The organism is Aeromicrobium sp. CnD17-E (assembly GCF_024124745.1).
In the GTDB taxonomy this organism is placed as follows: Bacteria; Actinomycetota; Actinomycetes; order Propionibacteriales; family Nocardioidaceae; genus Aeromicrobium.
In genome coordinates this window covers 1-55083 of the sequence record NZ_JAMXRU010000002.1, presented here as the reverse complement: position 1 = coordinate 55083, position 55083 = coordinate 1, and the positions used below count along the sequence as shown (strand labels likewise).

The following is a 55083-nucleotide window of genomic DNA, read 5'->3' as shown; positions in this document are numbered from 1 at the left end:
CGCGGGCAGTAGCCCCCCACCCCGCTGAGTGTGACGTTGGGGGCCCAGATCGACGCGATCTGGGCCCCCAACGTCACACTCAGCGGGGCCGGGACGCGCAGACGACGCAGAGGGTGGTGGCCGGGAGGGCCTCGAGCCGACCCTCGCCGATCGGGCGACCGCACACCTCGCAGACGCCGTAGGTGCCGTCCTCGATGCGGCGCAGCGCCGACTCGACGGCCGCGAGCCGGCGACGGGCGCTGTCGGCGGCGTGGTCGGCCTGCGACCGTTCGAAGGCGATGGTGGCTCCCTCCGGGTCGTGCTCGTCGTCGACGTTCGACCCCTCGCGGGCGGCGACGATGCCGGCGACGTCGGCGTCGCGCGACGTGATCGACGCAAGCAGGCGTCGACGCTCCTCCTCCAGACGTGCTCCCGCGTCGGTCACGACGCAGCCCCCGACGTGACGCCGGCCAGGCGCAGGACGGCGGCGAGCCCGACGTCGGTGCCCGGCCAGTGGCGCTCGATGGCCTCGGGCCCGGCGCGCCGCACCACCGACCGCAGCACCAGCGCGACCACGACCACGTCGTCGGCGTACCCGACCACCGGGACGACGTCGGGGACGAGGTCGAGGGGGAGGGCGAGGTAGAGGAGCAGGGCCACGAGCCGCACCCGCACGCCGCGCGGCAGGGACGGGTCGCGGGCGAGGCGGTGCGTGAGGCGGACGAGGTCGGGCACGAGGCGCAGCAGGTCGCGCAGGTCGACCCGCTGCGACGTGCGCCGCGCCGCGACCCACAGCAGCCCGACGAGGACCGCCCAGAGCAGCACGAGGCCGCCGACGACGGCCGCGACGACGCTCCAGGTGCTCATGCAGCCACGGTAGGTGCGCGTACCGACGGCGTGCACGTCGGCGAGGGACCGGCATGATCGGACCCATGCCCGTGCAGCTGAGCCTCCCCGACGACGAGACCCGCGACCTGTTCGCCGACCTGGAGTCCGACGGGACGGCCGAGCTCCACGTCTGGGACTTCTCCGGACCACCCCCGGCCGACGTGGTGCTCGACCTCGCCGTCCGTCCCTACCAGCTCACCGGCGACCTGTCCGTCCTCGACGCCGACCGGATCAAGGCCGTGCAGGCGCAGTCGCTCGGCTACGACGACGCGATCGGCAACGTGCCCGACGGCATCACCTGGTGCAACGCGGTCGACGTGCACGAGGAGCCGACCGCCGAGCTGGCGGTCGCGCTCACCCTGGCGTCGCTGCGCGGGCTCGACGACTTCGTCCGCAACGCCGCCCGAGGGGAGGGCCGGTGGGACAAGGGCGCGGCGCGCCCCGGGCTGCTCGGCAAGCGGGTGCTCCTGCTCGGCGTCGGCGGCATCGGCCACCAGGTCGAACGTCGCCTCGACGGGTTCGGCGTCGACCTCGTGCGGGTCGCGTCGTCGGCGCGCGACGACGAGCGGGGCCACGTGCACGGCATCGACGAGGTGCACGACCTGCTCGCCGACGTCGACGTCGTGGTCGTCGCGGTGCCCTACGGCGAGTCGACGCACCACCTCGTCGACGACGCCTTCCTCGCTGCCATGCAGGACGGCGCGCTGCTGGTGAACGTCGCGCGCGGCAAGGTCGCCGACACCGACGCGCTCGTGCGGTACGCGCAGTCCGGCCACGTGCGCCTGGCGCTCGACGTCGTCGACCCCGAGCCGCTGCCCGACGACCACCCGCTCTGGTCCACGCCGGGCGTGCTCGTCGCGCCCCACGTCGGCGGCGCGGTGGCGACGCGGATGGAGCGGGTCGGCCCACTGGTGCGCGAGCAGGTGCGACGCATCGCAGCGGGGGAGCCTCTGCTGAACGTCGTCGACGTGTCGGGTTCCTGAGGTCGCTCGGCTGGCGCGCTCGCGCACGAGGCGTACGGTCGAAGGTGAAGGTTCAACGACTTCCATCGACCTCAGGAGGACCCAGTGCAGCAGCGCACCATCGGCAACGTGACCGTCAGCGCGATCGGACTCGGCGGCATGCCGATGTCCATCGAGGGGCGGCCGGACCGTGAGCGCTCGATCGCCACGATCCACGCCTCGCTCGACGCCGGCGTGACCTTCATCGACACCGCCGACGCGTACCACCGCGACGCGAACGAGGTCGGCCACAACGAGGAGCTCATCGCGGAGGCGTTGAAGAGCCACGCGGCCGGCAAGGACGTGCTCGTCGCGACGAAGGGCGGTCACCTGCGTCCGGGCGACGGCTCGTGGACGCAGAACGGCCATCCGGACTACCTGAAGGACGCCGCGAAGGCGTCGGCGCAGCGCCTCGGCGTCGAGTCGATCGGTCTCTACCAGTTCCACCGACCCGACCCGGAGGTGCCGTACGCGGAGTCGATCGGCGCGCTGAAGGAGCTGCTCGACGAGGGCGTCATCCAGCAGGCCGGCATCTCCAACGCCACGGTCGCGCAGATCGACGAGGCCAACGAGGTGCTCGACGGGCGGCTCGTGTCGGTGCAGAACCAGTTCAGCCCGGCGTTCCTGTCGAGCCGTGACGAGCTTCGCCACTGCGCCGAGATCGGCGTCGCGTTCCTGCCGTGGAGCCCGTTCGGCGGCATCAAGAAGGCCGGCGACTTCGGCTCCGACCACTCCGCCTTCCAGGAGGTGGCCGACGCGCGGGGCGTGAGCCCGCACCAGGTGGCGCTCGCGTGGCACCTCGCGCAGGCGCCCGTCGTGGTCCCGATCCCCGGCGCCTCGCGTCCGGAGTCGGCGAAGAACTCGGCCGAGGCGGCCGACCTCGAGCTGACCGACGACGAGCTCAAGACGATCGAGTCCGGTCTCGACGTCTGACGCACCGCCTGGCGCGGCCCCGTCCTCCTCGAGGGCGGGGCCGCGGCACGTTCAGGCGCCGGCGCAGCGCGAGATGTCGTGGCGTGCGCCGTCGCGCTGCCGCTGGTCGAGGCAGCGGCGCAGGCGGGGGAATCCGACCGTCCCGGGGTCGTAAACCTGGAGCGCGTCGACGACCCTCGTCCGCGCCGGCTCCTCGTCGAGGGCGCCGTGCCACGTGGCCCACTGTTGCTCGTCGAGCAGGCCGATGGCCGCGACGGCGAGCTCGTCGTCCAGCAGCTGCAGGTATCGAGGATCCTCGTGGATCCGGTGCGGGTCGCTGCCGGCCCGACGCAGATCGTCCGCGATCTGCCAGTACCGCTGCACGTAGGCGCTGCTCGCAGCCGCCCGCGACGCCCGCTTGATGTCGACCAGCTGCTTGAGGCCGACGCACGCCACGAGGAGGAGGCCGAGCAGGAGCAGCGTCGCAGTGTCCACGCGGCGAGCGTAGTGGGTGGGACGTCCAGGTCACCGGCTGCTCCTCGACGTCCGACGGCCCCGCCCTCGGGGGAGGACGGGGCCGTCGGGGGGCCGAGATCTACGGCGCTGGCGGCTCGTCGTCGACCGGGCGTCGGTCGCGCAGCCGTCGCACGACGTAGACGACCAGCAGGTAGATCGCGATGACGCAGCCGAGCGTGTAGGCGCCCGACGTGGCCTCGTCGCTGTCGACGTAGCCGATCACGACGCACGTGACGGCGGTGACGGCGAGGACGCCGATGTAGTCGTCGATGCTCTTCATGACGCGGTGCCCCCTAGAAGCAGTTGTCGATGACGCCCTGGACGGACGCGATCTCGAGCAGGACGGCCTGCGCCTCCTTGCCGACGCCGTCGCGCTTGAACACCTTCCGGAAGGCGTACTTGGCCGACGACGACCGGCCGTAGCCCGCCTTGCGGTAGGCCTTGTACGCCTTGCGCAGCGCGCGGTAGGCCTTCTTCGCACCGCCGACGGCCTTGATCGCCGCCTTTACCTTCGCGAGCTTGGCGACGAGGAAGATGTTGCTGATGACGGCGATGACGATCGAGCGGACGCAGGCGGCCGCGCCCGTCGCGAGGGCCGAGCGGTCGGAGCGGGGGTCGAAGACCGCGGGGCTCGCCTCGGTGGAGTCGGCGTCGGAGACGGACTCCTCGCGCGCCAGGCCCTGGTCGGTGAGCCAGGCGTCGATGTCGTCCTGCGTGGTGGTCTCGGCGTCGGGGATCTGCTCGATCAGCGCGAAGCCGTCCTCGACGCCCGCGCCGACGTCGCTCTGCGGGTCGGGGTCGGCGTACCAGCCGAGCACCTCGACCTTCACGTCGATGTCGGTGCGCGAGGAGTTCTGGATCTCGATCGTGCCGTCCTGCGAGAGCGTCGTCGCGAAGGTCTCGGTGGAGACGTAGCTCGACGCGGTGGGGGGCTCGATCCACATGACGTCGCCGCCCAGCTCGGGGTCCCGGACCGCGAGCACGCCGGGGTCCTTCTTCGTCAGCCAGCGGCCGGTGACCTTGAGCTGCGCGCCGAAGGCGTCGGCGGGCACGGTGCCGACGCCGCCGATGGTGATCTGCTGCGTGGTCGAGCGACGGATCGGTTCCCAGCCGGAGCCGCCCGGGTAGACCGGCGCCGGCGTCGGGGTGGTGGCGGTCAGGTCGCCGTTGAGGGGGAGCCGTTCGTCGGACGGGTCGGTCGTGTCGACGGTGCGGGTGGAGCCGTCGTCGACGCGCTGCGTGGTGGTCGCGACCGACGTGTCGGACGCGCCCTGCAGGACGGGCGGGCGGGTGGAGGGGGCCGCGAGCAGGCTGGCGAGCACCGCGGTGGCGGTGACCGTCGTGACCGCGGTCAAGGGGGCGGAAGGGGGCATGGGGGCCGCTCTCTCGTGTCGGGCGCCGCCGGGTGAGCGGCGCTGCGATCGCGACACTCGCAGGGCCGGCAGGCTCGGCGCGCCCTTCTCTCGATCTCCTGAAGAAGCCTTCCCAAACGGCGCGCCATCCGGTATCGACACCCGTTCCCGTCGCCTCGGATCATGCGCGCGGGCCTGCCGCGACGCCCGGCATGACACCCTGGCCCCGTGCCCGACCTGACCATCACGCCGGAGATCGAGCGCGCGCTGGAGCTCCTGGAGTCGGGCAGCCACCTGTTCCTCACGGGCAAGGCGGGCACCGGCAAGTCGACGCTCGTGCGGCACTTCCTGGAGACGACGGAGCGCCGCGTGGTGGTGGCCGCGCCGACCGGCATCGCCGCGCTGAACGTCGACGGCTACACGATCCACCGGCTGTTCGGCTTCCGCCCGACCACGACGCTCGACGACGTCCGCTCCGGTGCCTACCGGCCAGGACGGTTCACGCGCGCCATCCGCGGTCTGCAGACGCTCGTGGTCGACGAGGCGTCGATGGTGCGTGCCGACGTGCTCGACATGGTCGAGGCCGCGCTGCGTCGGTTCGGGCCGCGGGAGGGGGAGCCGTTCGGTGGGGTGCAGGTCGTGCTGGTCGGCGACCTGCTGCAGCTGCCGCCGATCGTCGGCGACCGCGAGACCGAGTTCTTCCGCACCCAGTACGACACCGAGTACTTCTACTCCGCGCACTGCTTCGACCGCGACGCGTTCCCGACCGTCGCGCTCACGACGGTGTTCCGCCAGCTCGGCGACGACACGCTCACCGGTCTGCTCAACGCGGTGCGCGAGGGGGTGCTGCTGGAGCAGGCGCGCGAGGAGCTGAACAGCCGCGTCGACCGCGACTTCGAGCCGCCGGAGGACGAGCTGTGGCTGACGCTCGCACCGTCGAACTCCATCGTCACCGCGCGCAACCGGGAGCGGCTGGAGCGGCTGCCGGGCGACGTCGTCACGAGCGTCGCGCGGGAGAGCGGCGACCTCGGCGGCTTCGACCCGCCCACCGACACGGTGCTGCGGCTGAAGGTCGGAGCGCAGGTCATGATGCTCACCAACGATCCGAGCGACCGGTGGGTCAACGGCTCGCTCGCGCGCGTGGTGGGCATCGAGGCCGACGACGTCTCGGGCGACGTCGAGCTGGAGGTGGAGCTGGCCGACGGCTCGGTGGTCACGGTCGACGAGTACACGTGGGAGGTGACGCGGCCGGTCGTCGACGGCGGCACGCTGAGCCGCGAGGTGGTGGGCACGTACCGGCAGCTGCCGTGCCGGCTCGCGTGGGCGATCACGATCCACAAGAGCCAGGGGCAGACGCTCGACCGGCTCGTCGTCGACCTGACGGGCGGGGTGTTCGCGACCGGCCAGGTGTACGTGGCGTTGAGCCGGGCGACGTCGATGGCGGGGCTGGTGCTGAAGCGGCCGATCGAGCCGCGGCACCTCCGCACCGACCGCCGGGTCACGCGGTTCCTGTCGGGCGAGGTGGCGCGCACGGCGCCGGACCGCTTCGCGGCGCTGGGGGTCTGCTTCGTCGGCGACGAGGGCACCTTCTCGCGGCCGCGCCCGGTGGAGCTGGCGGTCGCGTTCGACGACGGCACCGCGGTGAGCACCCTCGTGAATCCCGAGCGCGACCTCGCCGACGCGCGTTCCCGGTTCGGCATCTCTGCCGACGACGTGCTGCTCGCACCGACCCTGCCGGAGGCCTGGGCGGTGCTCGCGCCGCTGCTCGAGGGCGTCACGCTCGTCGGCTCGCGGGTGGACGACGCCCTCGGCATGGTCGACTTCGAGCTCAAGCGCCTGCAGCACGTGGTGCCGATGGGCTTCGGCGTCGAGCTGCCGCTCGGTGGGCTGACCTCGGCGGAGCGGATGGCGATGTCGTCGGGTCGTGCGGCCGACCAGGCGCGAGCGGCGCTCTCGGCGTTCACGCGGATGCGCCACGAGGGCCTCGCCGTCGCTGCAAGCACGCCGTTCGAGCCGGCCGAGGGCCTGCCCGACCCGAGCTACCTGCTCACCCGCGACCCCGACCTCTCGCCCCCGTCGACCGACCGCCTCCCCACCCTCTCCGCGCTGGTGGAGGCGAGCGTCGGGGTGAGTGCGACGCTGCTCGGAGGTGTTGCCGCCCCGTCGGGGGAGCGCCCACCGCGGGTGGTGGCCGACGCGGTGGTCGCGCGGCTGGCCAACGTCGCGACGAAGGCGTCGAGCCTCTCGCCCCAGCTCGTCGAGCGCCTGCGCACGGTCGAGTCACTGCTCGACGAGCGGTTCGTCGACGACCTCGTCGCGTCGGTCGCGAAGACGAACCCGTCCGCGTCCGACGTGCTGCAGCCCGGCGCGCGGGTGTGCTTCACCGGCACGGCGACGTCGCCGTCGGGCCGGACGTACGGGCGCGACGAGATGGAGCGCCTCGCCCGCGACGCCGGCCTCCTCCCCGCCGCCAACGTGACCAAGACGAAGTGCGACCTCCTCGTCGTCGCCGAGGTCGGCACCCAGTCGGGCAAGGCGCGCAAGGCCCGCGAGTACGGCAAGCCGGTGATCTCCGCGGACGAGTTCTTCGCGTGGGTGGGCGTGGTCTGAGCCCTGCGTCTCACGAGATGAAGGTTGCCGGGGAGACGCGGGGGACATGGACGAGGACGTCGAAGGCCGCTGGCATGTCGTCGACGGTGATGTAGTGACGGTCATCCCGCGTCGGTTCGTACATGCCCGAGACCAGCCGCACGTGGTGCGCCTTGGTGAGGAGATCACGGCCGTCGGCGCGCAGGTCGACCACCACCGACCCGCCGAAGCTGGCGGCGGCGACCTCCAGCGAGGCCTCGAGGCTGTCCGCTCGGGGCGGTGGGAGGTCGAGGTCGCGGATCCGGCCCTGGCCGAATGTGGTGAGCACGCAGCGGTAGTCGTCGAGCAGCACGTCGCGCAGCCTGGACCCGAACGCGGGTCCGGCGCCGGCGAGATGACCGATGCCGTCCCACACGACCGCCCGCCGACCGGTTCGCGTCAGGTGTCCGATCAGTTCCTCAGCCGCTCGCCGCTCGTCCTCGGACCCGTCGTGGCCCTGGCTGAGCGATGTGGCGTGGAACTCGACGATGCGGTCGAGTCGGAGCCGAGCCTCGGACAGGGCGGGGCGACCGGCGAGCGCGACCGCGGTGAGGTCGCGGGCCGCCCTGGCGAGCTCCACGAACGGCGGACCGTCCCAGCGCCCGTGGGCGCGCTCGACGTGCTCGCCCCCGCCGTGTGCGACCCGGATGGTCGTCAGCAGCTCGGAGACGGCTTCGGACTGGGGACGTCCTGACACGGCAGCGACGACCGCGTCGTAGTCGGCGACAGTCGCGGTCGGACGACGGATTCCACGGACCTCCAGCGCAACCGGTGGGTGGGCCCGTTGATGCTCTCGCAGACGGTGAATGGTGCGTGCGAGCGACATGGTCTGCCAGGGGCCCCACATCTCGTCCTGGATCGTCGAGAGGTCCTCGCCCGCCCTGTCGTGCACCCAGGCGTCCAGTCGCGCTCCGATGTCGGTGGTGTCCTGCAGGACGAACGTGCTGGTCCCGCGCTCGACCAACGCGGTGACGAGATCCGCCTGGATGTCGGCCACCTCCTGGGCTTCGCGGGTGGTGGGGGCCAGACCCACCACGGTGGCGTCGGCGAGGGAGGCGGCGAGGTCGTCGATGTCGAGGGGGCGGGCGGCTCGTGCGATCGCGCCGGTGAGTGCTTCGTCGCGGCTCATGCGAGCGCATCCTGACGCGCAATGCGCAGAGCCGCGCCGAGCACGGCGATCTCGCCGAGCATCGCGCGAAGTGCGTCGGCCTCGTCCTTCGCGGGGACGTAGCTTCCATCGTCGACGCGGTGGGCCGAGAGCGCGAGGGTGGTCGGCGCGACGTGCATGCGCAGCTCGGCCACGACAGGGCGGAGCGCCTCGACGGCCAGCAGACCGCCTGCCATCCCGTAGCCGACGAGCCCGACGGGCTTGCCGTGCCACTCGGCGTAGAGGTGGTCGAGGGCGTTCTTGAGGGCGGCGGGGAAGGACGCGTTGTACTCCGCCGCCACGAGCACGAAGGCATCGTAGGACGCGACCGTCTTCGACCAGGCGAGTGTGCTGGCCTGCTCGTACTCGCCGAAGGCGGCAGCTGTTGGCTCGGACAGCAGGGAGAGGTCGTGGTCGAGCAGGTCGATCGTGTGGAGCTGCAGCGTCGGTGCGGAGGTGTCGTCGGCCACCCAATGCGCGATGGCGGGCGAACGGCGCGTGGGCCGGGTGCTGCCGGCGATCACGCCCACCCGGAGGGTCTCGGAGGCGGTCCGGTCATCAGAAGAGTCCATGCCGTTGACGCTAGGACTTGAACATTAGTTGAAGTCAAGCGACGATCGAGAGGTGTCCTCCACCAGGCTCGAAGGACCGACGCTGACCGTCGGTGACGTCGCCGCTGCGTCGGGCGTGGCCGCGTCGGCGATCCGCTTCTACGAGCGCCAGGGCCTGCTCACCTCTCACCGCACGAGCGGCAATCAGCGCCGGTACGACGAGTTCGCCCCGTGCATGGTGCGGATCTGTCGTGTGGCGCAGCGTGTGGGCCTGACCGTCCAGGAGGTCGTCGCATTGTTCGACGCGCTGCCCGAGGAGCCGACGCTCGATGACTGGCAGGGGCTGACGGACTCGCTCGTCGCCGAGGCGGAGCGTCGCATCGCGGATCTGCGGCGCACGCTCGACGACCTCGCTTCCGACGGTCCGCTCTGCGCGGTGCCCGGGGTCGACGATGTCTGACCGTCGATCGCGAGACGACGCGGCAGCTCAGGGCGGGTCATGAACATCGAGGTGGTGCAGGGCGACATCACGGCTCAGGACGTCGACGCCGTGGTCAACGCGGCAAACCGTGCCATGCGGGGCGGGGGAGGGGTGGACGGCGCGATCCACCGCGCGGGCGGCCCGGAGGTGCTGGAAGACTGTCGTCGCCGCTTCCCGCGCGGCCTCGAGACGGGCCAGGCCGGCTGGACGACGGCCGGCCGCATGCCGGCGAGGTGGGTGATCCACGTCGTCGGACCGAACCACAACCGCGGCGAGCGCGACCGCACGCTCTTGACGTCCTGCTACGCCAACGCGCTGGCCGTGGCAGACGAGCTCGGCGCCACGTCGATTGCGTTCCCGCTGATCAGCGCGGGCTCCTACGGCTGGCCGTTCGACGACGCCGTCGCGGCCGCCGTCGACACCCTCCGCTCCACCATCACGCAGGTCGCGTCGGCCCGCCTCGTCGCCTACGACGCAAGCGCGCACGACGCGATCGCGCAGCGCCTCTCGGCCTGACCACCACCTAGGCTGGCCCCGCGCTCCCGTAGCCCAATGGCAGAGGCAGGCGGCTTAAACCCGCCCCAGTGTGGGTTCGACCCCCACCGGGAGCACTGCCAGCTCTACGTTGGTCGGCTCGGCGTCAGGTTGCAGCGGTGATCTCGACTGAAACTCGGTCCACTCGGGCCACCGATGCGCTCACCCCCTCGGCGAGGTTCGGGTCGAACAAGGCGAGGTTAATCCCATCGCTGACCGAACTGCGATAGATCACTCCTTGGTACCCCTGTTTCTTTATGAACTCGCACAAGTATTGGCTGGGGATGTACTCAAAGGGTGCACTTCGCGGCTGCACCGGTTTTGTCAACTCTTTTCCGAGCCGTTCGAGGAGGGGCAGTCCAGCAAGCAGCGCGGCCATCTGCTCGCGATTCTCGAGCAAGAAGGGGGACGCAGTCTTCCGCGGTTCGCGTAGGTCCAAAGCTCGGATTAGCGGGATTCTAAAGGTGGCTACGCATGCCAGTTCGCCAGTGTGAGGTCGAACTTCTGCCACTGCGGTCCGATCTGTGGATCCGAGATACAAATATCGGATTCCCGCGGGGTTCGCGCGTCCATGTCCGGCTAGATGAGCCGGAGGGGCACCCATCTCATCGAGACGGAGCGGTCCGGGGCCGGGGATTAGACGGGCGCGGTGCCACAGGTCGGAAATCTGAGCGAACTCTTCGGGAGGCGCGATCAACTGATCAAGCAACTCGCCAAGCCGCTCGAGATCGATGGGTTTGTCAAGAAACCACCGGTTCCGATGCATCATCTCGGCCCGAAGCTCATCCCAGCGTTGAGGCGTCTCATGAAGGGGGGGATCGGCAGGAGCGAACGCCTGTCGAACGATCTCACCGTCGTCGAGGATGTCCGCAAGGAGCTCTTTGGCGTGGGCTTCGTCCATCGCGGCATGGTCGAACAAGCGCCAGTCCTCGGATAGAAGTATCGCCAGCGACTTGCCCGCTTCGGCGGGACGGTAGCAGTCGAGCACCATTTCAAACCACTGACTCAATGCGGCGGGAGCAATTGTCGTCGCGTCAGCGGTGCCGCAATAATCACACACCCCACTGCGAGCTAAGCCTGTGCCGTCTGCGACAACCTTCGGGATGATGTGGCGGGTCAATCCACGATCACCGAAGCAATTGGCGCAACATTGCTTGCTACGCATCTCAAAGTCTTGCGTGATAGTCAGAAAGAGTCTCTAGGTGATGCTTGATCGAGAGTTTCTTGACGTATCCGAGGCCGGGGAAGTGTCCGCGCGAGTATAGGTCGCGAAATTCTGCGACGGCGCTGCTTTCAACAAGATTTGATTGGCCGGAGTTGAGTGCACTTATCAATTTTTCAAGGGCCTGTGCGAATTTCCCTGCTGGATCGGTCGGGGTATCGTTAGTATCGGAAATAAAGTGGTAGACGAACATTGCATTATCCTGCTCCGGATCGATGAATGTCAGATGGATGGCCACAGCGTAGGCCGGACCGCCGCCCTCGCTATAGTTGTCGCCCACTGTGAGAAAATCTCCGTAGCCGTCCATCCCTCGATCGATGTAGGTCACGTGAAGATCAGAGAAGGCGTCGATCGGCTGGTAGGCGGAGTTCTTCATCTGCAAGAAGCCGTCACCAATGAGGACTCGCGGCCTCTCCTGGAAGTGTCGTCGGTAGAGCATATTTGTGTGCGCATCCAAGAAAATGTTGCGGTGAGGTCCTTCGCTGGTACCTAGCGCCTCGGCAAGGGATCGTGACTCAGTGAACCCCGAATGGATCAGCGAGGTTCCCGAAAGCTGTGTGTCTCGAATTCTCGCTACGGCTTCAGTGATTGATGTCTCGCTCGTGAGCAGGATGCCGGGTCGGATCGCGTCGTTTCCGCGGTAATCTCGCTCAAGGAAGGCGGTGATGTTGTCCCCGCCTTCTCGGTGGTCGCCGTACCGCGGATTTATCACCACAACGGCTTGAGCTCCTGCTTTGGCTAGTGCGCTAAGTGCCTTCTCCAGTCCTCCGAGCGACTCGCGGACGGGCTCGATGATCGGGACAAAACCCGACTCTGCTATCAGAGTCGCGGACTCCCTGATTGCGATAAGCTCGAACTGCTTCCCTCGAAAATAGGGGTAGTACATCTATATCTCACTTCCAGGAAAGAGCCGTGTCAATCGGGGTGTTCATGGCCTCGACGATGAGACTCCGGCTCCTCGGGGTGGGTTGAATAGATAGAGAAGCTGCTCGAACCGAGGTAGGCAGTGCGGTAACGAACCCGCCGAGTACGGATTGAGAACGTGTTTGCCGTAGAACTTTCACCATCGCGTCATGGACAGCCTCTGAATTTAATTGGGAGTAGATCCGTCGGAGCTCGGCGCGCAAAAGAGTATTGGGGAGGGTGGGTGCTTCGCGGCCGACGAAGGCGAGAACCTTTTCAGCTTCGTCGAGGCGAAGCATCTCGAGAATCATCGTCGGATGGGTGCGGCCAGGCGTGTTGAGGGCTTCGCGCTCTGTCCGGAGCCTGAATCTTTCGGAAAGTGTAACGACGCCTACGTCGGCGGGTACGCTCTTAAGCACTTCCGTCAGTCGGGACTCGCTGGCGACCACGTTCACGGCCGCGAAGACTCTGCGGTAGGCGCTGACTTGATCCCGAAGCCGGACGAGGGAATCGCGTTCTGACTTGATCTCGTACGCTGTCGAGGTGCCATTCAAGACCACGACATCGGCTTTGCGCGGCCCGACCCGCACCTCGTTCAGCAGCGTCGCTGTGTTCAACGAATGGCGTCCCAGGAGGATCTTTTGAGTGATAGCCGATCTGTACACGTAGTCGTCGCGAAACTCTGGGCGGCGGAGCAAGCGGAACGCTTCGTCGAAGCAGTCGCCAACGGATGACTCGATTGACACGGAGGCCGGGATGCGTGTCTGCGACAGTAGGCGTGCGAAGAGTGGTGACCGCGCTTGCTTGGCGAAATCGCGGAACACGGTGGCTGAGAAGAGGCGACTGAGCGCAGACGCTTCGTGCCTGTCGAGCCGCACTCGCTCCACCCTCCCGTGTCCGCTGGTGGTCCTGCCGTCCAAGACGGTTCTTCAAGGTTATCGTGCCGCCCTCGAAGCCAACGCGTTTCAGGCGGCGGGTTTCCGTCGCGGCTGGGCGACCGCGCAGTCGTAGCGCTTGGGAGTGCGTGGAACGAGAGGCAGATGCGGCTCAGACTGACGACAAGACCACGTCGCGGATGGGGGTCAGGTTCGATGCGCGCTCCGAGAGGACTTCCCGGAAGGAGCGCTGGACTTTCGAGTCCGTGACGTGAGTCCGAAGCTTGGATTACCCAGACAGCCGTCTATCAGACCCCAACCCCCTCCGGCCCATCCGTCGCGAGCTCGTCGTGCTTGACGTTGAGCAGGATCCAGATGATGGCGGACGCGGTCCAGATCATGAAGGCGCCGACGAGGAACGCGTGCGTCGCGCCCTCGGTGAAGGCGGCCTGGCCGATGAGTGCGTTCAGGCGGTCGGCGGCGTCGGGCGACGGCGCGGCACCCGACCCGGAGGCGGTCTGGAGGGCGCCGCCGATCTCCTCGCCGCGGTTGGTGGAGAAGTGCAGGGCGACGGTCGAGAGGGCGGCCAGGCCGATGGCGCCGCCCACCTGTTGCATCGTGTTGAGCACGCCCGAGCCGATGCCGGACTCCTCCGAGGGGATGCCGTGCACGGCCACCAGGGTCATCGTCACGAACACCAGGCCCATGCCGAACGCCATCAGGATGATGAACGGCGCGATCGCGGTCCAGTAGTTCACGTCGTCGCTCAGCGACCCGCTGCCGCTGGCGATGCGCAGCAGGTGGGCGGGGCTGTCGTCGACGCTGATCCGCGAGAAGCCGAACAGGGCGATGCCGGCCAGGATCGTGCCGGTCCCGGCGATGAACCGCGGGTCCATGCGTGCGATCAGCTTCGACGAGAGGGTCGCGCCCATGACGATGCCGACCGTGAACGGCAGGAACGCGAAGCCGGTGTGCAGCGGGCTGTAGCCGAGCACGTTCTGGACGAACAGCGACAGGAAGAAGAACATCGCGAACATGGCCGCCGGGGTGATCATCATCGAGGCGAACGCGACCGACCGCGCGCGGCTGGCGAAGATGTTCAGGGGCAGCAGCGGGCTCTTGACCGAGCGCTCGATCACGATGAAGCCCACGAGCAGCACCGCCGAGACGACCAGCGGCACGATGGTCGAGGTGTCGCCCCAGCCGTAGCGCTCGTCGCCGGCCCGGGACAGGCCGAAGACCAGCGCGGCCAGGCCGAGGGTGCCGCTCAGGGCACCGGGGATGTCCAGCGGCAGGCGCTGCGGCTTGCTCTCGGGCAGGAACCGCGGCGCCAGGAACGCCGCCACCAGGCCGATCGGCACGTTGATGAGGAACGTGAGGCGCCAGCCCTCGAGGTTGCCCAGCTCCAGGCCGGTCAGCCAGCCGCCGAGGATCAGGCCGATCGCGGCGCCCACGCCCGACAGGGCGGCGTAGACGCTGAAGGCGCGGTTGCGCAGGGGGCCGGCCGGGAAGGTGGTGGTGATCAGCGCGAGGGCGGCGGGAGCGGCGAGGGCCGCGCCGATGCCCTGCAGACCGCGCGACGCGAGCAACATCGGCTCGTTCTGGGCCAGGCCGCCGAACGCCGAGGCGACGGCGAACACCACGAGGCCGGTCATGAAGATCCGGCGGCGACCGTAGAGGTCGGCCAGGCGGCCGCCGAGGAGCAGCAGGCCGCCGAACGCGAGGGCGTATCCCGTCACGATCCACTGCAGGTTCGCCTCGCCGATCTTCAGGTCGGTCGCGATGTACGGAAGCGCGATGTTGGCGATCGTCGCGTCGAGCACGACCATCAGCTGCGCGATGCAGATGATGACGAGCGCCCAGCCCAGCCGGCGGTTGGTCTCAGGCGTGAGGTCCTCCGGCTCGGTGAGGTGGCCCTCGGCGTCGGGGGTGGTGTCGGTCATGAGGGGTCCTTGGGGGTCTGGTCGGGGGAGTGGCGCAGGACGGCGGGGAGGATCACCTGGTCGATGACCGCGGCGACCCTCTCGGGGGTGGGCACTTCGCCCAGGACGAACTCGCGGTGCAGCACGATGCCGGCGAGGGCCGGCCCGACGATGTCGAGATCGACGTCGTCGCGGACCTCGCCGCGCTCGCGGGCACGGGCGAAGAGCACCTGGGTCGCCTCGACCTTCGGGCCGAGGATCCGGGTGCGGAAGCCGTCGGCGAACTCGTTGTCGCGCCCGAGGGCGGTGAGCACGGCGCTGAAGATCGCGATCTGACGCTCGTCGGTCAGGCCCCCGCGGCCGCAGTGCGAGGCGAGGAGGTCGCCCCGCAGGCTGCCGGTGTCGGGCACGGCGGCGAGCGGACCCTTCTGGGCGAGGACCGCCTCGAGGACGAGGCTGGCCTTGGTGTCCCAGCGGCGGTACAGCGTGGCCTTCGACGCCCGCGCGGCCGAGGCGACGGCGTCCATCGTCAGGCGGTCGTAGCCGACGTCGGCCAGGACGTCGAGCGCGGCCTCGAGGATCTCGTGCTCACGCTCGCCCTCCACGCGAGGACGGGCGGCTGCGGCTTCGGCCGGGGTCATGGGGCTCCTGGTGCACGACGAAAGAATGATGAAACGAAACGGTACCGTTCCATTTGATGGTACGGACATGTTTCGTCGCAGCGCAACCCCTGCGCGCCGAGGATCCTCGATGGGCTGCTCGGCGTCACCGCTGGTCGCGCGTCGGCTTCGTCCGTCGGGTCGCGGTGGCAGTGCGGGGATCGTCGGGCCACGCGTGCTTCGGGTACCGACCACGGAGGTCCGCGCGGACGCCCGGGTAGCCGTTGTCCCAGAAGGAGTCGAGGTCGGCGGTGACCGCAGCCGGGCGACGAGCGGGGGAGAGCAGGTGCAGCAGCACGGGGACCCTGCCGTCGGCCAGGGTCGGCGTCGCGGTCCAGCCGAAGACCTCCTGCAGCCGGACGGCCAGCACGGGCTGTTCCTGGGCGTAGTCGATCCTCACGCTCGATCCGCTGGGGACCTCCACCCGCTCGGGGGCCAGCTCGTCGAGTCGGCTCGCGTCGGGCCAGGGGAGGAGGGCGCGCAGGGCCGAGGTGACGTCGATGCGGCGGAGGTCCTGGGCGGAGCGGACGCGCGCCAGCTGCGGCCCGAGCCACGACTCCAGGGTCTCGGTCAGGGCGGCGTCGCCGACGTCGGGCCACGGGCCGCCGATGGCCCGGTGGAGGAAGTCGAGACGGGCGCGGAGGGCGGTGGCCGAGTCCGACCAGGGGAGCAGGTCGATGCCCTCGGTCTCCAACGCCTCCCGGATGGCTGCGGTCACCGCGTCGGCCGGCGGATCCGTGATCGGCACCGACGAGAGCTCGATCGCGCCGAGCAGCGTGCGGCGGCGCGCCCGCACCCGACCGTCGGTCCACGTTACCTCGTCGACCTCGGTCCACGACGACCCGGCGGCCTCCAGCGCGAGGTCCTCGGTGAGCGGCGCGGCCGAGCGGATGCGGGCCTCGCGCTCCCCGGACCGTCGGTCGGCGTCGGCGACAGCCAGCCACTCCAAGCCCGACAGCGGACTGGGGTCGCGGGGGTCGAAGGCAGCGCCGGTGCCGCCGGTCATCAGGTACGCCGATCCGCCCGCGCGCTTCCGCGCGATGCGGTCCGGGTGGGCGAGGGCGACGACCAGGCCGACGGCGACGTCGTCGGTGAGCGACCGCGCGCCGGTCGCCTCGTTCGCGTGCTCCTTCGCGATGGCCTCGAGCCGCTTCACCTGCTCGCGCCACGACCCCGACCGGTGGCCCGACCGCAGCGAGCGGAGCGCGGCGACGAGGTCGCCGCCTGGTGCGCGGACGTCCTCGCCCAGCATCGCCACCACCTCGGCCGAGCGCCGGGCCCCGACGAGCGCCGACCCGTCGATGAGCGCTCGGGCCAGGCGCGGGTCGACGGGCACGCCCGCCATCACGCGACCGCGGGCGGTCGCCCGTCCGTCGTCGGTGGTCGCGCCGAGCTCGAGCAGCGTCTGCCGTGCCGTGGCCAGGGCGTGCTCGGGCGGCTGGTCGAGCAGGGCCAGGTCGCGCACGTCGTCGTTGCCCCAGCAGGCCACCTCCAGCGCGAACGCGGTGAGGTCGGCGGTGGCGATCTCGGGCTCCGGGTGGTCGGCCAGGCGAGCGTGCTCCTCCTTCGACCAGCAGCGCAGCACGGCACCCGGTCCGAGACGTCCGGCGCGGCCCGCCCGCTGCTCCGCTGCCGCCTTGCTCACCGCGACCGTCACGAGCGACGACAGCCCGCGGCGGTGGTCGGTGCGCGGCTCCCGCGAGAAGCCGGCGTCGACGACGACCCGCACGCCCGGCACGGTCAGCGACGACTCCGCGACCGCCGTCGAGACGACGACCCGGCGACGTGGACCCTCGCTGAGCGCACGGTCCTGCTCCGCGCCCGGCAGGCGTCCGTGCAGGGGGTGCACGTCGGCGTCGACGTCGTGCAGCCGTCGCATGGTCGCGTCGACCTCCGCGACGCCCGGCACGAAGACGAGCACGTCGCCCTCGTGCTCGGCGAGCGCGCGGCGGACGGTCGCCGCAACGTGGTCGTGGAAGGCCGGGGTGATGCCGCGGTCGTCGGTGCGCCGCACGCCAGGAGGCGCCGGACACCACACTGACTGCACCGGATGCAGGGCGCCTGGGACGTCGACCACCGGCGCCGGCTCCTCGACCGAGGCCAGCAACCCTGCAGTTCGCTCCGCCTCGACGGTGGCTGACATCGCGACGAGGACGAGGTCGTCGCGCAGGTTGGCGCGCACGTCGACGAGCAGCGCGAGGGTCAGGTCGGCGTCGAGGTGCCGCTCGTGCACCTCGTCGAGCACGACCGCGCCGACGCCGGCCAGCTCGGGGTCGTGCTGGATGCGTCGCAGCAGGAGCCCGGTGGTGACGACCTCGACCCGCGTGCGCCGACTCGACTTCCGGTCACCGCGGACGGCGTACCCGACGGTCTCGCCGACCGGTTCGCCGAGCAGGTGCGCCAGACGTCGCGCGGCGGCGCGAGCGGCGATCCGGCTCGGCTGGGTGACGACCACGCGACCCTCCACGGCCACCGCGACCGCAGGCGGGACGAGCGTCGTCTTGCCGGTCCCGGGCGGAGCCTGGACCACCGCGACACCCCGACCTCGCACCGCCTCGTCCAGCGCAGCCAGCCCCGCGACGACCGGCAGGTCGGGCGGCGCGGCGAGGAGGGTGCGGAGCGGGTCGGGCACGTGTGCAGTGTGCCGGACGTCCCCCGCCTGCGGACCGTTCCGGGGCCTGGCAGCACTAGCGTGAGACCCGTGAGACGAGGTCGGTACATCCCGCCGATGGACCCGAGCGTCGGGCCGGTGGAGGAGCTGCTCGATGCGGCAGCGTCGCGGTCGACGGGCGAGGTGGAGTCGCGGGCGGGGCGTGTCGTGGCCCCGCACGCGCTCTGGCTGTGCGCCTGCGAGACCTTCGATGACGCTCCCACGTGGTTGATCTACGCCGTCGGCGACGACGGGGTCGGGTGGCAGCGCATCCCGGAGCAGGTGGACATCGAGGACGTGATCGACGCGGAGCACCTGACCGGCTGCCACCCCGATCCTGAGGGAGTGCTCAGGTGGCTCCGCGGCGAGCGACCCAGACCATGGCGCCGTGGTCCCGCCGACTTCCCGGAGGACTCGTATGTCTACGACGAGCTGAACCGCAGGATCTTCACCGGTGAGGTCTAGTTGACCGACCAGACGGCGCAGGTGTGCGGCGTGTCCGAGTGGGAGGCCCGCAGGTCGCCGGCCGCGATACTGGCCCGATGAAGCCCCAGAAGGTGCGCCGGCGTCTCGAGCAGGCCGTTGGCAGCGGACGCGCCGTGGACCTGGTGCGCGACAGTCTCGGCCAGGACGACAGGGGCTTCGTGCTGAGTCTCTCGGGAGGCTGGGTCGCCCTGCAGGTGCTCGCGGACGGTGTCTACGTCGACGGCGTGGTGCTGCTGCGGGTCCAGGACATCTCTGCCGTGCGGGACGCGCACAGCACCTACGTCGCGCGAGCGCTGGAGCGGCTCGAGCAAACTCTCGCGTCGTTCGCGATCCCGACCGGGGCCGACGCGCGAGACCTCCTGATCCTGGCCGCAGGGCTGCATCCCTTCAGCGCCTTCGCGGTCGAGGACGACGGCGACGAGGCGCTCATGATCGGCCGGCTCCTCAAGGCCGGCAGGAAGCAGGCGAGGCATCGTTTCATCGACGCCGACGGGACGTGGGCCGACGCCGACGACCGGTGGAAGTACGACGAGATCGTGAGCGTCTACATCGGCGGTCGTTACATCGACGCGCTCGCACGATTCGCAGATCCTGGTCCCGCCGACCTCGCCCCCTAGCCTGAGCGCATGCCCTCCCGTCGTCGCGTCTCGATGGACCCGAGCGTCGGGCCGGTGGAGGAGCTGCTCGACGCGGCAGCGTCGCGGTCGTCGGGCGAGGTCGAGCGACGGGCGGGGCGTGTCGTGGCGTCGCACGCGATCTGGCTCTGCCCCTGCGACACGGACGACGACGCGCCGACGTGGCTGGTCTACACCCGCGGCGGCGACGGCATCGGCTGGCTGCGGGTCGAGGACGGGATGGACCTCGGCGACGTCGTGGAGGCGCAGCGTCTCACCGGCTGCCACCTCGACCCGGGCGCGGTGCTGTCGTGGGTGCGCGGAGAGTGGTCGACGCCGTGGGGCGCAGGTCAGGGCGACGACCCGCTGCACTCGGACGTCTTCGACGAGCTGCAGCGCAGGATCCTCGCCTCCCAGGACGGCCCAGACGGCTGACCCTGCACCACCGATCCGTGCGCGCCGCGAGCGAATCAATCTGGATGAGCGCTGCTGCAAGCAATGATCAATCGTTCGAGGGAGCATCCGGCCTCGATCGTGGCGCGCGCCGGCGACGCGACCCCACCCTGGACCTCCGGGCGATCCCCGGACGCCGTCGCGGTACGCCACGTGGTCGTGGACGCGGGCCCAGAAGGCTCGCGGCGACCCGCTGGGCGACCGCCCGTCCTGCGACCGAGCGAGGCCCCGATGACCGAGCTGCTCCCTGCCCCCACGTCCGCCGACACCTCCGCGACCCTGCGGGAGGTGACCGAGCGCGTCCGCTGGATCGCCACGGCGATCGTCGACGCCGCCAACCACGGCCGGCCGAACACGTCGGGCGTGAAGGTCGGCGGGCACCAGGCGTCGAGCGCGTCGATGGTCGACATCATGACCGCCCTGTGGTTCTCCGAGCTGGAGCGGGACGACCGGGTGTCGGTCAAGCCGCACGCGTCGCCGGTGCTGCACGCCGTCAACTACCTGCTCGGCGACCTCGACGCCTCCTACCTCGGGCGGCTGCGCGAGAAGGGCGGCCTGCAGAGCTACCCCAGTCGGCTCAAGGACCCCGACACCGTCGACTTCTCCACCGGCTCCGTCGGCATCGGCGCGACGGCCGCGATCTGGGCCGCGCTCGCGCACCGCTACCTCGACTCGCGCGTCCCCGACGTCGCCCCCGCGGGACGGTTCATCAGCCTCGTCGGCGACGCGGAGCTCGACGAAGGTGCCGTGTGGGAGGCCGTCGCCGACCCTGCCGTCGCGGGGCTCGGCGAGGTGCTGTGGGTGGTCGACGTCAACCGCCAGTCGCTCGACCGTGTCGTGCCCGACGTTCAGGTCCACCGCCTCGAGGGGATGTTCGAGGCCGCGGGCTGGCAGGTGCTCACCCTGGCGTGGGGCCGGACGATCACGTCCCTCTTCGAGCGCCCCGGAGGCGCCGACCTGCGCCGCAGGCTCGAGTCGATGCCCAACGAGGAGTACCAGCGGATGCTGCGCGCCGACCCGGCCGAGCTGCCCGACCGCATCCTCGGCGACGACGCCAGCGCGGAGCTGACGGCGCTCGTCGGGTCGCTGTCCGTCGCGAACCTCGCCGAGGCCGTGCGCGACCTGGGCGGCCACGACCTCGACCTCCTCGTCGACACGTTCCGCCACGTCGACGCGCACCGACCGACGGTCGTCCTCGCCTACACGATCAAGGGCCGCGGGCTGCCGATCGAGGGCCACCCGGCCAACCACTCCGCTCTGCTCACCGAGGAGCAGATGGACGCCTACGCTGCGGAGGTCGGTGCCGACCGCGCCGACCCGTGGCGGGCGTTCGAGCCCGGCTCCGCCGCCGACCAGCTCTGCCACCGACGGGGTGAGGCGCTGCGCCGCGAGCCCGTCGCCACACCGACCGTCGACGCCCTGCCCGTGGCCCTGGGCCGGTCGCACCGCGCCCCGGTGTCGACGCAGGCCGCACTCGGCCGGTTCCTCGTCGACCTCACGCGCGAGGCGCCCCAGGTCGCGGGGAAGGTCGTCACCTGCAGCCCCGACGTCGCCTCGTCCACCAACCTCGGCGGCTGGATCAACAAGACCGGTGTCTGGTCGGCGCAGGACCGACGCGACTGGTTCGCCGACGACGCGCAGCGCACGCTGCGCTGGGCCGAGGGCACCGGAGGTCAGCACATCGAGCTCGGCATCGCCGAGGTCAACCTGGTGGGCCTGCTCGGCGAGCTCGGCACCACCTGGAGTCGGTGGGGTGAGCGGCTCATCCCGCTCGCGACGCTCTACGACCCCTTCGTCGCCCGGGCGCTCGAGCCGTGGTCGTACGGCATGTACGCCGGCGGCCAGTCGATCCTGGTCGGCACTCCCTCGGGTGTCACGCTCGCGCCCGAGGGTGGCGCGCACCAGTCGATCACCACCCCGTCGATCGGGCTCGAGCAGCCCGGCTGCGTCGCGTGGGAGCCCGCGTTCGCGCAGGACCTCGAGTGGTGCCTGCTCGCCGCGATGGGACAGGTCGGCAAGCCCGGCGGCTCGTCCGCGTACTTCCGGCTGTCCACCCGCCCGCTCGACCAAGCGGCTGCTCGCCTCCCCGACGACCCCGACCTGCTCGAGCGACGTCGACGGCACGCGGTCGCGGGCGGCTACCGGCTGGGCGACCCGGCGGGAGGCGACGACGTCACGCTCGTCGGCGTGGGCGCGATCATGCCCGAGGTGCTGGCCGCCGCCGACCGGCTCGCGTCCGTCGGTGTCCGGGCCGGCGTCGTGTGCCTGACCAGCCCCGACCTCGTCTACCGCTCCTTCGACGCGCGGGGTCGCGTCGGCGCTCACCACGCGAGCGACATCGCCGAGGTGCTGTTCCCGGCCGCCCACCCTGCCCCGCTCGTCACCGTGCTGGACGGCCACCCGCACACGCTGTCGTTCCTGGCGGGCCTGCGCGGCGACCGGCTGGTCGGGCTGGGCGTGCGCGAGTTCGGGCAGTCGAGCGACGTCGACGAGGCCTACCGCCTGCACGGCATCGACACCGCCTCCATCGTCGACGCCGCGCTGACCCTCGCCGGACGCTGAGCGGCCGCGGGCGCCGACACGGCTGGCCGGCGGCAGGGCTGCCCTACCCTGGGTGCTCCGACAGGGAGGTGCGTGATGCCGGAGTCCGGCGACGGGTCGCGGGCGACCCCACGGGCGGCACGTCTCGACGACGTCGACCGCCGGCTGCTCGACCTGCTGCGCCGCGACGCGAGGGCTCCTGTCAGCGAGCTGGCGCGCGCCGTCAACCTGTCGCCCGGGCCGGTCAGCCGCCGGATCGACCGCCTCGAGCGGATCGGCGTGATCCGGGGCTACGTGACCGTCATCGACGACCGGGCCGCCGGCGACCTCGACGCGTTCACCGAGATCCGGCTCACCGGCGACACCGAGACCGGCGAGCTCGAGCAGCTGCTGCGCGGGATCGAGGAGGTGCAGAACGTCTTCACCATCGCAGGCGACCCCGACGTGCTGGTGCGCCTGCGCGTGCACGACGTCGACCACCTGCAGCGGGTGGTCAACCGCATCCGCCGCACCGGACGCACGACGCACACGAAGACGCTCATCGTCATGCGCGACTGGGCGCGCGGCGAGGACCTCGACGACTGACCGGGGGAGACGTCAGGCCGGCGGCTCGGGCAGGGCGTCGAGGCTGGTCAGCAGCACGTCGACCGCCCACGTGGTGAGCGTGGCGACGTCGAGGGTGTCGTCGGCCGCCACCTCCTCGGCGCACGTGTCGAGCACGGCCACCCAGCTGCTCATCGCCACCCGGTGCAGCGGCGTGAGCGGCTGCGGCAGGCCGACGATCCCGGCCACGGTGGCCGCGCCCTCCAGGCGCGCCTCGCGCAGCAGCTGCCGCACCTCCGGCTGCGCCGCGGCGGCGCCGTGCAGGAGCGCGAGGTACCCCTCGCGGAACGTGGCGAGGAACTCCAGGTGGCGCCCGACGAAGCCCTCGAGCCGCTCCCGGACGGTGGTCTCGTCGGGGCGAGGCGCCTGGTGCGCGCTCACCTCGGCGAGCACCTGCCTCAGCGCCTCGGCCGCGATCCCGCGTTTCCCGCCGAAGTAGTACGACACGAGCCCGTGCGCCACGCCTGCGCGCGCGGCGACGTCGCCGACGCCCACGTCGTCGTAGCCACGCTCGACGAACAGGGCGATGGCGGCGTCGAGGAGTGCCTGCCGTCGGTCCACGCGGGGTGGTCGCGGCGTCCGTCCCTGGTCCTGCGTCGTCACGGCATCACCCTAGGTCACGTGGCGTGTTCTTGACGACTGGTCAAGTTCTTGACTGACGATCAAACTCCGGCGTACGGTCGACGGCAGACCCGCCGACGAAGGAGCACCTGTGGCGACCAACCTGCTGCGATACCGGACCGCCGCGTCCGCAGACCCGGCCTGGGGCGTGCTCGGTGTCGACGGGTTCGTCGCTCCGCTCGACGGTGCCTACGCCACCACCGGCCACCTCGTCGAGCACGGCGAGGACGACTGGCGGGCCCGCGTCGGCGAGTCCGGCTCGGTCGCGCTCGACGACGTCGAGGTGCTCTCGCCGGTCACCACGCCGTGCCGCGTGATGTGCCAGGGCGTGAACTACCGCGAGCACGCGATCGAGTCGGGGATGGACCCCGACGCCCTCGACTTCAACCTGTTCTTCGACAAGACCGACGCGTCGGTCACCGGACCGTTCGACGACGTCGTGCGGCCGGCCCACGTGCGCCTGCTCGACTACGAGATCGAGCTGGCCCTGGTGCTGCGCAGCCGTGTGCGCGGCCCGGTCACCGTCACGCGCGAGAACCTCGCCGACCACGTCTTCGCCGTCACCGTGGCCAACGACCTCTCCGCCCGCGACGTGCAGCTGCCGCAGGGCCAGTTCCTCAAGGGCAAGAGCTACCGGGGCTTCTGCCCGGTGGGCCCCTTCCTCACCGTCCTGGAGCGGGACGAGATGGGTCTCGTCGAGGAGCTCGACCTGACGCTCGCGGTCAACGGCCAGGTGCGCCAGCACGACAACACCCGCCACCTGCTCCACAAGCCGGCCGAGACCCTCACCGAGCTGAGCACCTTCTGCGACCTCGATCCCGGCGACCTCCTGCTCACCGGCACGCCGTCCGGGATCACGGCCGGGTCGCCGCCAGCGGTCGTGCGCCGTCTGGCCACCGCGATCCTCGGCGAACGTCGGCTCTGGCAGGCGTTCGTGCGGACCAACCTGAAGAAGCCGTACCTGGCGCCGGGTGACGTCGTCACGGCGTCCATCAGCCACCCGCGGGGCGCCGCCGACCTCGGCACCCAGCGCACCACCATCGTCGCCCCGCGCGACGTCTGACGCCCCCGAGAGGACGACCATGGCACAGCAGGACGAGCGCACCGCCGAGCGCACCCCCGGTCCCTGGGACGAGGCACCCGACTTCCTCGCCCACTGGGTGGTCAAGACGGCGCGGCGTCGCGAGATGACCGAGTGGTACGCCACTGTCTTCGGCGCGCGCGTCGTGCACGAGGACTCCGAGCTCACGTTCCTGAGCTGGGACCACGAGCACCACCGGCTGGCGCTGATCGGCGTGCCCGGCTTCGTGCGGTTCCTGTTCCCGTTCGCGCGGTACCGCCGCAAGATCTACGGCGTCGACCACCTCGCCGTGCAGTTCCTCTCCATCGAGAAGCTGCTCGACACCTACGAGCGGCTGAAGGGTCGCGGGATCGACCCGGTCTGGGCCATCAACCACGGACCGACCACGTCGCTGTACTACGAGGACCCCGACGGCATCCGTCTGGAGTTCCAGGTCGACAACTTCCCGACCATCGAGGAGACGGCGGCCTTCTTCGGCACCGAGGCGTTCGAGAAGAACCCGATCGGCACAATGTTCGACCCCGACTACCTGCTCGCCCGGCTGCGCCGGGGCGACGACCCTGCCGACCTCCTGGTGCCGGGAGCAGGCACCCCGCCCGGGCAGAAGCCGCGGACCAACAAGAAGACGATCACGTGGAAGACGCTCTGACGGTGCCCGGCCCGCCCGTGACGATCGTCGGTGCGGGCGCGGCCGGCTCGACCCTCGCTCTCCTGCTGGCCAGCCGCGGCATCGCCACCACCGTCCTCGAGCGACGACGTCAGCCCCTGACGCATCCTGCGGCCCACGTCGTGAACGCGACGTCGCTGGAGATCTGGGAGAAGGCCGACCCGCTGCTCGCGTCGACGGTGGCCGCCCTGAGCCCGCCGTTGTCGGAGCTGGGCACGATCCGGTGGGCGTCGGACCTGCACGACCCGATCGCCGACCTGAACTTCCTCGAGGAGGCCGACGAGGTGGCCGCGGTGCGGACGTACAGCCCGTACCTGCGTTCCCACGTGGGCCAGCACCAGCTGATGCGCGAGCTGTGGGCCGCGCTCGACCGTGCACCGCTCGTGACGTTCGTGCGCGGCGTGGAGGTCGAGGACCTGACCGTCCTGCCCGACGGCACGCAGCGCGTCGGGCTGACGTCCGAGCTCGGTCGTGAGGACGTCGACAGCGCGTTCGTCGTGGCGGCCGACGGCGCCAACAGCCGACTCCGCGACGTCGCCCGCCTGCGGCTCGAGGGCCCCGTGCTCGCGCGCATGGGCAGCGCGTTCTTCCGCGCCCCAGGTCTCTACCCGGCCGGCGCGACGCGACCGCTGCTCACCTGGATCTACCGGCCCGACTTCGTCGGCGTGATGATCGCCCACGCCGACGACTGCTACGTCCTCATGACGGTCTACCTGCACCCGGGGCAGGAGGTCGCGCAGTCGAGCCGGACCTACTGGGAGCGGATGGTGCCCACCGTCCTCGGCCGCGACCACGACGTCGAGATCCGCTCGACCGGCACGTGGGAGATGACCTCGCAGGTCGCCACGTCGTTCCGTCGAGGTCGTCTGCTCCTCGTCGGCGACGCGGCGCACCGCTTCCCGCACACGGGCGGCTTCGGGCTCAACAGCGGCGTGCAGGACGCCGACAACCTGGCCTGGAAGCTCGACGCCGTGCTGAGCGGCGAGGCGAGCACGTCGCTGCTCGACACCTACGAGCAGGAGCGGCGCCCGGTCGTGGAGCGCTTCGCGGAGTACAGCGTCGCGAACCACCTGCGCCTCGACGAGGTCACGAAGGTCGTGGGGGTCACCAACCGGTCGTTGCGGCAGGCCACACGCGCCGTCAGCAGCCCGCCGCTCTCGTGGCTCCCGGCCCGCGTCCTGGCGCCTCTCGCCGAGCGCGCCACCCGCCTGCAGCTCGGGCGCACCGCTGCCCTCCGGGGCACCACGGCGGCGGGGGAGCGCGCCCGACAGCACGTCGTCGACACCGTGCCGGGCCAGATCGAGCACTTCGTGGCCACCGGGCTGGAGTTCGGCTACGCCTACGCTGGCCGGCTGGTGGACCGCGAGCCCGGAGCCCAACCCGTGGTCGACGAGGGTGTCCTGCGGCACCGACCCACCACCTGGCCCGGCTGCAGGCTGCCGCACCTGCCGCTCGACGACGGACGCTCCGTCCACGCGCTCGTCGAGGACCGCGGCCTCACCCTGCTGACGTTCGACCCCGACGGGTGGGAGTCGTGGGTCGAGGCGTCGGCGGAGCGACTGCCCCTCCCGGTGGCCGTGCGGGAGGTGCGCCCGGCCGGCCCGCGACCCGACGCGGTCCGGCTCCTCGAGGTGGGGGAGCGCGGTGCCGTGGTGGTGCGTCCCGACGGGCACGTCGTCTGGCGCTCGGGCGAGCCGCCGCTGCAGTCGGGCGTGAGGCTGGCGCTGTTCCTGCACCGGTCGTGGGGACCCCTCTGGGCGGGGGCCGGGGTGCACGCCGGGTCGGCCCGCTGACCTCGGAGGACGCGAGGGCGGTGCGCGGCGGGAGCCGTCGTTCCGCCAGAATCCCCCCATGCCCCTGAACTGGACCCTGCACCACGATGGCAAGACGATCCCCGACGGCGAGATCGTCCGGCCGGGCGAGCGGCTGACGTGGCCGCGGACCATCGGGCTCGGTGCGCAGCACGTGGTGGCGATGTTCGGCGCGACGTTCCTGGTGCCGACGATCACCGGGTTCCCGGTCACGGCCACGCTGTTCTTCTCCGGCCTCGGCACGATCCTGTTCCTCGTCCTCACGCAGAACCGGCTGCCCAGCTACCTCGGGTCGTCGTTCGCCTTCCTCGCGCCCATCGGTGCGGTCGCCGCGTCGGGTGCGTCGATCGAGGTGGCCATGTCCGGGATCCTCGTCACGGGCGTGCTCCTCGCCGTGGTCGGCGCGATCGTCGTCCGGACCGGCATCGGCTGGATCAACGCCCTCATGCCGCCCGTCGTGGCGGGCTCCATCGTGGCGCTCATCGGCTTCAACCTCGCGCCCACGGCCGTCACGAACGCGAAGGCCGGGCCCTGGATGGCGGTCGTCACCCTCGTCGTCCTGGTGCTCACCGTCGTCGTGTTCAAGGGGCTCGTCGGGCGGCTGTCGATCATCGTCGGCGTGCTCGCCGGCTACGTCTACGCGGCCGTCACCGGCGCGCTCGACTTTGAGCCCGTCCGCGACGCGAAGCTGTTCGGGCTTCCCGACTTCAGCACCCCCGAGGTCAGCTGGGTCTTCATCCCCGCGTTCCTGCCCGTGGTGCTCGTGCTGATCGCGGAGAACGTCGGCCACGTGCGCAGCGTCGCGCAGCTGACCGGCGACGACACGATCAACGAGCGCACCGGTCGCGCACTGCTGGCCGACGGCATCGCCACCACCATCGCCGGCGCCGGGGGCGGCTCGGGCACGACGACCTACGGCGAGAACATCGGCGTCATGGCCGCCACGCGCGTCTACTCCACCGCGGCCTACTGGGTGGCCGGCGCCATCGCGATCCTGCTGTCGTTCTCGCCGAAGATCGGGGCGCTGATCAACACGATCCCCACGGGCGTGCTCGGCGGCGTCACCATCGCCCTCTACGGCCTCATCGGCATCGTCGGCATCAAGATCTGGATCGACAACCACGTCGACTTCTCGGTCCCGGTGAACCAGCTCACCGCCGGCATCGCCCTCGTCATCGGCATCGGCAACCCCGAGCTCAAGGTCGGCGACATGGTGTTCAACGGCATCGCCCTCGGCACCATCGCCGCGCTCGTCGTGTTCCACGTGATGACCTTCGTCGAGAAGCGGCGTCGTCGGGCCTGACGCCTGGTTCGCAGTCGCGTCGCAGCGGTCTCGCAGCCACCGCGACGAACCTCTGCTGGGTGGACGGACGGACCGGCCACGCGAAGGAGGACCGATGTCCACGTCCCGACAGAAGCTGCTCACGACCCTCGCGGCGGTCGTCGCGCCGCTGGCCCTGGTGGCCGGCCCGGCCGCGTCGTCGCAGGCCGCCGAGCCTGACGCCGCCGGCGGCCGGTGGGTCACGGTGAAGCCCGGCTACGACCCGAGCCAGATCGGCCCCGGAGACAACCGGGTCACCCGGGGTGGGATCGACGGGCTCGGCAGCAACCGGTCGACCTACTGCGCCGGCAAGACACAGCCCGGCACGATCCGGCTCAAGAACTACCTGCAGCACTACTTCCCGACCACCCGCGCCAGCGGTCTCTACGACTGCCGCAAGATCGCCAACAGCAACGAGTGGAGCCTCCACGCCGAAGGCCGCGCGGTCGACCACTTCGTCAACGTGAACAACGCGGCGCAGAAGAAGGCCGGCGACGCGATCTTCTACGCCTTCACGAAGAAGGACAAGAACGCGGTGCCCGCCGGCCTGGCGCAACGGTGGGGCGTGCAGGAGATCATCTGGAACTGCAAGATCTGGACGGCGGCCCGCGCCGACGAGGGTGTGCGCTCCTACGGACCGTGCAGCACCAGCTCGAGCCCCACGATCCGCCACGAGGACCACGTGCACATCGCCCAGCACCGCAAGGGTGCTGCCGAGGGCACGACGGCCTACACCGGCTACCAGGTGTGGCTGCCCGACGCCGTGTAGGACGGGTCTGACCGGAGGGCGTCGACGTCGTCCTCAGGGAGCCTCAGCGGTGGCTGGCGCGCGTCATCGAGCCTGCGTGACGCGCGCCAGCCACCGCCGCGACGCGCCCCGCGACCTCTCTGTCGCCGGCGGGGCGCCTTCAGTCCTGCGCGAGCCGCATGGCGGCGTGGGTCTCGTCGAGCATGAGGGGTGCCGTGGCACCCCAGCCGTGGTCGTGCACGGCCTCCCCGACGGTCTCCGGCGACACCGTGGCCACCGGGAAGCAGGCCCACACGAGCGGGACGGTCGAGAGCCGCGGGAGCGTGTCGTCGAGCTGGTCGGCCAGGACGTCGAGGTCGTCGGCGAGCAGCACGGTCGCGTCGAGGTCGTCGGCGTCGTGGTCGAAGACCTCCACGCCCTCGGGCAGCGGGCGCAGCAGCGACGTCACCGCCGTCGTCCCGCCCACGGCCCACACGCGGAAGCCCTCGCCGATGCCGAGCAGGTCGGCGGTCGTCTCGCTCATCGCGCCAGTCTAGGGTCGCTCAGCGCGTCGGCCGGGCCGCGAGGTCGTGGATCACGCGCCCCTTCGCCAGGCCCTTCTGCTCGAACTTCGTGAGCACCCGCCCGTCGAACCGCCCGACCGGACCGCCCTCGACGTGCGGGCTGTCGGCGACGACCTCGGCCATCTGCTCGCCGTAGTCGGCCCAGTCGGTCGCGAGGCGCCACGTGCCGCCCGGCTCCAGCACCCGCGCGACCAGCTCGGTGAAGGGGACGGTCACGAGGCGCCGCTTGTGGTGCCGCTTCTTGTGCCACGGGTCGGGGAACCAGGTCCAGAGCTCGTGCACCGACTCCGGCTCCAGCGCGGTCGCCAGCGTCTCGGTCGCGTTCGCGACGGCCAGGCGCACGTTCGTCACCCCGGTCGCGCGCGCCTGCACGAGGGTCTGCGCGACGCCGGGCACCCACACCTCCAGCGCGAGGAAGTTCCAGTCCGGGTGTCGCTCCGCGGCTGCCACGACGTTCTCTCCGCGCCCGCTGCCGATCTCGACGACCAGCGGCGCGTCGCGGCCGAATGTCGACGCGGGGTCGATCCGCCAGCCGGGGTCGACCGACGTGCTCGGGCCGGCGCGTGGCACGTCGAGCACGTAGGCCCCGGCCAGCTCGTCCCACGCCGACTGCTGCTTCTCCGTCAGACGCCCTCCGCGTCGCGTGAACGAGACCGGCTCCCGGCGGTAGCGGGGCGCCTCGTCGGAGGAGGTGGCGGGATCTTGCGGCAGGTCGGCAGCGTCGGGCATGGCTCGAACCCTAGGACGTCCGCCACGATCGTCGGCATGAGCACCGCCGACGCCTCCCGCGACCCCGCCATCGCCCCCGACGAGAAGGACTGGACGTGGGTGCTGCGCCGGCCGTGCCCCGAGTGCGGGCTCGTCACGGGCGAGGTCGAGGCTGCCGCCGTCGGCACCCTCGTGCGGGACTCGCTGCCGCGCTGGCGGCAGGTGCTCGGCCGGGCCGACGTCGCTCGGCGTCGTCGCCCGGACGTCTGGTCCGACCTCGAGTACGCGTGCCACGTGCGCGACGTCTTCTCCGTCATGCACGACCGGCTCCGCCTGATGCTCCTCGAGGACGACGCACGCTTCGCCAACTGGGACCAGGACGCGACGGCCGTCGAGGACGACTACGCCGCCCAGAGCCCTGCGGTCGTGGCGCCCGCGCTCACGGCCGCGGGCGAGCGGCTCGCAGCAGCGGTCGACACCGTGCCGGCGGACGCCTGGGGCCGCACCGGGGAGCGGAGCAACGGCTCGACCTTCACCGTGGAGACCCTCCTGCAGTACCTCTGGCACGACGTCGCGCACCACCTCGTCGACGTCGACGCGTGACCCCCGCGCTTCCTTTGGTTTCAGGAAGAAACCAGTCCGGATCGGGATAGATTCGCGCATCTCCCTCGTTATGTAGGGTGAGGTCACATCGACCTCCTCAGAAGTGCTGAGTACTGATTCCCTGGAGGGAACCATGCAGAGCAACAACCCCGTCTTCAACCGAGCCGAGGGGTTCAACGGCCGTGGTGCGGCCACGACCCGCTCGGCAGATCCGTCGCAGTGGAAGATCGACCTCGACGGCTCGGCCTCGCAGCCCAGCCCGACCCACACCACCGGGCGTGGCAATGGTCTGATGACCATCGAGTCGTCGGTCGAGAAGACCGCGATCTCCCTCGCTGTCGTGGTCGCTGTCGCGGCTGTCACCTGGTTCATGACCCCGGATCTCTCGGTGGACTCCACCGGATTCGCCACGATCGGCATGCTGGCAACGGTCGGCGCTCTCGCGGGCTTCGCGCTGTCGATGGTCAACTCGTTCAAGAAGGTCGTCAGCCCCGCCCTGGTCCTGGCCTTCGCGGCGGCCGAGGGCGTCTTCGTCGGCGCCTTCTCGAAGATCATCGCCGCCTACGTGGGTGACCCGACGATCGTGTTCCAGGCCGTCCTGGCCACCATGGTCGCCTTCGGTGCCACGCTCGCGGCCTACAAGTTCTTCAACATCCAGGTCACCGACAAGTTCCGCAAGGTCGTCATGATCTCCATGTTCGCCTTCGTCGGCGTCATGCTGGTCAACTTCGTCCTCAGCATCACGGGCGTCCTCGAGTCGGGCGGTCTGCGCAGCTTCGACAACCCCGGTCTCTCGCTCATCGTGTCCGCGGTCGCGGTCGTCCTCGGCGTCTTCATGCTGATCATGGACTTCGACTTCGTCGAGCGCGGCGTCGAGGCCGGTCTCCCGGAGCGCGAGTCCTGGCGTGCGGCCTTCGGCCTCACGGTCACGCTGGTCTGGCTCTACATCGAGATCCTGCGCATCCTCGCCATCCTGCGCGGACAGGACTGACACCAGCAGCACCTGATCGACGGCCGGTCACCCCTCGGGGTGGCCGGCCGTCGGCGTTCCCGGACCGGACTCGTTCGTCTAGCCTGTTGAGCGGAAGGTTTCGAAGTGCAACAAGAGATCGGGGGATCTGATGACTCAACGACGGATGCTGACGAGAGCCACGGCGGCTGTTGCCGGGCTCGTGCTGGTGATGGCGGCTGGATCAACTGCCTACGCCAAGAACTGGAAGACCTACGACACCGACAGTCTCAATCGGACGGTGCCCTCCCAGAAGGCCTACAGCACCGGTAGCTCCATGGTCTGGCAGAACGAGAAGATCCGCGGTCAGGTGCCAGACGTGCGGGTGAAGTTCGCGGTCAACCTCCACGTGGACGGGGCGCGGAACTCGTGCGCGTGGCTTCGAGTGATCACCTATCAGAACAACGGATTCAAGAGGACTCAGTCGAAGCGGTTCCCCGCCAGTGCCTCGAAGAACTTCGGCTACTACAGGTTCTGTCAGGCGAGCGGGAAGGGTGTGAAGTCCTACACCGGCTCGGACGAGCTGAACAACCACGTCATCAACAACAACAACAACATCGATCTGGCGAAGGTCAGCATCTGCTACACCGCGTCGAAGTCCAGGGCGCCAAGTGGCGACTGCTACGCGTTCACCGTGAAGAAGGGCGACTACTGACCTCCTCCGCGATCCGACCTAGCGGCGGCGGAGGATGCGGGCCCAGCGGCCGTCGCGGGTGACCTCGGTGCCGTCGCGCTCGCCGGCGCGCTCCGCGGCGTCGGTCAGCGACATCGTGCCGGGGGAGCCGCCGAAGTGGGCGACGGCGAAGTCGCGGTCGCGCTCGCGCCAGGCCGCGGCGAGCGACGGCACCAGCACCGACACCATGTTGGCGTAGCCCGTCTCCGACGGGTGGAAGCGGTCCTCGCCGAACATGACGTCGTACTTCTCGGTGAACAGGACGCCCAGCAGGCTGCCGAGCGAGACCGCGCGACCACCGGCTCGCACCACGGCGATGGTCTGCTTGCGGGCGAGCGCGCGGCTCTTGCGGCGGGCGATCCAGCGCAGCGGCTGAGGGATCGGGCGCACCGTGCCGAGGTCGGGACACGTGCCCACGACCACCTGCGCGCCGCCGTCGACGAGACGCCGGACTGCCGAGCCGAGCAGTCGCGTCGACTGGTAGGCGGGCACGCGGTGGGTCACGTCGTTCGTGCCGATGATGATGACCACGAGGTCGGGGTCGAAGTCGCCCGCGGCCTCGATCTGGTCGCGCAGGTCCGAGGTCACGGCACCGACGACAGCCTCGGAGCGGATCTCGACCTGTGCGTCGAGGACGTGCGCCAGACCGATGCCGAGCATGGCCGGCGGGGTCGCGTCGGCGCGGCTCATGCCGTACCCGACGGCGGCCGAGTCGCCCAGCACCAGGCAGCGGACGGGATCGCGGGGGAGGTCCTCGCCGTACACGCCGTCGGCGCGTGGAGGTCGGGCGTCGGTGACGCCGATCGCCCGCTTGGCGACGATGATCTCGCCGAAGACGACGCCCCAGTAGCCGGTGACGGCGGCGAGCCCTCCGACCGCGACCTGGGACGCGATCTTGTTCGGGGCTCTCACGTCGCCATGCTAGAGGTCCGTGCGACGGGGGGCCGCCCCAGGCGCTGCCCAGCGGGCGTGTGGGTGCTCACACCTACGATGAGCCGCGTGAGCGTCACCCTCCCGAACTTCCGCGACGTGGGCGGCGTGGTCGGCCACGACGGCGCCACCGTGCGCACCGGTCTGCTGCTGCGCAGCGGCGTCCCCGAGCCCACCGACACCGTGCCCGACGGCACGCCGTGGCCGCCCGCCCTGGTCGTCGACCTGCGCTCCTCGATGGAGCACGGCGGGTCGCACCCGCTCGCGCCCCTCGGCCCACGGGTCGTCACGCTGTCGCTGCTGTCGTCGCTCGCGCCCGGCTGGCACGAGGACACGCCCACGCTGACGCACCTGTACGGCAAGGTCCTCGACACCGCGGGCCCGTTGCTCGTCCAGCTGGTCGACGAGGTCGCGAGCACGGCGGCCGAGGGCGGGGCGTCGCTGGTGCACTGTGCGGCAGGCAAGGACCGCACCGGCATCTCCGTGGCCCTGCTGCTGCGGCTGCTCGGCGTCCCGCGCGACGACGTCGCCGCCGACTACATGCTCACCGAGCACGCCACCGCCGCGATCGACGCGCGGCTGCGCGCCCCGGGCTCCGACCACCCGCCCGTGCCTGCAGCCTTCCTCACGGTGCCGCGCGAGGCGATCGAGCACGTCCTCGACCGCTGGCAGGAGCATCCCGGCGGGGTCGACGCATGGTTCGCCTCGGTGGGTGGCGACACCAGGACCGTCGAGCGGCTGCGCACCGCGTTCCTCGTCTGAGGCACGCGTCCAGGGCTCAGGACTCCGCGAGGCGTGCGATCGTCTTGCCGGTGAGCCGGTAGGCCAGCCACTCCTCCTGCGGCACGGCCTCCAGCGACTCGTAGAACCGGATCGCGGGGGAGTTCCACCGCAGCACGTCCCACTCCACGCGCGAGTAGCCGCGCTCGGTCGCGATCCGCGCGAGGGCGGTGAGCAGCCCGCGCCCGATGCCGCTGCCCCGCCGCGTCGGCCGCACGTAGAGGTCCTCGAGGTGGATGCCCGGCACGCCGTCCCAGGTCGAGAACGTCTGGTACCAGAGGGCGAAGCCCACGACCCGGCCCTCCCCGGACTGCGCGACGAGGGCGTGGGCCGGCGGGTCGGCGCCGAACAGCGCCTCGTAGAGCTGCACCGACGTCATCCGTGCCTGGTCGACGGCCTTCTCGTAGTCGGCGAGCTCGCGCACCATGGCGACGATGTCGGCCACGTCCTCGGGGCGGGCCTCCCGCACTCCGGGCGGCATCAGCAACGTCGTCACGCGACGAGCGTAGGGCCGAAAGACCCGGGCCGTGCGGTGAACGCGTCACGGGGTTGCCCTGCGCGGGCGGCGTGCCCTACGCTCATTTCGGATACCGACGGTATCTGGACTTGAGAGGACGCAGCGCATGACCCACTACAGCCACAAGGTCGCCGTCGTGACGGGGGCCGCCTCCGGCATCGGGCGCGCGCTCGCGGTCGAGCTCGGCCGACGCGGCGCCACGGTCGCCGTCTGCGACGTCGACGCCGCCGGTCTGGCCGAGACGCAGCGTCTCGTGGAGGCCACCGGGGCGCGCGTGCGCGGCGACCTCGTCGACGTCGCCGAGCGCGAGCGCGTCGAGGAGTACGCCCGCGACGTCGTCGGCGACCTCGGTCGCGTGAACCTGGTCTTCAACAACGCCGGCATCGCCTACTCCGGCACCGTCGAGGAGATGTCGTACAAGGACGTCGAGAAGATCATGGACGTCGACTTCTGGGGCGTCGTCCACGGCACGAAGGCGTTCCTGCCGCACCTCGTGGAGTCCGGTGACGGTCACGTCGTCAACATCTCCAGCATCTTCGGCATGTTCGCGATGCCGTCGCAGAGCGCCTACAACGCCGCCAAGTTCGCGGTGCGCGGGTTCACCGAGTCGCTGCGCCAGGAGATGGCGCTGACCGGACGACCGGTCAAGGTCACGTGCGTGCACCCCGGTGGCATCGCCACGAACATCGCCCGCAACGCCGACCAGGCCGAGGGGCGCGACCACGACGAGCTCGCGCGGTCCTTCGACAAGGTGGCCCGCACGTCGCCGGAGAAGGCGGCGCAGGTCATCCTCGCCGGCGTCGAGAAGGGCAAGGCGCGCGTCCTCGTGGGCGCCGACGCCCACGTCCTCGACCTCTCGGTGCGACTGCTCGGCTCGCGCTACCAGAGCGTGTTCGCGGCCGCCGGGCGCCGACTCGGCCTCTGACGTGCAGCGCCCCCGCCACCAGGGGTGACGGGGGCGCGGTACGCGGGCTGGATCAGCCCTGCGTGATCTCGATCCGGGTCGGCTCGGTGCCGGCGAACACACCGGCCACGCGGACCGACAGGATGCCGGCGTCGTACGAGGCGCTGATGGCGTCGGCCGTGACGTGGCCGGGGAGCCCGAAGGTGCGCTCGAACGAGCCGTAGCGGATCTCGCTGATCCGGCGGCTGTTCTCGCCGTCCTCCTCGGAGCGCTCGTCGCGACGCTCGCCCTTGACGACGAGCCGTCCGCCGGTCACCTCGACGGAGACGTCGTTCGAGACGTCGATGCCGGGGAGCTCGAGCCGCACGACGACGTCGTCGCCGTCACGGACGGTCTCGACGGCGGGCGTGAAGTCGAGGCGGGCTGCCGAGCCCTGGGTCGGGCTGAACGCGCTGCGGACGAGCGAATCGAACTCGGCGAAGGGGTCACGGCGGGTGAAGACGGAGACGTTGCTCATGATGGTCCTCCTGGTTGGTCGTTCGGTCCGGCCACCGCGACCGGACATCCAGTTCAACTTGAGTCTAGTCGACTCAATTCCCCTGACAAGGAGCGTGTGCGTTCGCCGATGGCGAACGAGCGTCAGGTGCGGGTCGGGACGTCGTCGAGCGCGACGCCGGCAGCCTGCGCGACCTCGCGGTAGTCCTTCGCGAGAGAGTCGATCGTGGCGTGCGCGTTGAGGCCGCTGGGGTTCGGCACGACCCAGAGCTCGGCCCCCTCGAGGTCGTGCGACTGGCGGCCGAGCCGGGCCCGGCGGTCGGCGAACGCGACGCGGTAGCTCGTGACCCCGGCGACGGCGACCACCCGCGGACCGTACGCACGGACGGCGGAGGCGACGCGCTCGCGACCGGCGCGCACCTCCTCGTCGTCCAGCTCGTCGGCCCGTGCTGTGGGTCGGGGCGAGAGGTTGGTGATCCCGACGCCGCGCGCGAGGAGGACGGGGGCCGCCAGCTCGGGCGTCGTGGCCGTCTCGGGCAGCACCCCGGCCCGCCGCAGAGCCGGGTAGAAGCGGTTGCCCGGGTGCGCGAAGTGGTACCCGGTGCGGGCGGTCAGCGGGCTGGGGTTGATGCCGACCAGCAGCAGCCGCATGCCGGGGCCGGCCAGGTCGGGCACCTCGGGCAGGTCGTCGAGCGACTCGCTCACGACGCGACGGCGACCGGGGCCTCGACCTCGGCGGCGCGCTGCTCGGCACGCGAGCGCAGCCCCATGACCGCCGCCGCCGTGCAGGCGACGGCGACCGTGACCATGAACGGCGCGAAGATCGTCCGCGGGCTCCAGATCGTGGCGGCCCACCCGGCGAGCACCGTCGGCACGGCCATGGCGCTGTAGGCGAGCACGTAGAACGCCGACATGACCTCGCCGCGGTGCGCCGACGGCACGTGCTGGGTCAGGTGGCGCAGCGACCCGCCGAACGCCAGTCCGAAGAACAGGCCGACGAGCGTCGAGGCCGCGGCGATGCCCCAGGCATGGCCCCACGCGACCGCGGGCACGCAGAGCACGAGGGAGGCGGCGGTGCCGAAGTCGCCGACGATGGCGCTCGTGCGGGCGGGCCAGCGCGCCCCGACGGCCTGGCTCAGCGCCGACGCCGCGGCCGACGCGGCGACGACCGCACCGCCGAACAGCACCGACGTGGCACCGATGGCCTCCGACGCGATCCGCGGGTAGAGCGACAGGAGCACGCCCAGCACCGACCAGGACGCCATCACCCCCAGCGCCGAGAACCGGAAGTGCGCGGCGATCTCCCGCGGGACGCGGGGTCGCGCCACGTGCAGGCGGACGGCGCGCTCCTCCGTGTGCGGCTCGCGCATGACGAGCAGCCCCAGCAGGAGCACCGCGACGATGCCGGCGAGGATCGCGTAGGGCAGCACCGTGGGCGCCGGCCCGCGGTCGACGATGAGCGACACCGCCACGAGCACGACCGCGATGCCGCTGTTGAACACGACGCCCGTGATCCGGCCGGTGCGGTCGCCCTCGTCGGGCCGCAGGTCGAGCAGCGCGGCCGAGGCGACGACCACCACCGCACCGACCCCCAGCCCGTGCAGGATGCGGGCGGCCAGCAGCCACACCACGGAGTCGGCGGCCATGAACAGGCCCAGGCCGGCGAGGATCAGCAGCGCGGCGACCATGAGCACGGGGCGTCGGCCGTAGCGGTCGGAGATCGACCCGGTGACCAGCACGGCAGCGAGCGCGGCCACCGCGTAGACCGCGAACACGACGGTGGTCGTGAGCGGTGCGAAGCCCCACTCCTGCGCGTACAGCGCGTAGAGGGGCGCGGGCGCACCGGAGACGCCGAGCGAGACGGCGACGAGGGCCAGGAGCATGCCGAACGCCCACCGCTGGACGGGCCGGGTGGTGGTCATGGGTCTCCTCGGAGCAGGTCGACGGCGAGCGGGCGGCCGACGCGTCGGGCCCGAACGGCGACAACGTCGATCCAGGTCGTTGCATTCCCGAACCAGTGGGCCGTCGTGCGGGGTCCCTCCTAGGCGGGACGCTCGCTCGCGCGGGACGCGCGCCGGGCCTCGACGCCCGCGTCGGAGCAGAATCCCCGACCGTGCCGCTTGAGGCAGAGCAGCCCGACGAGGAGGCCTGCCGCGTCGACGACGGCGAGCCGGCGCGACCGGGACTGCTCGAGGAGCTCCCGGGCCTCGTCCAGCGTGGTGCCGACCCGCACGGTCCGACCGTCCAGCCGGGCGTGGACGAGGGCGGGCTGGTCGTCCTCGACGTCGTCCGGGACGTCGCCCTCCACGATCACGCCGCGCAGCACCGCCCCGTCGACGACGAGGATCGCGTGCAGGTGGTCGTCGGCGAGCACCTCACGGGCGTGGCCGACGGTCAGGCTCGTCGGCCACGACTTCGGCCGGTGCAGCATCTCGTCCTCGACGACGGGGGAGGAGCGTCCCGCGGCGGGTGCGGTCACCTCACCCCCCTGCCACGGGCGGGATGACCGCCACGTCGTCGTGGTCGGAGAGCTCCACCGCGGCCCCGCGTGCCGCCTGGGCGCCGTTGACCCAGACGCGGCTCGCGTCGAGCACGGCGCCGAAGTGGTCGCCGTACCGCTCGACGGCCTCGTCGAGCAGGCCGTCGAGCGTGCCGGCATCGAAGCGGTCGTGCGTCCGGCCCGAGGCGTCACGGGCGAGGGCGAACATCAACAGGGTCGGCACGGGTTCCTCCACAGGCTCTCGGGGTCCATCTCATCTCATCCACCGATGTACGACATCTCGACGGGGGCGTCGGCCCGGCGGGTCAGGGCCGACCGGACCTCCGAGTAGCGGTCGTCGCGCCCGCCCCACACCCGGCGCAGCAGCGTGTGCAGGTCGCCGGGGCGACGGCTGCCGCGCAGCAGGCCGCGGACGTCGGTCCCGGTGGAGGAGAACAGGCAGGTGTGGACGCGTCCGTCGGCGGTCAGGCGGGCCCGGGTGCAGGTGCCGCAGAAGGGCGACGACATCGAGCTGATCAGCCCGACCTCGGCGCTGCCGTCACGCAGACGGAGACGCTGGGCCACCTCGCCGTGCCGGGTCGGCGGGAGCTCCTCGACCGGCCAGCGCGCCTCGATCGCGGCCCTGATCTCTGCCGCGGGCACCACCTCCGACCCGGTCCAGCCGTTGGTGCTCCCGACGTCCATGAACTCGATGAAGCGCAGCACGTGGCCGCTGCCGCGGAAGTGCTCGACGAGCGGCACGACCTGGTCCTCGTTGATCCCGCGCCGGACGACGGCGTTGACCTTGACCTGCGGGAACCCGGCCTGCACCGCGGCGTCGATGCCGTCGAGGACGGCCGAGACGCCAAAGGGACTGTCGCTCGCGCGGCGGAAGGTCGCGTCGTCGATGCCGTCGAGGCTGACCGTCACGCGGTCGAGCCCCGCCGCTCGCAGCGCGGCGGCGTGGCGCCCGAGCAGCACGCCGTTCGTCGTCATGGCCAGGTCGAGGTCGCCGATGGCGGCGAGACGAGCGACGAGGTCGGCGACCCCGGGCCGCAGGAGCGGCTCCCCGCCCGTGAGCCGCACGGTGCGCACGCCGAGGTCGACGGCGGTCCGCACGACCTCCTCGACCTCGTCGAAGGTCAGGAGCTCGTCGGCGGCGAGGTACTGGTGCCCGGCGCCGAAGAGCTCGCGGGGCATGCAGTAGCCGCACCGGAAGTTGCAGCGGTCGGTGAGGGACACGCGCAGGTCGCGCAGTGGCCGGCGGCGCAGGTCGAGCGTGCTCACGAGCCTGCTCCGTCCGTCGCCCCGGCCGTCGCCGCGCCGACCCCGTGACGCGACAGCCATGCGCTGGCGGCCTCCTCCACGGACGTCGCCGCCACGCCGGAGGCCGACCACTCCAGGCCCTCGGCAGCGTGCTCCCGCTTCCAGACCGGCAGGCAGGCCTTGAGGACGTCGATGCCGAACCGTGCGGCGTCGAAGGCGGCGTCGCGGTGGCCCGCGCCGACCGTCACCTGCACGCTCGCCTCGCCGAGCCGGACGACGCCGGTCCGGTGCCACAGCGCGACCGTGCTCACGTCGGACCATGTGGCCCGGACCAGCTCGGCCAGCTGCGACAGACGCTCGTGCGCGACCTGGTCGTAGGCCTCGTAGTCGATCGCCGTCACCCCGGTGTGGCCCGGGGCGTGGTCGCGCACCAGGCCCCGGAACGTCACCACCGCGCCCGTCTCCGGCCGTCCCGCCCACGACTCGGCCGCGGCGGAGTCCGGCAGGGTCGTCGCGACCAGGGTCCAGGTGTGCGCGGTCTGGCGTGCGGCGAAGTCGGGGCGCGATGCGCTGAGGGTCACGAGGGCCTCCTGTCGGTCGGAAGCCCAGCGTCGCGCAGAAGGCGCGTGTCGTGCGCACGGCCAGCGCCGGAAAGTCGACGTTCCGTGCCACGTGCGCGTTGGCACGTGACAATCGTGTGACGGGTGCCCAGGAGGCTCCCGAACTCCTTGAGGGCCCTTTCGGCGCGCGATAACCTGGCCGACACCGCAGGACCTGTGCCCGGGAGGTGCCTGTTCCCATGCTGAGCGAGTCGACGCCGGCGACCCACCATCGCGTCCAGGACGAACGCGGGTGGCGGTCGCTGCTCCGCGAGCACTTCGTCCCGCTCGACGTCGGGCACCGACGCGCCGACCTGAGCGGAGCCGTCGAGAGCCGGATGCTCGGGCACGTCCAGGTCTCGACCGTGAGCTCGGTCGACCAGGAGATCAGCCGGCCCGCGTCGCTCCTGCGCGACGGCGAGGCCCTGATGCAGGTCGGCCTGGTCCGCTCGGGCGAGGCCGTCGTCGAGCAGGACGGACGCAGGGCGCACCTGCGCCCCGGCGACTTCGTGCTCTACGAGTCCGCGCGACCGTTCGACTGGAACCTGCGCGCGCCGACGGGCTCGCCGCAGTGGGAGCTGTCCGTGTACTCGTGGCGGCGCGACGACTTTCGGCTGAGCGAGGGGTTCTCGCGCGACGTGACGGCCCGTGCCTTCGTGGCCGACGAGGGCATGGGACGGGTGCTGAGCAACCTGCTGTGCAGCGTGCTCGACGAGCAGGAGACGCTCGGGCTCGGCCACGACGGCGAGGTGGCCGACCACATCGGTGACCTCATCGCCGTCGCCGCGCAGTCGCTCCCGCGCGGGGCGACGTCGCTCGGCGCGGCGGGTGCCGGGTCCGCCGTCTCGCTGCTCGCGCGGGCGGACGCCTACATCGACGCGAACCTCGCGGACCCCGACCTCGGTCCGGCCCAGGTGGCCGACGCCATCGCGGTCTCGACCCGACAGCTGCACCGGCTGTTCGCGACCCGCGACCAGACGGTCGCGCAGACCATCCGCAGCCGCCGCCTGCACGGGGCGCGCCGCGAGATCCGCAGCAGCATCGCGCGGGACAAGTCGCTGCGCGAGATCGCCCGCAACTGGGGCTTCGTCGACCTCGCGGTGTTCGGGCGCGCGTTCCGGCAGGCCTTCGGGACGAGCCCACGCGAGTACCGCCAGCTGATGTGCGCCGTCTCGGGCGACCCACGCGCGGTCACGCGCCCGCACCGCTGAGCTTGCCGACTGCTCGTGCGGCCGGTGGCCGGAGCCTCGCCGACCGCCCACCGGGGGAGCGGCGGACGGTCGGCGAGGGTCTTGTGGTGGGAATCAGTGCTGGTCGTCGCTCGAGTGGCCGGGCGTGACCGCGGCCCCCTCGTGCACGAGCGGAGCGGCGTGGTTGACGGCGGTCGCCGCCTCCCCGAAGCCGACGCTGATCAGCGTCACCTTGTCGGGGTGGCCGCAGCAGTCGCCGGCGGCGAACACGCGGGGCAGTGACGTGCGCTGGGCCCGGTCGACGGCGACCTGGCGGCGGTCGAGGTCCACGCCCCAGCGCTTCAGCGGGCCGAGGTCGGCCTTGAACCCGAGGGCGGCGACGACGACGTCGGCGTCGCGCCGCACGACGGTGCCGGACTCGTGGGCGAGGGACACGCCGGTGACGACGTCGTCGCCGTGCACCTCGGCCACCTCGTACGGCGTGAGCACCTCGACCGTGCTCGACCGCAGTCGCGCGACGCTCGCCTCGTGGGCGCGGAACGCGTCGCGGCGGTGCACGAGGGCCACGCTGCGGGCCACGGGCTCGAGCGTCGTGGCCCAGTCGACGGCGCTGTCGCCCCCACCGACCACCACGACGTCGGCGCCGGCGTAGTCCGAGGGTCGCGGCACGAAGTGGACGACGCCGCGGCTCACGTACTCCGTGCCGACCGGCAGAGGCCGGGGTGCGAAGCTGCCGATGCCCGCGGCCAGCAGCACGGCGCGTCCGCGCAGCACCGTGCCGGCCGCCGTCGTCAGCAGCGCGTGGTCGGGGCCGGTCACGAGGTCGACGACCTGCTCGCCCAGCACGTAGTGCGGCTTGGCCGACTCCGCCTGCTCGACCAGCGCGTCGACGAGGTGCTGCCCCTTGACCGCGGCGTACCCGGCGACGTCGAAGACCTGCTTCTCCGGGTACATCGCCGCGGTCTGGCCGCCGAGGTGGTCGAGCGCGTCGACGACGGCCACCGACATCCCGCGGAATCCTGCGTAGTACGCCGCGTAGAGGCCGACGGGTCCGCCGCCGACGACGACCAGGTCGACGTCGACGTCGAAGCCCGTGGTGTCCACGGTGCCGGCCACGTCGGCGCTCATCCGGCGGCTCCGCCGCTCGGCCACGACGCGACCACGGGGTGGTCGGCGCCCAAGGGACCGATGTCCTCGGCGCCGCCCTCCGCGTGCGGGAACGTCTCGAAGAACTCGACGGCCACGTCCTTGAACTGCTCGAGCTCGGCGGTCAGCTTGTACTCCGACGCGATGGCCCCGTTGGGGCACGCGGTGACGCACTTCCCGCAGTCGACGCACTCGTCGGGGTGGATGTAGAGCATCCGGTCGCCCTCGTAGATGCAGTCGACGGGGCACTCCTCGCGGCACGCCTTGTCGGCCGCGTCGATGCAGGCCTCGGTGATCACGTACGCCATGGCTCAGGCCTCTCCCGCGCCGACCGGCGCGACCTCGATGAGCGTGTCGGAGAAGGTCGGTGCGTTGCCGAGGTCGGCGAACCGCGTCGGGTTCAGCGAGCTCAACGTCGCCAGCCCGAGCGAGTCGGACCGCCAGTGGCCGACGTAGCAGACCGTGACCCCGGGCATCGTCGAGGCGTCGACCTTGGCGAGCAGCTCGACGCTGCCGCGGTCGTTGAAGGCACGGACGACGGCACCGTTCTCGATGCCGCGCTCCGCGGCGTCGTCGGGGTTGATGATCAGCGTCGCGGGCTTCTGCACCTTCTGGTGGAACTCGATGTTCGCGTAGCTGGAGTTGATGAACGCGTGCGACTTCGGCGAGATGAGGTTGAGCGGGTACCTCGCCGCGAGGTCGGGGTCGGCCGAGGTGGTCTCCCGCGGCGGGATGTAGTGGGGCAGCGGGTCGACGGGCTGGCCCGGCTGGTGGTCGTTCGAGCCCTGGCGGAACAGCGGCACCACGAAGTTGCCGCCCGCTGCGGCCGAGGAGAGGAACTCGGTCTTCCCGGACGGCGTGCGGAAGTTGCCCTCGCGGTGCGGGGCGTACTCGTCCGGCGACGGGACGTTGAGCCGGGCCCAGCCCTTCTCCTTGAGCGAGGCCACGGTGATGCCCTCCATCGCGGGGGCCGACCAGTCGAACGCCTCCGCGATCATCTGCTCGTCGGTGCGGGTGAAGATCGGGTCGTCGTCGAAGCCCATGGCCGCGGCGAGCCGTCGGAACAGCTCGGTGTTGGGGACGGCCTCGCCGCGCGGCTCGATGGACGGGTTGTTGTACGTCGCGTACAGGTGGCCCCAGGAGAACATGATGTCCTCCTGCTCGAGCTGCGTCGTCGCGGGCAGCACGATGTCGGCGTAGCGCGCGGTGTCGGTGATGAAGTGCTCGCTGACGACCGTGAACAGGTCCTCGCGCGAGAGCCCCTCGAGCAGCCGGGCCTGGTCGGGCGCGACGACGACGGGGTTGGAGTTGTAGACCATGAGCGCGTGCAGCGGCGTCCGGAGCTCCAGCTCGCCGGTGAGCGCCTGGCCCAGGAGGTACTGGTTGACGACCTGCGTCCCGGGAGTCTGCAGCTCCGGGTGCATGAAGGCGGGCCAGTTGACGGGGAACGCCCAGAGCGGGAGCTGGAGGATGCCGCCGCCGGGGTTGCGCCACGCGCCGACGAGCGCGGGCAGGCACGACAGGGTGCGGACGGTCTGGCCGCCGCCGGCGTGCCGCTCGACGGCGACGCCGATGCGGATGACCGACGGCTGCGACGTCGCGTACTCGCGCGCGAGGGTGCGGATCGTCTCCACCTGGATCCCGGTCTCCTGCGACGCCCACTCGGGGGTGTACTGCTGGACGCGCTCGACGAGCTCGTCGTAGCCGATCGTGTGGTTCGCGATGTACTCGTCGTCGGTGAGGCCCTCGTCGATGATCACGTGCATCATCGCCAGCGCGAGCGCACCGTCGGTGCCGGGGCGGATGGGGATGTGCTGGCTGGCCTGGCGCGCGGTCTTGGTGCGCACAGGGTCGACGACGACGACCTTCGCACCGCGCTTCTTGGCCTCGGCGATGTAGGGCCACAGGTGCAGGTTGGTGCTCATGATGTTGGCGGCCCAGATGAGGATGAACCTCGAGTGGACGAGCGACTCGGGGTCGACACCGGCGGTGTCGCCGATCGTCATCGCGTAGGCGGTGCAGGAACCGGAGTCGCAGTACGTGCGCTCGGCGACGGTGGCGCCGAGCCGGTTGAAGAACGGGTCGCCGACGTTGAGACCGTTGATGATGCCCTGGGTGCCGAGGTAGCTGACGGGCATGATCGCCTCGGGGCCGTGCTCCTCCTTGACCTGCGTGAACCGGGCGGCGATCTCGGCGATGGCCTCGTCCCAGGTGATCCGCTCGAACTCGCCGGCGCCCTTCGGGCCTGTGCGGCGGAGCGGGTAGAGCACGCGGTCGGGGTGGTAGACCTTGTCGAGGTAGTTGTCGACCTTCACGCACAGGCCGCCGTTGGTGTACGGCTGCTCCTTGCTGCCGGCCACGTCGACGGCCACGCCGTCGCGGACGGTGACGACCATCGCGCAGGTGTCGGGACAGTCCTGGGGGCACGCCCCCAGGACGGTCAGCTCGCGGGTCGTGGTCTCGGGTGTCGAGTCGTCGAGCAGGGTCATCATCACTCCTGGGCTTGAGTTGGGATCTCTCAAGCCTGGGTCGTGGACCCCCCGTCCGTCGCCGGGTCGAGCGACAGGGAGTTGACGATCCGCGACAGGTCAGCCGGACCGTGCGGGCGCACCCCTCGAGCGGGCGACGCGCCAGGACGCAGGGTGGCTAGCGGCGGATCCAGTGCGACGCCTGCAGGAACACGATCGTCGGGAACGCGACCACGATCGCGCCGAGCCAGGCGTTCTCGCCGAGGAAGAACGAGACGACGAACAGGACGAGCAGCAGGACGGAGGCGACGTCGGCGCGGTTCGGGCGGTCGGGGCTCATGGCCATGTTCTACACCGACCGGCGACGGATCGGAACGTCCGTCCCACTCCTCAGCGCAGCCGGCGACGCTCGTGGGGAGGGAGGTCGTCGATCCACCGCTGGAGCGCCCGCAGGCCGAGACGGGCTCCGACGAGCAGGATGGCCGTGACCAGCAGGTGGAGCGTGACGAGGCCCGCGACGACACCGATCAGGATGGCCGGCCACCCGGACACCGTCACGACGCCGGCCCACAGGGCGATGGCGACGACCAGCTCGACCGCGAGGGCCAGGACGCCCTCGCTCACCGCTGCCGGGTCCCGCATGGTCGGCTCAGAGCCCGTCGCTCGTGTGCAGGGCGGCGACGAAGACGAAGGCGATGGTGGTGAGGGCGAGCACGACGGCCAGCACGAGGAGCAGCAGGCCGTTCGCCGCGCGTCTCCCGAGCGCGGCGTCGAGGGTCCGGTACGCACCCAGGCCGGCCGCGAACGTGGCGAGCACGCCGAGGAGGATCAGGATGCCGATGTCCACGGCGCGAGCGTAGGGCAGGCGGTCACCGTCGCGCCGCGGAAACGACGAGGTCCCGCCACACGTCGGCGTGACGGGACCTCGCTCCGGCAGGTCTCAGGCGTACGAGACGCCCGTGGCGTGCAGCGGGCAGTAGCCGAACGGGTTCTTCGCGAGGTACTGCTGGTGCAGCTCCTCGGCGTAGTAGTAGTCCTGCAGGGGCTGGATGGCCGTGGTGATGCGGCCGTAGCCGGCCTTGGTCATCTGCTCCTGGTAGCGCTCGCGCGACTCCTCGGCCTGGCGCTGCTGCTCGTCGCTCGTGGTGAGCAGGACGGAGCGGTACTGGGTGCCGCGGTCGTTGCCCTGACGCATGCCCTGCGTCGGGTCGTGGTTCTCCCAGAACACCTTGAGCAGGTCGGCGTAGCTGAACTTCGCGGGGTCGAACACGATGCGCACGACCTCGGCGTGACCGGTGCGGCCGGTGCACACCTCCTCGTAGGTGGGGTTCGGCGTGAGGCCGCCGGCGTAGCCGACCGACGTCGACCAGACACCGGGAACCTCCCAGAACGTCTTCTCCTCGCCCCAGAAGCAGCCCAGCCCGACGACCGCGACCTCGAAGCCGTCCGGCACGACGCCGGAGTCGAGCGGGGTCTCGATCGGGGTGCCGAGCACACGGTGCGTGGTGCCGACGGCGAACGGACGCTCGGAGCGTCCGGGCAGGGCGCTCTGCGCGTCGGGGAGCTCGGTCTTGCGGGTTCCGAAGATCATCGGGTCACTCTCCTTGGGTCCACCGGGGTCAACGACACTGCGCGGCTGGCTGTTCCCGCTAGTGTCGGTCCTGTGACGGGAGCACGCAGGTGAGCACGCGGCCGGAGATCCCTGTCGGCGTGGAGATCGCGACGGCCTGGGCGTGGCGGCTGCTCGTCCTCGGCGTCGCCGGGTACGCGCTGTACTGGTTGCTCAGCTTCTTCTCCGAGGTCACCGTCCCCATCGCCGTGGCGCTGCTCGGCACGGCGCTCACGATCGGTGCCGTCGACTGGCTCGACCGGCGCGGCCTGCCCCGTCTCCTGGCCACGGCGATCGTCGTCCTCGTCATGCTCGGTGGGTTCTTCGGGCTGCTCACCCTGGTCGGGCAGCAGCTGTCGACCCAGTTCTACGACCTCAAGGCGCAGGTCATCGCGGGCATCGCGCAGGTGCAGGACTGGGCCCAGAACGGACCCCTCGGGCTGAGCGAGACCCAGCTCGACCGCTACGTCGACCAGGTCGAGGACGCCATCCGCACCTTCGGGGAGCGGGCCGCGGTCGACCAGCTGGCCGCCGTCGGCACCACGCTGACGCACTTCGTCGCCGGCTTCTTCATCGCGCTGTTCGCCTCGTTCTTCTTCCTCTACGAGGGCAACCGCATCTGGGCCTTCGCCGTCGCGCTCTTCCCGCGGTCGGCACGCGCCAAGGTGCACAGCTCAGGCGAGACGGCGTGGGCCAGCCTCACCAGCTTCGTCCGCGCGACCGTGCTGGTCGCCCTCACCGACGCCATCGGCATCGCCGTCTCGGCCTGGCTGCTCGGCGTGCCGCTGGCCTTCGCCATCGGTGTCCTCGTCTTCCTCGGCGCGTTCGTCCCGATCGTCGGAGCCCTTGTCTCGGGCCTCGTCGCCGTGCTCGTGGCGCTGGTGGCGCAGGGCCCGATCGTCGCGCTGATCATGCTGGCCGCAGTCGTGGCGGTGCAGCAGTTCGAGTCGCACGTGCTGCAGCCGTTCCTCATGGGCCGCTTCGTCGCGGTGCACCCGCTGGCGATCATCATCGCCATCGCCGCCGGCATCACCGTGTCCGGCATCGTCGGCGCGCTGGTGGCCGTGCCGCTCGTCGCCTGCCTGAACGGCATCGTGCGCCACCTCGTCGAGGAGTCGGGCACACCCGTCGCCGACGACGGCCTCCCCGAGGACGACCCGCCCGAGGTCAAGGCCGAGCAGGCCTGACGCCTGCCGTCGCCTGTCGGGGGACCGGACGTGAGCGCCTAGGCTGACGTCATGGTCGACCTGAGGGACGTCGAGGCCGCGCGCGACCTGCTCGCGCCGGTGGTGGAGCGCACGCCGATGGCGCACTCGCGGTGGCTCAGCCAGCGGGTGGGCACCGACGTGCACCTCAAGTGCGAGAACCTGCAGCGCACCGGGTCGTTCAAGATCCGCGGCGCCTACGTGCGCATCGCCGGACTGTCCGACGCGGAGCGTGCCCGTGGCGTCGTCGCGGCGAGCGCCGGCAACCACGCGCAGGGCGTCGCCCTCGCGGCGCAGCTCCTCGGCACCAGGGCCACCATCTTCATGCCGGACGGCGCGGCCCTGCCGAAGGTGGCCGCCACCCGCGGCTACGGGGCCGACATCGAGTTCGCCGGCACGGGCGTCACCGAGGCGCTGGTGCACGCGAAGGCGTTCGCCGAGCGCACCGGTGCCGTGCTGATCCACCCCTTCGACCACGAGGACGTGCTCGCCGGGCAGGGCACCGTCGGGCTCGAGATCATCGAGCAGCTGCCCGAGGTCCGCACCGTCCTCGTGCCGCTCGGGGGCGGGGGACTCGCCGCGGGCATCGCGCTGCTGCGCGAGCGCCGACCCGACGTGTCGGTCGTCGGCGTGCAGGCGGCCGACGCCGCCGCCTACCCGGGCTCGCTCGCCGAGGGCCACCCGGTCGCGGGCGTGATGGGCCCGACGATGGCCGACGGGATCGCCGTCGCCGAGCCGGGGCTCATCCCCTTCGAGGTGATCGCCAAGGAGCTCGACGACGTCGTGACCGTCAGCGAGGACGCGATGAGCGCCGCGCTCATCGGGCTGCTCGAGCGCGCCAAGATGCTGGTCGAGCCGTCCGGCGCCGCGGGCGTGGCGGCGCTGCTCGACGACCCCGACCGGTTCGCCGGACCCGTCGTGCCGGTCCTGTCGGGCGGCAACATCGACGCCCTGCTCCTGCTCGACGTCATCCGCCACGGCCTGGCCGCGGCCGGCCGTTTCATGCAGCTGCGGGTCAGGTTCTCGGACCGTCCCGGCGAGCTGATGCGCCTGCTGACCGACCTGGCGGCGCTGCAGGTGAACGTGCTCGACGTCGCGCACGACCGGGCGGCGGACTCCCTCGGGGTGCGTGAGGTCGAGGTGGCCGTGCAGGTCGCCACCCGCGGCCCCGACCACGCGGCCGACGCGCTGCACCGGCTCGCCGGGCTCGGGCACCGGCTCGTCTGAGTCCCGTCGTCGGGGCTGGTCGTCGGGCCCGAGTGGTCAGGGACGCACGACGGGCAGGGTGCGGCGCAGCCAGGCGCGGTACTGCTCGTCGGTGTACCCGTAGTCGCGCACCAGGGTCGTGTACGTCTCCGCGGCCGACACCAGGTTGACCTGCACCGCCAGCGACGCCAGCTCGGTGTCGTCGACCGGCTGGAGGATGCCGAGGTCGAGCATCCAGCGGGTGGTGGCCTGGAACGCCTCGCCCTTCAACCGCACCAGCTCGGCGAAGCCCTCGGCGACCACTGGCTCGAACTGCGCCGTCGCACGCAGGTCGGTCCAGAGGTCGGCCGAGCGGGCGTGCCCGTCGGCGAGGAAGGCGATCATCGCCTCCAGGCCCTCGTCGCGGTCGGTCATGGCCAGGATCTCCTGGGCGGTCGACGCGTCGAGCAGCGACTCCCAGTCGCCCGTGCCGGCATAGCGGGTGCGGAACGCCTCCAGCAGCAGGTAGGCCTTGCTGCCGACCGACACGACGGAGTCGACCGACACCCCGGCCTGGGCCGCGATGCTCGCCAGGGTCGTGCCCACGAAGCCCCGCTCGGCGAAGCCGGCCGCGGCAGCCTCGATCACCCGACGTCGGGTCTCGGCCGCCCGCTGCGCGCGCAGGGGCGAGGTGTAGCCCCGCTTCGCCGCATCGACGCTCATGCTCCGCAACCTACCCCCGTCGCGGAGCATGACGAAAGGCCGGCTCCACGACGGGAGCCGGCCTTCGGTCAGGTGCTCAGAACGGCTTGGCCTCGACGATCGAGACCGTCAGCGTCTTGCCGTTGGGCGCCTCGTAGGAGGCGTCGTCGCCCACCTTCTTGCCGAGGATGGCGGCGCCGAGTGGCGAGGTGGGGGAGTAGACGTCGAGGTCGACGGCGGAGTCGAGGCTGAGCAGCTCACGCGAGCCGAGCAGGAAGCGCTCGACCTCGTCGTCACCGGCGAAGGTGACACCCACGACCATGCCGGCCTCGACGATGCCGTCGTCGGCCGGCTTCTCGCCGACCTCGGCGCGACGCAGCATGTCCTCGAGCTGCTGGATGCGGGCGTTGGCCTTGCCCTGCTCCTCGCGGGCGGCGTGGTAGCCGCCGTTCTCCTTGAGGTCGCCCTCGTCGCGTGCGGCCGCGATCTTCTCGGTGATGTCGGGCATGACGACCTCCTTGAGGTTCGCCAGCTCGCCCTTCAACCGGTCGTACGCCTCCTGGGTGACCCAGATGGTCTCGGTGCTGGACTGCGACATGATGCAACCTCCTGGCCGACATGCAGGTGAAAACAAGCGGAACCCCAGGCGTCGAGCCCGGGGTTGAACGACCACCCTAGCAGTCAGTCCAGGACTTGGCACGTCCTCACGACGGCGGTGACCGCCTCGCGCTCGGTGGTGATCGGCACCGTCACCCGGGTGCGCTCGCGCCGGCCCGCGGGGACGTCGATGGTCCGCTCGCCCACGACGGAGTGGTCGAGCGCCTGGGCGTAGAGGGTGCAGCGAGCGGCGACGGGGTCGGGCCGACGCACGTCGAGCGTGGCCACGACCCGGGTGGGCGACTCGACCGAGTAGCCGTGGATCTCCCCGGAGACAGGGTCGGTGTCGAGCGCGACCCATGCCGCCCACGCCACGCCGAGGAGCACGCCGACGGCAGCGACCGTGGGCCACAGCCAGCGGCCGCGGGCGCGTCGGCCGTAGCGTGCGTCGAGGGTGCTCACCCCTCGATTGTTCCAGGCGCTCCCACGGCGTCGGCTGCCGCCGTCGTCGCTCGGACGACGGGCCCCGCGCCACATCGTGCTCCGTCCGATGGAAGACTGGCGGGGTGACCGAGAAGCTGCGCCTCATGCACGTGCACGCGCACCCCGACGACGAGTCGAGCAAGGGTGCGGCGTCGACCGCCCGCTACGTCGCCGAGGGGATCGACGTGCACGTCGTCACCTGCACGGGCGGCGAGCGCGGCAGCATCCTGAACCCGCAGTTCAAGCACCCGGGCATCGAGGACAACCCCGAGCTCATCACGGAGATCCGTCGCGAGGAGATGGACCGTGCGCGCGAGATCCTGGGCGTGAAGCAGGACTGGCTCGGCTTCGTCGACTCGGGGTGGCCCGAGGGCGACCCGAAGCCGCCGCTGCCGGAGGGCTGCTTCGGCCTGGTCCCCGTCGAGGAGGCGGCGGTCCCGCTGGTGCGCCTGGTCCGCTCGTTCCGCCCCCACGTGCTCACGACGTACGACGAGAACGGCGGCTACCCCCACCCCGACCACATCAGGTGCCACGAGATCAGCGTGTTCGCCTACGAGAAGGCGGCCGACCCGACGTGGCACCCGGAGCTCGGCGACGCCTGGCAGGTCAGCAAGCTGTACTACCACCTCGGTTGGAACTGGCAGAAGCTCACGGCCATCTCCGAGGCGCTCGAGCGGCACGGCCTGGAGAACCCGTACGCCGAGCGGATGAAGGAGTGGGAGCGCAAGCCCGAGGACGAGGCCCGGCTCACCACGCGGGTCGAGTGCGCCGAGTACTTCCCGGTGCGAGACGCCGCGCTGCTCGCCCACGCCACGCAGATCGACCCGGACGGCTGGTTCTTCTCCGTCCCCAACGAGGTGCAGGCCGAGGCGTGGCCCACGGAGGACTACCAGCTCGTCGACTCCAAGGTCGAGACGACGGTGCCCGAGGACGACCTCTTCGCCGGACTGCGCTGACCTCGCCGGCGCCGCTGCCCCGTAGGATGGCGGCATGAACGAGCTCGTGACGTACCTGGTGACGGCCGAGCGGCCGCGTGGTCTCGACCCGAACATCGTGCGTCCCGGCTGGCTCGCCCTCGGCATCGTCGCGCTGCTCGCCGTGGCCGTGTTCTTCCTGGCCAAGTCGTTCGCGAAGCACACCAGGCGTGCGGCCCAGCCCTGGGAGGGTGACGCCGACGACGCGACGTCGACGACCTCCACCCGCACGTCGGCGGACGACGGCCCGGTCAGCCGCGACTGACGCTCGGCCGACCGGCGCGCGCGAGAGCGCGTACGCCGACGGCCGCGACGACGAGGCACAGCCCGACCAGGGCGACGAACGGCAGGCTCGGCTGGTCGGCCGTCACGGACCCCTGGCTCTCGTAGGCGAAGCAGACCAGCGTACCGACGGCGAGCGCGGTGGCGTAGGTGGCCGCGGTCGCGGCGCCCACGACGACGCCCGCAGCACGAGACCTCCCCGTCGCGGCCGCCGCCACGACCCACGCGATGCCGGCGGTGACGCCCGCCGCGACGAGCACGCCGGTGAGGAAGAGGGCGTGCTGCTCGACTTCGACGGTGTCCCGGAAGGCATAGGCGAAGAAGAACGCCACGGGCAGCAGGGTGCCTCCGAGGGCCACGGACGCCGCCGCCGTGACCACGGCCGTCGTCCAGACCTGGGTGGGTGTCATGGCCGAACGGTAGCGGGACGACGCGGATCATCGACCGCTCAGGGCGCTGGAGATCGAACGCTTCTGCGTTGCTGACGGGATCTCGTAGCAGACGCAGAATCCTTGGCCTTCCACCGCACGAACGCAGATTCTTGCCTCCACGACGGGAGCCGCAGCCCGAGAACCCCGGACCAGCGCAGCTGCCAGACGCCCGGTCGAGGCTCTTGCGGAGACGGGACACAGCGCCAGCCACGGCAGCGCACCAGCAAGGCCACGACGGCAGCAGCCGACGCGGCCCCGGGTCGCAGAGGAACGACCCGCGCCGCGCGCGAGGTGGGCGCGTGCCTGGCAGGGTTGAGGTGTGCCGAACCGACTCAGCGCCGCGACCAGCCCGTACCTGCTGCAGCACGCCGACAACCCCGTCGACTGGTGGGAGTGGGGCGAGGAGGCGCTCGCGCTCGCCAAGTCGCTCGACCGCCCGATCCTGCTGAGCGTCGGCTACGCGGCCTGCCACTGGTGCCACGTGATGGCGCACGAGTCGTTCGAGGACCCGGCGACGGCGCAGTTCATGAACGACCACTTCGTGAACGTGAAGGTCGACCGTGAGGAGCGCCCCGACGTCGACGCGGTGTACATGCGGGCCACGCAGGCCATGACGGGTCAGGGTGGCTGGCCCATGACCGTCGTGCTGGCGCCGTCGGGCGAGCCGTTCTTCGCCGGCACCTACTTCCCGCCGGAGCCGCGTCAGGGGCACCCGGCGTTCACGCAGGTGCTGCAGGCCCTGGCCGACGCCTGGGAGAACCGCCGCGACGAGGTCATGCAGGTGGGTGCCGACGTGCTCGCGCACCTGCGCGAGACCGTCGACGCGGGCGGCTCGGCCCTCGACGCCGACGCGCTCGACGCCGCGCAGGCGGTGCTGTCGAGCCAGCACGACGACGAGGCGGGCGGCTACGCCGGCAGCCCCAAGTTCCCGCCGTCGATGGTGCTGGAGGCCTGCCTGCGCCACTGGGCGCGCACGGGAACCGAGCGCTCGCTGGAGATGGTGCGCACGACGTGCGAGGCGATGGCGCGCAGCGGCACCTACGACCAGCTCGGCGGCGGGTTCGCCCGCTACGGCGTCGACCGGTACTGGCAGGTGCCGCACTTCGAGAAGATGCTCTACGACAACGCCCAGCTGCTGCGCGTCTACCTCCACTGGTGGCGCGCGGAGCTGGCCTCGGGAGACGAGCGACGTCAGGCGTTCGCGCGGCGGGTGGCCGTCGAGACCGCAGACTTCCTGCGCGCCGAGCTGGGCACGCCGGACGGCGGCTTCGCGTCGGCGCTCGACGCCGACAGCGCCGATCCGTCCGGTGCCGTCCACGAGGGTGCGTTCTACGCCTGGAACCCGAACCAGCTCATGCGGCTGCTCGGTGCCTCCGACGGGGCGTGGACGGCACGGCTCCTGGGTGTCACGGGCGCGGGGACGTTCGAGCGCGGCTTCTCGACCCTGCAGCTGCTGGAGGACCCCGACGACCCGGACCGGTGGGCGACGATCCGGGCGCGGCTCCTCGACGCGCGCTCCCAGCGGACCCGACCGGCGCGCGACGACAAGGTCGTGGCCGCGTGGAACGGCCTGGCCGTGATCGCCCTCGCCGAGGCAGGGGTGCTGCTGGAGGACGAGCGGTACACCCAGGCAGCCGTGCGGGCCGCGACCCTGCTGGCCGACGTGCACCTGCGCGACGGCGGGCGCGTCCTGCGCGCGTCCCGCGACGGGGTCGCGGGCGAGCACGCCGGTGTCCTCGAGGACCACGCGACCGTCGCCGAGGCGTTCGTGGCGACCCTCGGCGTCACGGGCGACGCGGTCTGGCTGGAGCGGGCTCAGGTCGTGCTCGACCGCGTGCTCGACCACTTCGGCGCCCCCGACGGCGGCTTCTTCGACACCGCCGACGACGCGTCCGACCTCGTCGTGCGACCGCAGGACGCCTCCGACAACGCCTACCCGTCCGGCACGTCGGCCGCTGCGCACGCCTTCGTCGCGCTGGCCGCCGTCACCGGCGAGCCGCGCTACCGCGACGCCGCCGAGGGCGCGGTGCGGGCCGCGGCGCAGCTGGGGGAGAAGGTGCCCCGGTTCGCCGGGTGGACGCTGGCAGCGGCGGAGGCCCTGCTGGCGGGGCCGGACGAG

At 71.4% G+C, this 55083-nt stretch carries 63 protein-coding genes and 1 tRNA gene (1 of these 64 only partly in view); 28 read left to right on the top strand and 36 right to left on the bottom strand.

Annotated elements, in window-relative coordinates; all coding sequences use genetic code 11:
• Window positions 1-28, top strand: partial view of a LysR substrate-binding domain-containing protein gene (locus NH339_RS01230; protein ID WP_308207016.1) — the final stretch only. 971 nt of this gene lie to the left of the window's left edge; 28 of the gene's 999 nt are visible here — the last part of the coding sequence; its start codon lies off the left edge, out of view; the stop codon is at window positions 26-28.
• 51 nt (window positions 29-79) lie between these two features.
• Here NH339_RS01230 and NH339_RS01225 read toward each other — a convergent pair whose 3' ends face one another.
• Entirely contained in the window at window positions 80-424 is a 345-nt protein-coding gene (locus tag NH339_RS01225; RefSeq protein ID WP_253021663.1) for a TraR/DksA C4-type zinc finger protein, read from the bottom strand.
• A complete protein-coding gene (locus NH339_RS01220) occupies window positions 421-846 on the bottom strand; it encodes a DUF1232 domain-containing protein (protein WP_253021661.1) in 426 nt (141 codons plus the stop codon). The genes NH339_RS01225 and NH339_RS01220 overlap by 4 nt, the downstream gene beginning before the upstream one ends.
• A gap of 65 nt (window positions 847-911) precedes the next feature.
• Between NH339_RS01220 and NH339_RS01215 the strand changes: the two genes are divergently transcribed.
• Window positions 912-1850, top strand: a complete 939-nt coding sequence (locus NH339_RS01215; protein WP_253021659.1) for an NAD(P)-dependent oxidoreductase — start codon at window positions 912-914, stop codon at window positions 1848-1850.
• Between the two features lie 84 nt (window positions 1851-1934).
• Complete coding sequence (locus NH339_RS01210; protein WP_308207015.1) at window positions 1935-2801, top strand: aldo/keto reductase; 867 nt, start codon at window positions 1935-1937, stop codon at window positions 2799-2801.
• 51 nt (window positions 2802-2852) lie between these two features.
• Here the strand turns inward: NH339_RS01210 and NH339_RS01205 are convergent, their stop codons facing one another.
• From NH339_RS01205 to NH339_RS01195, 3 genes are all read right to left on the bottom strand, one after another.
• Complete coding sequence (locus NH339_RS01205; protein ID WP_253021657.1) at window positions 2853-3275, bottom strand: hypothetical protein; 423 nt, start codon at window positions 3273-3275, stop codon at window positions 2853-2855.
• Window positions 3276-3375: 100 nt separating this feature from the next.
• Entirely contained in the window at window positions 3376-3576 is a 201-nt protein-coding gene (locus NH339_RS01200) for a hypothetical protein (RefSeq protein ID WP_253021655.1), read from the bottom strand.
• Between the two features lie 13 nt (window positions 3577-3589).
• Window positions 3590-4669, bottom strand: coding sequence for a hypothetical protein (locus tag NH339_RS01195; protein ID WP_253021653.1), 1080 nt, complete (start codon window positions 4667-4669; stop codon window positions 3590-3592).
• 207 nt (window positions 4670-4876) lie between these two features.
• On the opposite strand from NH339_RS01195, the gene NH339_RS01190 reads away from it, so the two are divergent.
• The gene (locus NH339_RS01190) at window positions 4877-7258 is read left to right on the top strand and encodes an AAA family ATPase (RefSeq protein ID WP_253021651.1); all 2382 of its coding nucleotides are present in this window, start codon (window positions 4877-4879) and stop codon (window positions 7256-7258) included.
• A gap of 10 nt (window positions 7259-7268) precedes the next feature.
• Here NH339_RS01190 and NH339_RS01185 read toward each other — a convergent pair whose 3' ends face one another.
• Both NH339_RS01185 and NH339_RS01180 read right to left on the bottom strand, forming a co-directional pair.
• On the bottom strand, window positions 7269-8405 hold the full coding sequence (locus NH339_RS01185; protein ID WP_253021649.1) for an erythromycin esterase family protein: 1137 nt from the start codon (window positions 8403-8405) through the stop codon (window positions 7269-7271).
• Window positions 8402-8995: an NADPH-dependent FMN reductase gene (locus tag NH339_RS01180; protein ID WP_253021647.1), complete on the bottom strand. Its 594-nt coding sequence runs from the start codon at window positions 8993-8995 to the stop codon at window positions 8402-8404. The genes NH339_RS01185 and NH339_RS01180 overlap by 4 nt, the downstream gene beginning before the upstream one ends.
• A 52-nt stretch (window positions 8996-9047) precedes the next feature.
• On the opposite strand from NH339_RS01180, the gene NH339_RS01175 reads away from it, so the two are divergent.
• The 3 genes from NH339_RS01175 (at window position 9048) to NH339_RS01165 (ending at window position 10066) form a co-directional block, all read left to right on the top strand.
• Entirely contained in the window at window positions 9048-9434 is a 387-nt protein-coding gene (locus NH339_RS01175; protein WP_253021645.1) for a MerR family DNA-binding transcriptional regulator, read from the top strand.
• A gap of 39 nt (window positions 9435-9473) precedes the next feature.
• On the top strand, window positions 9474-9971 hold the full coding sequence (locus tag NH339_RS01170) for an O-acetyl-ADP-ribose deacetylase (RefSeq protein WP_253021643.1): 498 nt from the start codon (window positions 9474-9476) through the stop codon (window positions 9969-9971).
• Between the two features lie 22 nt (window positions 9972-9993).
• A tRNA-Leu gene (locus NH339_RS01165) sits at window positions 9994-10066 on the top strand.
• Window positions 10067-10095: 29 nt separating this feature from the next.
• Here NH339_RS01165 and NH339_RS01160 read toward each other — a convergent pair.
• From NH339_RS01160 to hrpB, 6 genes are all read right to left on the bottom strand, one after another.
• Window positions 10096-11154, bottom strand: coding sequence for an RES family NAD+ phosphorylase (locus NH339_RS01160; protein WP_253021641.1), 1059 nt, complete (start codon window positions 11152-11154; stop codon window positions 10096-10098).
• A 1-nt stretch (window position 11155) separates the two neighbouring features.
• Window positions 11156-12097, bottom strand: coding sequence for a sce7725 family protein (locus NH339_RS01155; RefSeq protein ID WP_253021639.1), 942 nt, complete (start codon window positions 12095-12097; stop codon window positions 11156-11158).
• Between the two features lie 7 nt (window positions 12098-12104).
• On the bottom strand, window positions 12105-12992 hold the full coding sequence (locus NH339_RS01150) for a sce7726 family protein (RefSeq protein WP_253021637.1): 888 nt from the start codon (window positions 12990-12992) through the stop codon (window positions 12105-12107).
• Between the two features lie 305 nt (window positions 12993-13297).
• Entirely contained in the window at window positions 13298-14932 is a 1635-nt protein-coding gene (locus NH339_RS01145) for an MFS transporter (protein WP_253021635.1), read from the bottom strand.
• Window positions 14929-15552 carry a TetR/AcrR family transcriptional regulator gene (locus NH339_RS01140; protein WP_253021633.1) on the bottom strand — a complete coding sequence of 208 codons (624 nt, stop codon included), beginning with the start codon at window positions 15550-15552 and terminating at the stop codon, window positions 14929-14931. The genes NH339_RS01145 and NH339_RS01140 overlap by 4 nt, the downstream gene beginning before the upstream one ends.
• 124 nt (window positions 15553-15676) lie before the next feature.
• The gene (hrpB, locus tag NH339_RS01135; RefSeq protein WP_253021631.1) at window positions 15677-18202 is read right to left on the bottom strand and encodes an ATP-dependent helicase HrpB; all 2526 of its coding nucleotides are present in this window, start codon (window positions 18200-18202) and stop codon (window positions 15677-15679) included.
• A gap of 69 nt (window positions 18203-18271) precedes the next feature.
• Between hrpB and NH339_RS01130 the strand changes: the two genes are divergently transcribed.
• From NH339_RS01130 to NH339_RS01110, 5 genes are all read left to right on the top strand, one after another.
• Window positions 18272-18685, top strand: coding sequence for a hypothetical protein (locus NH339_RS01130; RefSeq protein WP_253021629.1), 414 nt, complete (start codon window positions 18272-18274; stop codon window positions 18683-18685).
• Between the two features lie 77 nt (window positions 18686-18762).
• Window positions 18763-19323: a hypothetical protein gene (locus NH339_RS01125; protein WP_253021627.1), complete on the top strand. Its 561-nt coding sequence runs from the start codon at window positions 18763-18765 to the stop codon at window positions 19321-19323.
• A gap of 9 nt (window positions 19324-19332) precedes the next feature.
• Complete coding sequence (locus NH339_RS01120) at window positions 19333-19755, top strand: hypothetical protein (protein WP_253021626.1); 423 nt, start codon at window positions 19333-19335, stop codon at window positions 19753-19755.
• Window positions 19756-20004: 249 nt separating this feature from the next.
• Window positions 20005-22335 (top strand): pyruvate dehydrogenase, encoded by a 2331-nt coding sequence (locus NH339_RS01115; protein WP_253021624.1) that lies wholly within the window; start codon window positions 20005-20007, stop codon window positions 22333-22335.
• A gap of 75 nt (window positions 22336-22410) precedes the next feature.
• On the top strand, window positions 22411-22899 hold the full coding sequence (locus NH339_RS01110) for an Lrp/AsnC family transcriptional regulator (protein WP_253021622.1): 489 nt from the start codon (window positions 22411-22413) through the stop codon (window positions 22897-22899).
• Between the two features lie 12 nt (window positions 22900-22911).
• Here the strand turns inward: NH339_RS01110 and NH339_RS01105 are convergent, their stop codons facing one another.
• Entirely contained in the window at window positions 22912-23520 is a 609-nt protein-coding gene (locus NH339_RS01105) for a TetR/AcrR family transcriptional regulator (protein ID WP_253021620.1), read from the bottom strand.
• Window positions 23521-23629: 109 nt separating this feature from the next.
• Here NH339_RS01105 and NH339_RS01100 point away from each other — a divergent pair, with 109 nt between their 5' ends.
• From NH339_RS01100 to NH339_RS01080, 5 genes are all read left to right on the top strand, one after another.
• Complete coding sequence (locus NH339_RS01100) at window positions 23630-24601, top strand: fumarylacetoacetate hydrolase family protein (protein WP_253021618.1); 972 nt, start codon at window positions 23630-23632, stop codon at window positions 24599-24601.
• A gap of 19 nt (window positions 24602-24620) precedes the next feature.
• Window positions 24621-25268: a VOC family protein gene (locus tag NH339_RS01095; protein WP_253021616.1), complete on the top strand. Its 648-nt coding sequence runs from the start codon at window positions 24621-24623 to the stop codon at window positions 25266-25268.
• Window positions 25269-25270: 2 nt separating this feature from the next.
• Window positions 25271-27079, top strand: a complete 1809-nt coding sequence (locus tag NH339_RS01090) for an FAD-dependent monooxygenase (RefSeq protein ID WP_253021614.1) — start codon at window positions 25271-25273, stop codon at window positions 27077-27079.
• Between the two features lie 58 nt (window positions 27080-27137).
• Window positions 27138-28400, top strand: a complete 1263-nt coding sequence (locus tag NH339_RS01085; protein ID WP_253021612.1) for a uracil-xanthine permease family protein — start codon at window positions 27138-27140, stop codon at window positions 28398-28400.
• Window positions 28401-28494: 94 nt separating this feature from the next.
• The gene (locus NH339_RS01080; protein ID WP_253021610.1) at window positions 28495-29187 is read left to right on the top strand and encodes a hypothetical protein; all 693 of its coding nucleotides are present in this window, start codon (window positions 28495-28497) and stop codon (window positions 29185-29187) included.
• Between the two features lie 139 nt (window positions 29188-29326).
• On the opposite strand, the gene NH339_RS01075 is transcribed toward NH339_RS01080, so the two are convergent.
• Together NH339_RS01075 and trmB are read right to left on the bottom strand one after the other, a co-directional pair.
• Window positions 29327-29689, bottom strand: coding sequence for a hypothetical protein (locus tag NH339_RS01075; protein ID WP_253021608.1), 363 nt, complete (start codon window positions 29687-29689; stop codon window positions 29327-29329).
• Window positions 29690-29708: 19 nt separating this feature from the next.
• Complete coding sequence (trmB, locus tag NH339_RS01070; protein ID WP_253021606.1) at window positions 29709-30458, bottom strand: tRNA (guanosine(46)-N7)-methyltransferase TrmB; 750 nt, start codon at window positions 30456-30458, stop codon at window positions 29709-29711.
• 36 nt (window positions 30459-30494) lie between these two features.
• Here trmB and NH339_RS01065 point away from each other — a divergent pair, with 36 nt between their 5' ends.
• From NH339_RS01065 to NH339_RS01055, 3 genes are all read left to right on the top strand, one after another.
• The gene (locus NH339_RS01065; protein WP_253021604.1) at window positions 30495-31040 is read left to right on the top strand and encodes a DinB family protein; all 546 of its coding nucleotides are present in this window, start codon (window positions 30495-30497) and stop codon (window positions 31038-31040) included.
• Between the two features lie 133 nt (window positions 31041-31173).
• Window positions 31174-32031 (top strand): Bax inhibitor-1/YccA family protein, encoded by an 858-nt coding sequence (locus tag NH339_RS01060; RefSeq protein WP_253021602.1) that lies wholly within the window; start codon window positions 31174-31176, stop codon window positions 32029-32031.
• 145 nt (window positions 32032-32176) lie between these two features.
• The gene (locus NH339_RS01055; protein ID WP_253021600.1) at window positions 32177-32704 is read left to right on the top strand and encodes a hypothetical protein; all 528 of its coding nucleotides are present in this window, start codon (window positions 32177-32179) and stop codon (window positions 32702-32704) included.
• 18 nt (window positions 32705-32722) lie between these two features.
• Here NH339_RS01055 and NH339_RS01050 read toward each other — a convergent pair whose 3' ends face one another.
• Complete coding sequence (locus NH339_RS01050; RefSeq protein WP_253021598.1) at window positions 32723-33634, bottom strand: SGNH/GDSL hydrolase family protein; 912 nt, start codon at window positions 33632-33634, stop codon at window positions 32723-32725.
• 87 nt (window positions 33635-33721) lie between these two features.
• On the opposite strand from NH339_RS01050, the gene NH339_RS01045 reads away from it, so the two are divergent.
• The gene (locus NH339_RS01045) at window positions 33722-34414 is read left to right on the top strand and encodes a tyrosine-protein phosphatase (protein ID WP_253021596.1); all 693 of its coding nucleotides are present in this window, start codon (window positions 33722-33724) and stop codon (window positions 34412-34414) included.
• 16 nt (window positions 34415-34430) lie between these two features.
• Here NH339_RS01045 and NH339_RS01040 read toward each other — a convergent pair whose 3' ends face one another.
• Window positions 34431-34928, bottom strand: coding sequence for a GNAT family N-acetyltransferase (locus NH339_RS01040; protein WP_253021594.1), 498 nt, complete (start codon window positions 34926-34928; stop codon window positions 34431-34433).
• 127 nt (window positions 34929-35055) lie between these two features.
• Between NH339_RS01040 and NH339_RS01035 the strand changes: the two genes are divergently transcribed.
• A complete protein-coding gene (locus NH339_RS01035; protein WP_253021592.1) occupies window positions 35056-35874 on the top strand; it encodes an SDR family oxidoreductase in 819 nt (272 codons plus the stop codon).
• A gap of 52 nt (window positions 35875-35926) precedes the next feature.
• Here NH339_RS01035 and NH339_RS01030 read toward each other — a convergent pair whose 3' ends face one another.
• The 7 genes from NH339_RS01030 to NH339_RS01000 form a co-directional block, all read right to left on the bottom strand.
• Complete coding sequence (locus NH339_RS01030; RefSeq protein WP_305883263.1) at window positions 35927-36370, bottom strand: Hsp20/alpha crystallin family protein; 444 nt, start codon at window positions 36368-36370, stop codon at window positions 35927-35929.
• Window positions 36371-36492: 122 nt separating this feature from the next.
• Window positions 36493-37053, bottom strand: a complete 561-nt coding sequence (locus NH339_RS01025; RefSeq protein ID WP_253021590.1) for a mismatch-specific DNA-glycosylase — start codon at window positions 37051-37053, stop codon at window positions 36493-36495.
• The gene (locus tag NH339_RS01020; protein ID WP_253021588.1) at window positions 37050-38270 is read right to left on the bottom strand and encodes an MFS transporter; all 1221 of its coding nucleotides are present in this window, start codon (window positions 38268-38270) and stop codon (window positions 37050-37052) included. Before NH339_RS01020 ends, NH339_RS01025 begins: the two co-directional genes overlap by 4 nt.
• Window positions 38271-38389: 119 nt before the next feature.
• Entirely contained in the window at window positions 38390-38827 is a 438-nt protein-coding gene (locus NH339_RS01015) for a CBS domain-containing protein (RefSeq protein ID WP_253021586.1), read from the bottom strand.
• Between the two features lies 1 nt (window position 38828).
• Window positions 38829-39071 (bottom strand): MoaD/ThiS family protein, encoded by a 243-nt coding sequence (locus NH339_RS01010; RefSeq protein ID WP_253021575.1) that lies wholly within the window; start codon window positions 39069-39071, stop codon window positions 38829-38831.
• A 35-nt stretch (window positions 39072-39106) separates the two neighbouring features.
• A complete protein-coding gene (gene moaA, locus NH339_RS01005; protein ID WP_253021573.1) occupies window positions 39107-40114 on the bottom strand; it encodes a GTP 3',8-cyclase MoaA in 1008 nt (335 codons plus the stop codon).
• Window positions 40111-40674 carry a molybdenum cofactor biosynthesis protein MoaE gene (locus NH339_RS01000; protein WP_253021570.1) on the bottom strand — a complete coding sequence of 188 codons (564 nt, stop codon included), beginning with the start codon at window positions 40672-40674 and terminating at the stop codon, window positions 40111-40113. The genes moaA and NH339_RS01000 overlap by 4 nt, the downstream gene beginning before the upstream one ends.
• A gap of 218 nt (window positions 40675-40892) precedes the next feature.
• On the opposite strand from NH339_RS01000, the gene NH339_RS00995 reads away from it, so the two are divergent.
• On the top strand, window positions 40893-41903 hold the full coding sequence (locus tag NH339_RS00995; protein ID WP_253021568.1) for a helix-turn-helix domain-containing protein: 1011 nt from the start codon (window positions 40893-40895) through the stop codon (window positions 41901-41903).
• Window positions 41904-41996: 93 nt separating this feature from the next.
• Here NH339_RS00995 and NH339_RS00990 read toward each other — a convergent pair whose 3' ends face one another.
• The 7 genes from NH339_RS00990 to msrA form a co-directional block, all read right to left on the bottom strand.
• Complete coding sequence (locus tag NH339_RS00990) at window positions 41997-43010, bottom strand: NAD(P)/FAD-dependent oxidoreductase (protein ID WP_253021566.1); 1014 nt, start codon at window positions 43008-43010, stop codon at window positions 41997-41999.
• Complete coding sequence (fdxA, locus tag NH339_RS00985; RefSeq protein WP_253021564.1) at window positions 43007-43336, bottom strand: ferredoxin; 330 nt, start codon at window positions 43334-43336, stop codon at window positions 43007-43009. Before fdxA ends, NH339_RS00990 begins: the two co-directional genes overlap by 4 nt.
• 3 nt (window positions 43337-43339) lie before the next feature.
• Entirely contained in the window at window positions 43340-45517 is a 2178-nt protein-coding gene (locus NH339_RS00980; RefSeq protein ID WP_253021562.1) for a molybdopterin-dependent oxidoreductase, read from the bottom strand.
• A 157-nt stretch (window positions 45518-45674) separates the two neighbouring features.
• Window positions 45675-45836 (bottom strand): hypothetical protein, encoded by a 162-nt coding sequence (locus tag NH339_RS00975; protein ID WP_158509211.1) that lies wholly within the window; start codon window positions 45834-45836, stop codon window positions 45675-45677.
• Between the two features lie 50 nt (window positions 45837-45886).
• A complete protein-coding gene (locus NH339_RS00970; protein WP_253021560.1) occupies window positions 45887-46120 on the bottom strand; it encodes a hypothetical protein in 234 nt (77 codons plus the stop codon).
• 25 nt (window positions 46121-46145) lie between these two features.
• Entirely contained in the window at window positions 46146-46343 is a 198-nt protein-coding gene (locus NH339_RS00965; RefSeq protein ID WP_253021558.1) for a hypothetical protein, read from the bottom strand.
• Between the two features lie 93 nt (window positions 46344-46436).
• Window positions 46437-47087, bottom strand: coding sequence for a peptide-methionine (S)-S-oxide reductase MsrA (gene msrA / locus NH339_RS00960; protein ID WP_253021556.1), 651 nt, complete (start codon window positions 47085-47087; stop codon window positions 46437-46439).
• A gap of 89 nt (window positions 47088-47176) precedes the next feature.
• Here msrA and NH339_RS00955 point away from each other — a divergent pair, with 89 nt between their 5' ends.
• A complete protein-coding gene (locus NH339_RS00955) occupies window positions 47177-48292 on the top strand; it encodes an AI-2E family transporter (protein ID WP_253021553.1) in 1116 nt (371 codons plus the stop codon).
• 51 nt (window positions 48293-48343) lie between these two features.
• Window positions 48344-49537: a threonine ammonia-lyase gene (gene ilvA, locus NH339_RS00950; RefSeq protein WP_253021551.1), complete on the top strand. Its 1194-nt coding sequence runs from the start codon at window positions 48344-48346 to the stop codon at window positions 49535-49537.
• Between the two features lie 36 nt (window positions 49538-49573).
• Here ilvA and NH339_RS00945 read toward each other — a convergent pair whose 3' ends face one another.
• The 3 genes from NH339_RS00945 to NH339_RS00935 all read right to left on the bottom strand — a co-directional run bounded on the left by NH339_RS00945 (window position 49574) and on the right by NH339_RS00935 (window position 51256).
• Window positions 49574-50218 (bottom strand): TetR family transcriptional regulator, encoded by a 645-nt coding sequence (locus NH339_RS00945; protein WP_253021549.1) that lies wholly within the window; start codon window positions 50216-50218, stop codon window positions 49574-49576.
• A gap of 76 nt (window positions 50219-50294) precedes the next feature.
• Window positions 50295-50795 carry a transcription elongation factor GreA gene (gene greA, locus NH339_RS00940; RefSeq protein ID WP_067859396.1) on the bottom strand — a complete coding sequence of 167 codons (501 nt, stop codon included), beginning with the start codon at window positions 50793-50795 and terminating at the stop codon, window positions 50295-50297.
• Between the two features lie 83 nt (window positions 50796-50878).
• Window positions 50879-51256, bottom strand: coding sequence for a DUF4307 domain-containing protein (locus NH339_RS00935; protein WP_253021547.1), 378 nt, complete (start codon window positions 51254-51256; stop codon window positions 50879-50881).
• A gap of 104 nt (window positions 51257-51360) precedes the next feature.
• On the opposite strand from NH339_RS00935, the gene mca reads away from it, so the two are divergent.
• Window positions 51361-52233, top strand: a complete 873-nt coding sequence (gene mca / locus NH339_RS00930; RefSeq protein ID WP_253021545.1) for a mycothiol conjugate amidase Mca — start codon at window positions 51361-51363, stop codon at window positions 52231-52233.
• Between the two features lie 34 nt (window positions 52234-52267).
• On the top strand, window positions 52268-52516 hold the full coding sequence (locus NH339_RS00925; protein ID WP_253021543.1) for a hypothetical protein: 249 nt from the start codon (window positions 52268-52270) through the stop codon (window positions 52514-52516).
• Here NH339_RS00925 and NH339_RS00920 read toward each other — a convergent pair.
• The gene (locus NH339_RS00920; protein WP_253021541.1) at window positions 52503-52943 is read right to left on the bottom strand and encodes a hypothetical protein; all 441 of its coding nucleotides are present in this window, start codon (window positions 52941-52943) and stop codon (window positions 52503-52505) included. The genes NH339_RS00925 and NH339_RS00920 overlap by 14 nt on opposite strands.
• 340 nt (window positions 52944-53283) lie before the next feature.
• Between NH339_RS00920 and NH339_RS00915 the strand changes: the two genes are divergently transcribed.
• Window positions 53284-55083: thioredoxin domain-containing protein (locus tag NH339_RS00915; protein WP_253021539.1), on the top strand; the 1800-nt coding region annotated here is incomplete at its 3' end.

Coding starts and splice junctions, on each gene's coding strand:
- NH339_RS01220 (WP_253021661.1), bottom strand. CDS start 846: ATGAGCACCTGGAGCGTCGTCGCGGCCGTCGTCGGCGGCCTCGTGCTG.
- NH339_RS01215 (WP_253021659.1), top strand. CDS start 912: ATGCCCGTGCAGCTGAGCCTCCCCGACGACGAGACCCGCGACCTGTTC.
- NH339_RS01200 (WP_253021655.1), bottom strand. CDS start 3,576: ATGAAGAGCATCGACGACTACATCGGCGTCCTCGCCGTCACCGCCGTC.
- NH339_RS01195 (WP_253021653.1), bottom strand. CDS start 4,669: ATGCCCCCTTCCGCCCCCTTGACCGCGGTCACGACGGTCACCGCCACC.
- NH339_RS01185 (WP_253021649.1), bottom strand. CDS start 8,405: ATGAGCCGCGACGAAGCACTCACCGGCGCGATCGCACGAGCCGCCCGC.
- NH339_RS01180 (WP_253021647.1), bottom strand. CDS start 8,995: ATGGACTCTTCTGATGACCGGACCGCCTCCGAGACCCTCCGGGTGGGC.
- NH339_RS01170 (WP_253021643.1), top strand. CDS start 9,474: ATGAACATCGAGGTGGTGCAGGGCGACATCACGGCTCAGGACGTCGAC.
- NH339_RS01160 (WP_253021641.1), bottom strand. CDS start 11,154: ATGCGTAGCAAGCAATGTTGCGCCAATTGCTTCGGTGATCGTGGATTG.
- NH339_RS01155 (WP_253021639.1), bottom strand. CDS start 12,097: ATGTACTACCCCTATTTTCGAGGGAAGCAGTTCGAGCTTATCGCAATC.
- NH339_RS01145 (WP_253021635.1), bottom strand. CDS start 14,932: ATGACCGACACCACCCCCGACGCCGAGGGCCACCTCACCGAGCCGGAG.
- NH339_RS01140 (WP_253021633.1), bottom strand. CDS start 15,552: ATGACCCCGGCCGAAGCCGCAGCCGCCCGTCCTCGCGTGGAGGGCGAG.
- NH339_RS01125 (WP_253021627.1), top strand. CDS start 18,763: ATGAAGCCCCAGAAGGTGCGCCGGCGTCTCGAGCAGGCCGTTGGCAGC.
- NH339_RS01120 (WP_253021626.1), top strand. CDS start 19,333: ATGCCCTCCCGTCGTCGCGTCTCGATGGACCCGAGCGTCGGGCCGGTG.
- NH339_RS01115 (WP_253021624.1), top strand. CDS start 20,005: ATGACCGAGCTGCTCCCTGCCCCCACGTCCGCCGACACCTCCGCGACC.
- NH339_RS01110 (WP_253021622.1), top strand. CDS start 22,411: ATGCCGGAGTCCGGCGACGGGTCGCGGGCGACCCCACGGGCGGCACGT.
- NH339_RS01095 (WP_253021616.1), top strand. CDS start 24,621: ATGGCACAGCAGGACGAGCGCACCGCCGAGCGCACCCCCGGTCCCTGG.
- NH339_RS01085 (WP_253021612.1), top strand. CDS start 27,138: ATGCCCCTGAACTGGACCCTGCACCACGATGGCAAGACGATCCCCGAC.
- NH339_RS01080 (WP_253021610.1), top strand. CDS start 28,495: ATGTCCACGTCCCGACAGAAGCTGCTCACGACCCTCGCGGCGGTCGTC.
- NH339_RS01075 (WP_253021608.1), bottom strand. CDS start 29,689: ATGAGCGAGACGACCGCCGACCTGCTCGGCATCGGCGAGGGCTTCCGC.
- trmB (WP_253021606.1), bottom strand. CDS start 30,458: ATGCCCGACGCTGCCGACCTGCCGCAAGATCCCGCCACCTCCTCCGAC.
- NH339_RS01065 (WP_253021604.1), top strand. CDS start 30,495: ATGAGCACCGCCGACGCCTCCCGCGACCCCGCCATCGCCCCCGACGAG.
- NH339_RS01060 (WP_253021602.1), top strand. CDS start 31,174: ATGCAGAGCAACAACCCCGTCTTCAACCGAGCCGAGGGGTTCAACGGC.
- NH339_RS01055 (WP_253021600.1), top strand. CDS start 32,177: ATGCTGACGAGAGCCACGGCGGCTGTTGCCGGGCTCGTGCTGGTGATG.
- NH339_RS01035 (WP_253021592.1), top strand. CDS start 35,056: ATGACCCACTACAGCCACAAGGTCGCCGTCGTGACGGGGGCCGCCTCC.
- NH339_RS01030 (WP_305883263.1), bottom strand. CDS start 36,370: ATGAGCAACGTCTCCGTCTTCACCCGCCGTGACCCCTTCGCCGAGTTC.
- NH339_RS01020 (WP_253021588.1), bottom strand. CDS start 38,270: ATGACCACCACCCGGCCCGTCCAGCGGTGGGCGTTCGGCATGCTCCTG.
- NH339_RS00995 (WP_253021568.1), top strand. CDS start 40,893: ATGCTGAGCGAGTCGACGCCGGCGACCCACCATCGCGTCCAGGACGAA.
- NH339_RS00990 (WP_253021566.1), bottom strand. CDS start 43,010: ATGAGCGCCGACGTGGCCGGCACCGTGGACACCACGGGCTTCGACGTC.
- fdxA (WP_253021564.1), bottom strand. CDS start 43,336: ATGGCGTACGTGATCACCGAGGCCTGCATCGACGCGGCCGACAAGGCG.
- NH339_RS00980 (WP_253021562.1), bottom strand. CDS start 45,517: ATGACCCTGCTCGACGACTCGACACCCGAGACCACGACCCGCGAGCTG.
- NH339_RS00975 (WP_158509211.1), bottom strand. CDS start 45,836: ATGAGCCCCGACCGCCCGAACCGCGCCGACGTCGCCTCCGTCCTGCTG.
- msrA (WP_253021556.1), bottom strand. CDS start 47,087: ATGATCTTCGGAACCCGCAAGACCGAGCTCCCCGACGCGCAGAGCGCC.
- ilvA (WP_253021551.1), top strand. CDS start 48,344: ATGGTCGACCTGAGGGACGTCGAGGCCGCGCGCGACCTGCTCGCGCCG.
- NH339_RS00945 (WP_253021549.1), bottom strand. CDS start 50,218: ATGAGCGTCGATGCGGCGAAGCGGGGCTACACCTCGCCCCTGCGCGCG.
- greA (WP_067859396.1), bottom strand. CDS start 50,795: ATGTCGCAGTCCAGCACCGAGACCATCTGGGTCACCCAGGAGGCGTAC.
- NH339_RS00925 (WP_253021543.1), top strand. CDS start 52,268: ATGAACGAGCTCGTGACGTACCTGGTGACGGCCGAGCGGCCGCGTGGT.
- NH339_RS00920 (WP_253021541.1), bottom strand. CDS start 52,943: ATGACACCCACCCAGGTCTGGACGACGGCCGTGGTCACGGCGGCGGCG.